Source organism: Paenibacillus sp. Dod16, from assembly GCF_049893405.1.
GTDB lineage: Bacteria > Bacillota > Bacilli > Paenibacillales > Paenibacillaceae > Paenibacillus_AQ.
Genome location: NZ_JBNDYG010000003.1, coordinates 305736 through 363406 on the forward strand (window position 1 = coordinate 305736; position 57671 = coordinate 363406).

45 protein-coding genes, 1 riboswitch and 1 other annotated feature (1 of these 47 only partly in view) are annotated in these 57671 nt (G+C 50.1%); of the genes, 9 read left to right on the top strand and 36 right to left on the bottom strand.

Annotated elements, in window-relative coordinates; all coding sequences use genetic code 11:
- From ACPV3A_RS03415 to ACPV3A_RS03490, 16 genes are all read right to left on the bottom strand, one after another.
- Positions 1-325, bottom strand: the 5' portion of a protein-coding gene (locus tag ACPV3A_RS03415) for an ABC transporter ATP-binding protein (protein WP_426198155.1). Its footprint begins 1526 nt before the window's first position; only the first 325 of its 1851 coding nucleotides appear in the window; its start codon is at positions 323-325; its stop codon lies off the left edge, out of view.
- Positions 309-2084 (bottom strand): ABC transporter ATP-binding protein, encoded by a 1776-nt coding sequence (locus tag ACPV3A_RS03420; RefSeq protein ID WP_426198156.1) that lies wholly within the window; start codon positions 2082-2084, stop codon positions 309-311. The genes ACPV3A_RS03415 and ACPV3A_RS03420 overlap by 17 nt, the downstream gene beginning before the upstream one ends.
- A 279-nt stretch (positions 2085-2363) precedes the next feature.
- Entirely contained in the window at positions 2364-4421 is a 2058-nt protein-coding gene (locus ACPV3A_RS03425) for a HelD family protein (protein WP_426198157.1), read from the bottom strand.
- A 203-nt stretch (positions 4422-4624) separates the two neighbouring features.
- On the bottom strand, positions 4625-5458 hold the full coding sequence (locus ACPV3A_RS03430) for an ABC transporter permease (RefSeq protein ID WP_426198158.1): 834 nt from the start codon (positions 5456-5458) through the stop codon (positions 4625-4627).
- The gene (locus ACPV3A_RS03435; RefSeq protein WP_426198159.1) at positions 5455-6405 is read right to left on the bottom strand and encodes an ATP-binding cassette domain-containing protein; all 951 of its coding nucleotides are present in this window, start codon (positions 6403-6405) and stop codon (positions 5455-5457) included. The genes ACPV3A_RS03430 and ACPV3A_RS03435 overlap by 4 nt, the downstream gene beginning before the upstream one ends.
- Positions 6406-6465: 60 nt before the next feature.
- Complete coding sequence (locus ACPV3A_RS03440) at positions 6466-7284, bottom strand: NAD(P)H-binding protein (RefSeq protein WP_426198160.1); 819 nt, start codon at positions 7282-7284, stop codon at positions 6466-6468.
- A gap of 68 nt (positions 7285-7352) precedes the next feature.
- On the bottom strand, positions 7353-8243 hold the full coding sequence (locus ACPV3A_RS03445; RefSeq protein WP_426198161.1) for a helix-turn-helix transcriptional regulator: 891 nt from the start codon (positions 8241-8243) through the stop codon (positions 7353-7355).
- 441 nt (positions 8244-8684) lie between these two features.
- The gene (locus ACPV3A_RS03450) at positions 8685-9956 is read right to left on the bottom strand and encodes a Gfo/Idh/MocA family protein (RefSeq protein WP_216530335.1); all 1272 of its coding nucleotides are present in this window, start codon (positions 9954-9956) and stop codon (positions 8685-8687) included.
- A 34-nt stretch (positions 9957-9990) separates the two neighbouring features.
- Positions 9991-11613 carry an extracellular solute-binding protein gene (locus ACPV3A_RS03455; protein WP_426198162.1) on the bottom strand — a complete coding sequence of 541 codons (1623 nt, stop codon included), beginning with the start codon at positions 11611-11613 and terminating at the stop codon, positions 9991-9993.
- Between the two features lie 48 nt (positions 11614-11661).
- Entirely contained in the window at positions 11662-12546 is an 885-nt protein-coding gene (locus ACPV3A_RS03460; RefSeq protein WP_071223266.1) for a carbohydrate ABC transporter permease, read from the bottom strand.
- 19 nt (positions 12547-12565) lie between these two features.
- Positions 12566-13525 carry an ABC transporter permease gene (locus tag ACPV3A_RS03465; protein WP_071223267.1) on the bottom strand — a complete coding sequence of 320 codons (960 nt, stop codon included), beginning with the start codon at positions 13523-13525 and terminating at the stop codon, positions 12566-12568.
- A gap of 718 nt (positions 13526-14243) precedes the next feature.
- Complete coding sequence (locus ACPV3A_RS03470; RefSeq protein WP_194544023.1) at positions 14244-15287, bottom strand: LacI family DNA-binding transcriptional regulator; 1044 nt, start codon at positions 15285-15287, stop codon at positions 14244-14246.
- A gap of 204 nt (positions 15288-15491) precedes the next feature.
- Complete coding sequence (locus tag ACPV3A_RS03475) at positions 15492-16676, bottom strand: MFS transporter (RefSeq protein WP_426198163.1); 1185 nt, start codon at positions 16674-16676, stop codon at positions 15492-15494.
- A gap of 150 nt (positions 16677-16826) precedes the next feature.
- Complete coding sequence (locus ACPV3A_RS03480) at positions 16827-17129, bottom strand: ArsR/SmtB family transcription factor (protein ID WP_194544911.1); 303 nt, start codon at positions 17127-17129, stop codon at positions 16827-16829.
- 45 nt (positions 17130-17174) lie between these two features.
- Entirely contained in the window at positions 17175-18386 is a 1212-nt protein-coding gene (locus tag ACPV3A_RS03485; protein ID WP_426198164.1) for a glucuronate isomerase, read from the bottom strand.
- A gap of 29 nt (positions 18387-18415) precedes the next feature.
- Positions 18416-19987 carry an extracellular solute-binding protein gene (locus ACPV3A_RS03490; protein WP_194544026.1) on the bottom strand — a complete coding sequence of 524 codons (1572 nt, stop codon included), beginning with the start codon at positions 19985-19987 and terminating at the stop codon, positions 18416-18418.
- A gap of 250 nt (positions 19988-20237) precedes the next feature.
- On the opposite strand from ACPV3A_RS03490, the gene ACPV3A_RS03495 reads away from it, so the two are divergent.
- Positions 20238-21050 (top strand): SDR family oxidoreductase, encoded by an 813-nt coding sequence (locus ACPV3A_RS03495; RefSeq protein WP_426198165.1) that lies wholly within the window; start codon positions 20238-20240, stop codon positions 21048-21050.
- 55 nt (positions 21051-21105) lie between these two features.
- Here the strand turns inward: ACPV3A_RS03495 and ACPV3A_RS03500 are convergent, their stop codons facing one another.
- From ACPV3A_RS03500 to ACPV3A_RS03525, 6 genes are all read right to left on the bottom strand, one after another.
- Positions 21106-22269 carry an MFS transporter gene (locus ACPV3A_RS03500; protein WP_426198166.1) on the bottom strand — a complete coding sequence of 388 codons (1164 nt, stop codon included), beginning with the start codon at positions 22267-22269 and terminating at the stop codon, positions 21106-21108.
- Positions 22270-22711: 442 nt separating this feature from the next.
- A complete protein-coding gene (locus ACPV3A_RS03505; protein WP_426198167.1) occupies positions 22712-24274 on the bottom strand; it encodes a 2-isopropylmalate synthase in 1563 nt (520 codons plus the stop codon).
- Between the two features lie 103 nt (positions 24275-24377).
- Positions 24378-24607, bottom strand: a binding site (T-box leader).
- An 81-nt stretch (positions 24608-24688) separates the two neighbouring features.
- Entirely contained in the window at positions 24689-25759 is a 1071-nt protein-coding gene (locus ACPV3A_RS03510) for a bifunctional 3-deoxy-7-phosphoheptulonate synthase/chorismate mutase (RefSeq protein ID WP_194544030.1), read from the bottom strand.
- Positions 25760-26230: 471 nt separating this feature from the next.
- Positions 26231-27454: a Gfo/Idh/MocA family protein gene (locus ACPV3A_RS03515; protein ID WP_426198168.1), complete on the bottom strand. Its 1224-nt coding sequence runs from the start codon at positions 27452-27454 to the stop codon at positions 26231-26233.
- Between the two features lie 75 nt (positions 27455-27529).
- Complete coding sequence (locus ACPV3A_RS03520) at positions 27530-31474, bottom strand: discoidin domain-containing protein (protein ID WP_426198169.1); 3945 nt, start codon at positions 31472-31474, stop codon at positions 27530-27532.
- Between the two features lie 275 nt (positions 31475-31749).
- Complete coding sequence (locus ACPV3A_RS03525) at positions 31750-32961, bottom strand: DUF418 domain-containing protein (protein ID WP_426198170.1); 1212 nt, start codon at positions 32959-32961, stop codon at positions 31750-31752.
- Between the two features lie 392 nt (positions 32962-33353).
- Here ACPV3A_RS03525 and ACPV3A_RS03530 point away from each other — a divergent pair, with 392 nt between their 5' ends.
- Together ACPV3A_RS03530 and ACPV3A_RS03535 are read left to right on the top strand one after the other, a co-directional pair.
- Positions 33354-34043, top strand: coding sequence for a response regulator transcription factor (locus ACPV3A_RS03530; protein WP_426198171.1), 690 nt, complete (start codon positions 33354-33356; stop codon positions 34041-34043).
- Entirely contained in the window at positions 34040-35503 is a 1464-nt protein-coding gene (locus tag ACPV3A_RS03535; protein ID WP_426198172.1) for a sensor histidine kinase, read from the top strand. The genes ACPV3A_RS03530 and ACPV3A_RS03535 overlap by 4 nt, the downstream gene beginning before the upstream one ends.
- 109 nt (positions 35504-35612) lie before the next feature.
- Here ACPV3A_RS03535 and ACPV3A_RS03540 read toward each other — a convergent pair whose 3' ends face one another.
- Complete coding sequence (locus ACPV3A_RS03540) at positions 35613-36569, bottom strand: 3'-5' exoribonuclease YhaM family protein (protein WP_071223279.1); 957 nt, start codon at positions 36567-36569, stop codon at positions 35613-35615.
- A 185-nt stretch (positions 36570-36754) separates the two neighbouring features.
- On the opposite strand from ACPV3A_RS03540, the gene ACPV3A_RS03545 reads away from it, so the two are divergent.
- Positions 36755-37681 carry an NAD(P)-dependent oxidoreductase gene (locus tag ACPV3A_RS03545; RefSeq protein WP_220684236.1) on the top strand — a complete coding sequence of 309 codons (927 nt, stop codon included), beginning with the start codon at positions 36755-36757 and terminating at the stop codon, positions 37679-37681.
- A gap of 130 nt (positions 37682-37811) precedes the next feature.
- Here the strand turns inward: ACPV3A_RS03545 and ACPV3A_RS03550 are convergent, their stop codons facing one another.
- Complete coding sequence (locus ACPV3A_RS03550; protein WP_426198173.1) at positions 37812-38732, bottom strand: aldo/keto reductase; 921 nt, start codon at positions 38730-38732, stop codon at positions 37812-37814.
- Positions 38733-38938: 206 nt separating this feature from the next.
- Here ACPV3A_RS03550 and mgtE point away from each other — a divergent pair, with 206 nt between their 5' ends.
- On the top strand, positions 38939-40294 hold the full coding sequence (mgtE, locus tag ACPV3A_RS03555) for a magnesium transporter (protein ID WP_220684234.1): 1356 nt from the start codon (positions 38939-38941) through the stop codon (positions 40292-40294).
- 262 nt (positions 40295-40556) lie between these two features.
- Positions 40557-41633, top strand: a complete 1077-nt coding sequence (locus ACPV3A_RS03560) for an SDR family oxidoreductase (RefSeq protein ID WP_194544038.1) — start codon at positions 40557-40559, stop codon at positions 41631-41633.
- Between the two features lie 72 nt (positions 41634-41705).
- Here the strand turns inward: ACPV3A_RS03560 and ACPV3A_RS03565 are convergent, their stop codons facing one another.
- The 4 genes from ACPV3A_RS03565 to ACPV3A_RS03580 form a co-directional block, all read right to left on the bottom strand.
- Positions 41706-42080 (bottom strand): winged helix-turn-helix transcriptional regulator, encoded by a 375-nt coding sequence (locus ACPV3A_RS03565; RefSeq protein ID WP_426198174.1) that lies wholly within the window; start codon positions 42078-42080, stop codon positions 41706-41708.
- A gap of 295 nt (positions 42081-42375) precedes the next feature.
- Positions 42376-43530 (bottom strand): bifunctional diaminohydroxyphosphoribosylaminopyrimidine deaminase/5-amino-6-(5-phosphoribosylamino)uracil reductase RibD, encoded by a 1155-nt coding sequence (gene ribD / locus ACPV3A_RS03570; RefSeq protein WP_194544040.1) that lies wholly within the window; start codon positions 43528-43530, stop codon positions 42376-42378.
- A 17-nt stretch (positions 43531-43547) separates the two neighbouring features.
- On the bottom strand, positions 43548-44297 hold the full coding sequence (locus ACPV3A_RS03575; protein WP_426198175.1) for a GTP cyclohydrolase II: 750 nt from the start codon (positions 44295-44297) through the stop codon (positions 43548-43550).
- A gap of 187 nt (positions 44298-44484) precedes the next feature.
- Positions 44485-44578: riboswitch (cyclic di-GMP riboswitch) on the bottom strand.
- 162 nt (positions 44579-44740) lie between these two features.
- The gene (locus ACPV3A_RS03580; protein ID WP_220684231.1) at positions 44741-46087 is read right to left on the bottom strand and encodes a PLP-dependent aminotransferase family protein; all 1347 of its coding nucleotides are present in this window, start codon (positions 46085-46087) and stop codon (positions 44741-44743) included.
- Positions 46088-46265: 178 nt separating this feature from the next.
- Here ACPV3A_RS03580 and ACPV3A_RS03585 point away from each other — a divergent pair, with 178 nt between their 5' ends.
- Together ACPV3A_RS03585 and ACPV3A_RS03590 are read left to right on the top strand one after the other, a co-directional pair.
- Positions 46266-46898: a nitroreductase family protein gene (locus ACPV3A_RS03585; RefSeq protein WP_194544043.1), complete on the top strand. Its 633-nt coding sequence runs from the start codon at positions 46266-46268 to the stop codon at positions 46896-46898.
- Between the two features lie 126 nt (positions 46899-47024).
- Positions 47025-48008: a glycoside hydrolase family 43 protein gene (locus ACPV3A_RS03590; RefSeq protein ID WP_194544044.1), complete on the top strand. Its 984-nt coding sequence runs from the start codon at positions 47025-47027 to the stop codon at positions 48006-48008.
- 171 nt (positions 48009-48179) lie between these two features.
- Here ACPV3A_RS03590 and ACPV3A_RS03595 read toward each other — a convergent pair whose 3' ends face one another.
- The 4 genes from ACPV3A_RS03595 to ACPV3A_RS03610 all read right to left on the bottom strand — a co-directional run bounded on the left by ACPV3A_RS03595 (position 48180) and on the right by ACPV3A_RS03610 (position 50543).
- On the bottom strand, positions 48180-48818 hold the full coding sequence (locus ACPV3A_RS03595; protein WP_194544045.1) for an SdpI family protein: 639 nt from the start codon (positions 48816-48818) through the stop codon (positions 48180-48182).
- Positions 48802-49086, bottom strand: coding sequence for an autorepressor SdpR family transcription factor (locus tag ACPV3A_RS03600; RefSeq protein WP_015736836.1), 285 nt, complete (start codon positions 49084-49086; stop codon positions 48802-48804). Before ACPV3A_RS03600 ends, ACPV3A_RS03595 begins: the two co-directional genes overlap by 17 nt.
- Positions 49087-49313: 227 nt before the next feature.
- On the bottom strand, positions 49314-49817 hold the full coding sequence (locus ACPV3A_RS03605) for a GNAT family N-acetyltransferase (RefSeq protein ID WP_426198176.1): 504 nt from the start codon (positions 49815-49817) through the stop codon (positions 49314-49316).
- A gap of 144 nt (positions 49818-49961) precedes the next feature.
- Positions 49962-50543 (bottom strand): TetR/AcrR family transcriptional regulator, encoded by a 582-nt coding sequence (locus tag ACPV3A_RS03610; RefSeq protein ID WP_426198177.1) that lies wholly within the window; start codon positions 50541-50543, stop codon positions 49962-49964.
- 378 nt (positions 50544-50921) lie between these two features.
- On the opposite strand from ACPV3A_RS03610, the gene ACPV3A_RS03615 reads away from it, so the two are divergent.
- A complete protein-coding gene (locus tag ACPV3A_RS03615; RefSeq protein ID WP_426198229.1) occupies positions 50922-52091 on the top strand; it encodes an MFS transporter in 1170 nt (389 codons plus the stop codon).
- Between the two features lie 182 nt (positions 52092-52273).
- Here the strand turns inward: ACPV3A_RS03615 and ACPV3A_RS03620 are convergent, their stop codons facing one another.
- The 4 genes from ACPV3A_RS03620 to ACPV3A_RS03635 form a co-directional block, all read right to left on the bottom strand.
- Positions 52274-53755, bottom strand: coding sequence for a stalk domain-containing protein (locus ACPV3A_RS03620; protein WP_426198178.1), 1482 nt, complete (start codon positions 53753-53755; stop codon positions 52274-52276).
- A gap of 127 nt (positions 53756-53882) precedes the next feature.
- Positions 53883-55184, bottom strand: coding sequence for a DUF1963 domain-containing protein (locus ACPV3A_RS03625; protein ID WP_426198179.1), 1302 nt, complete (start codon positions 55182-55184; stop codon positions 53883-53885).
- Positions 55185-55762: 578 nt separating this feature from the next.
- The gene (locus tag ACPV3A_RS03630) at positions 55763-56617 is read right to left on the bottom strand and encodes an NAD-dependent epimerase/dehydratase family protein (protein ID WP_426198180.1); all 855 of its coding nucleotides are present in this window, start codon (positions 56615-56617) and stop codon (positions 55763-55765) included.
- Between the two features lie 656 nt (positions 56618-57273).
- Positions 57274-57456: a GapA-binding peptide SR1P gene (locus tag ACPV3A_RS03635; RefSeq protein WP_194544051.1), complete on the bottom strand. Its 183-nt coding sequence runs from the start codon at positions 57454-57456 to the stop codon at positions 57274-57276.
- Between the last annotated feature and the right edge of the window lie 215 nt (positions 57457-57671).

Genomic DNA, 57671 nt, shown 5'->3' on the forward strand with positions numbered 1-57671 from the left:
TCTGCAGCAAATTATTTTGCAAATAGGTAAACACCATGCTGAGCAGCGATAACAAAAAATAGATAGCGCATATGAGCATCAGGCCCCGAAAATCGTTCTTGCCGACCATCAGATTATCATCGATTGCGATTTTCATCAGATACGGCTGCAGCAGCTCTGCCGAGATGGCAATCAAGGTGCAGCCGATAAACCCGGCAAAAATCAGCTTGTATTCCTTCATATAACCCGATAAAGCACGGAATGTGGAAATATACTTGGGCTTGGACTGAGGGGCATTCAAATCCGCCTTCTGGTCCAGCTGCCAATTGTTAATGGCCTGTGCCATGAAACTTCATCCCCTCTTCCTGAATGTCATGCAGCGTCCGGTACAGTCCGTCCTTCGACAGCAGTTCTTCATGCGTACCTCGCTGAACCATCTCTCCCTGATCCAGGACGATGATCTCATCGGCATGTTTCAATGCACTGATCCGGTGGGCAATGATGATCGTAGTCTTCCCAGCGCGGATATCCCGAATCGTCTCCATGATTTCCGTCTCCGTCACTGCGTCGACGGCGCTTACGCTGTCATCCAGAATGAGGATAGGTGCATCCTTGATTATTCCCCGTGCAAGGCTGGTCCGCTGCCGCTGTCCCCCGGACAGCGTAATGCCGCGCTCCCCAAGGCGGGTTTCGAACTTGTCCGGAAACTCCACGATGTTGTCGTAGACCCGTGCTTTTCGCGCCGCTTCCTCGACGACAGCCGGCTCCGTGTCCCGTTTATAGAAGGCAATATTCTCGCGGATGGTCGAGCTGAACAGGAAGCCGTCCTGGGGAACATAGGCGATCCCTTCGCGCAGGCTTTTTAATGTAAGCTTCCGAATATCCACACCCCCGATCAGCACTTTCCCCGGAGGCGGGTCGAAGGTACGCAGCAGCAGCTTCATAAGCGTAGTCTTGCCGCTTCCCGTGCGGCCAATGATGCCCAGCGTCGATCCGGGCGGAACATCCAATTGAATGCCCCGCAGAACCTGTCTGGCCCCCTCCTCTTGACCATCCGCATCCTCATAAGAGAAGGATAAATCACGCACTTCAATGCCCGGATTCTCCTGATTCAGCTCCTTGGCGCCAGGCAGTTCCTTAATGTCGGCCTGCTTGCCAAGCAGGTCGTTTAATCGGTCAAGCGAAGCCCTCGCGCGCTGAACGACATTAATGACATTGCCGATCTGCTGCAGCGGATTCATCAGCATGCGAATGTAAAGCGTCAATGCGACAAAGTTTCCGACCGTAATCCGTCCCAGAATGGTCAGGTAACCGCCGAATAAGAGGGCGATAATGAGTGAGGTAGCGCCCAGAAACGGAATGATCGATTGAAAGAGCGATGATACGCGTACCAGCCGCAGCTGCTTGTCCCGGATGCGGTCCACCGTCGTCCCAAAACGCCGCTTCATCGTGTCTTCCACCGCGAACTTCTTGGTGACACGGATCCCGCCAAACTGCTCCTCCGCCGATTCCGTCATCACACCCAGCGCTTCCTGTACCTGCAGTGATCTTCTTCTAATAATCGGTCCGAGCCAAACGACAATGACCGGAATCAGCAGCAAAGGCGCGATGCTCGCAGCCACCAGATACAGCGGTACGTTCGTGATCAGCAGCATGACGATTGTGGAGACCAGCAGGATGGAGGAGTTTGCCGTCTGATTGATCCCCATGGAGATCGCTTCCCTTACCGTCGTCACGTCATTCATGAAATAACTTAGCAGCTTGCCAACGCCATTCTTGGAATAAAATCGTTCACTGAGCCCCGTAAAATGGACAAACAATCGGCGGCGGTTCATAAATTCGAAATACCGCCCCGTATACATCACCAGAAACTGACCGATCCCGCCGATGACGGCGAAGCCGACACCGATACCCAGCAGCGTCCAGCTGTACTGCACGATACCGTCGACAGACAATAAACCATCCTTCAGTTCATCCGTAAAATTGCCCAGCACCCTTGGGAAGTTCACGTGGATGATGTTAGCAACCAAATGGCAGCAAACCGATAATACATAAAACGGCCACGTCTTCCTGAAAAAATCTCCAAGTATTCGATGAGAGTCCAATGTCCCATATCACTTCCTGTCCCGTTATTGGATTGATTAGCCCGTTACGTTCCTCCTTCCATACGTTTGCTGTGATACTCCCATATTAATAGGTTCTAGAAATAAATCAGTCCTCCTCCCCGAACGGCCATATGATTTATACAAATTCAGACATACTGAGTAACAGCAGCCGATATCATTTCAATCCAATCATCCAAAGAAAAAAGCCGCAACCATTCGTCGCGACTTTTTTCAAAAGGTGGTCCCATGGATGGCGCTACCCTGATTTTCGGCTCACGCTCACACCGCCAACCAAGGTGCCGGCTCGCCCGAATAGGTCAGCGAAAGCTTATGCATGGCCCGGGTACAAACAATATAGAGTAAGCTTCGATCCAACTCGGAACGATAGTTTTCGGCGTCCGCAAAAGGAACGATAACCTGATCGAATTCCAGACCCTTGGCCATATGGGCGAAGGTGATCGTAATTCCCTCCTCAAAGCGTTCACTGCTAAAGTCGAGCAGATTCACGCTGCCCTGAAGCCCCCTGATGGACTCATACACCTGCCGGGCCTGCGAAGACGTTTTGCATATGATCCCCATCGTCTGCATCCCGGAATCTAAAAAGTGACGGCTAAGCTCTTGAATGAACTTCAGCTCCTCCCGGGCGTCACGACACCGGATCACCTGCGGCTCTTCTCCATGCCGCTCCACGGGAATCATGGTGCTGCCCGGATGAATTCGCTTCGCGAGTCCCATAATTTCCAGCGTGGAACGATAGCTTTTTAACAGCTCTATGGTATCGGCATGCGGAAATACGCTCTTGATATCATCCAGTGAAGTTGACGTATATACGTTGACCGACTGGTTGCTGTCCCCAAGTATCGTTTTTTTGCACGAAAACCATTTCGATAGCACGACGTATTGAATCGGTGTATAATCCTGCATTTCATCGACCAGCAGATGCCTCACCATATCGTATGTCGTGTTTCCTTCCAAATGCATTTTGAGATGCAGCAGCGGAAAAACGTCCGCATACTCAATCGTTTTTCTTCCGTTCATGACAAACATGTCCGGTTTGTTCCTATACGAGAAAAATTCCTTGTACATGCTGAGCGCATTTTGAAATTTGAACATGTTCTTGATCGCGGTTTTGACTTTTTTGGCTTCTGCCGCAGTCAGTCTCTCTCCATCCTCTGTACGAACCCGGCCTGACAGGATGGAAGCCGTCTTCTCCAATCGCTGCCTGATCGGCGTGATCATGGTGCCAAGATAACAGTCCCTGATCTCCGAAGCCGAAATACATACGTCTTTCAGCTGAATATCCGCAGCCAGGAAGAAATGCTCTTCGGCATATTTCATATAAGCCTTCAGCTCATGTACGAAGTGCATGCTGGCCTTATACCGGATCCGTTCAATGGTCTGTTCGTCATCGGCGCTCACGATTTCGTTCACCTGTTCGAAGAAGGTCTGAAACTGACATAATCCCCCCAGCTCTTTGGCAGCAAGCTCCTCCATCGTAACCTCCATGATTTTCTCTTCGCCAAGCTCTGGCAGAACGTTGGATATATAATCAGAAAACACTTTATGGGGAGATATAATGAGCACGTTGCTGGAAGTCAACGTCTCCTTATGGCGGTATAACAGAAAAGCTACCCTGTGCAGAGCCACGGAGGTTTTGCCTGAACCTGCCGCCCCCTGTATGATCAGCTCATTCGCGGTTTCGTTTCGTATGATGGCATTTTGCTCCTGCTGGATGGTAGCCACAATATTTTTCATCTTCTCGTCCGACGTGCTGCTGAGCTCCTTCTGCAGCACGTCGTCATTGATGTTCATGGAGCTCTCAATCATATATTCCATTTGACCGTCTTTGATTTTGTACTGCCTTTTGACGGTAATTTCGCCTTGCATCCTGCCCATGGGGGCTTCATACGACGCAGGACCGACATTGTAATCATAGAACAAGCTTGCTACCGGCGAGCGCCAATCATAAATGAGATGCTCCTGACTCTCCGGATTCGTGAAGGAATGGATGCCAATATAGTAGGCACCTTCTTCTTCCGGTTCATTCGATCGGAAATCCACCCTGCCAAAATACGGCGACGTGAGTAGCTTGCGCATCTTCTGCAGCCTGGCGGCCGTCTTCTCACCCGTATCAATGGACAAGGAAATATCAACCCGGTTGGCTGCCCGTTCCGCCGCATCCAATTCGGCCATGTTGACCCACAGGTACTTCTTGGCTTCAATGATATCCCTGTAAGAATCAGACACCTTCCCCTCTAAGTCCTTCGATGCCCGATGAAGCTCCTTTACTACAAACTCTAGATATTCCCGCTCTGCGCTTTCGCTTGGATTCAGCATTAGGAACCTCCCCCTCTTTGCTAAAGAATAGCTTTAAGTATAGGGGTTTCCCGAAAAAAATATAGACTTATACTTTCCGTTGTAGTATTGTGTATTTATCGTGGGTCCAAAAACACCTATACGATTTACATCAACCATAATGTCATGACATAGATATAAAACCAGGCTGCATGCTCATGCAAGCCTGGTTTTTTTTATGCCTCTTACCGCTCGTTTTTGGTTTGGTACAGGTGCAGCGTAAGTGGAACGAAAATAGCGATAATCACCATGCAGACCCCGATTCCTGTCATGATCACCGGCATGGTTGCCGTGCCGTTCATCAGTCCCCTGACCGTGGCTGCCGCCATGCTGATCGGATTCAGGTCGATGAGAATACCCGTCCATTTCGGCATCGTCGACGAATCCACCAGAATGTTGCTGGCGAACAGCAGCGGGTATATCGCGATCATGCTCGACCCCGATACCGTCTCCGGCCGTTTGGCCACGACGCCGATCAGCGCAAATATCCAGCTGACACCGAATGCAAAGAACAGGATGAAGGCAATGGCAAGTGCCATTTGGATGACGCTGCCCTCGGGTCGGAAGCCCAGCGCAAGCCCCGTGCCCAGGGCCACAATTACGCCGATTGTATAGCGCACACCATCCGTCAGGATGGAGCCAAGCACCGAGGCCGGCTGCCAAAAGGGCAGCGTTCGAAATCGATTATATACCCCTTTGGTAATATCCGAGCATATCGTGGTTCCGCTATACACCGTCATAGGCACGACCGTCAGGATCAGAATGCCGGGCAATAGGAATTGAATATAAGCCCCGGTTGACCCGGCCATAGCGCCGCCGAACAAGTAACTAAATATAAGCAGCAGCAGAATCGGCGACAGAACCGCGTCCATCACCAGACCAAACCCGTTGTGCTTCGTATGCTGCCAAGTTCTCCACATAAAGATTCGAATCGCCGTCAGGGCATGGGGAGGATCGATATCGGCTTGGCGAACAGGCAGCACGCCGTCCTTATTCGCTGTATGATGGCTTACACTCATGGCGTGCCTCCCTTCGACTTCGCGCGGGTCAGTGACAGAAAAACCTCATCCAGACTCGGTTCGCTTAAGGCGAAATATTCAATAGCGAACCCGTTCTTCATCAGTGTACGAAGGGCCTGATTCGCACCACTTGCATCCTTCACCGGAATTTTATGTACCAAGGGATGATCGTCCTGCAATAAGGTCAACGCGTGTTCCTCATTTAACAAAGTACCCAGCTTGTGCTGGTCGGCCGGTTCGTTGAATTGAATGGTTAACGTTCTGTTGCCAACGGAAGCCTTCAATTGCCGGGGCGTCCCTTCCGCAATCAGGCTCCCCTTATCCATCACGGCAATCCGGTCCGCCAACTGATCGGCTTCTTCCAGATATTGCGTCGTCAGCAGCACGGTGGTGCCCCGTTTCAAAAGCGACCTTACAACCTCCCACACTTGAATGCGGCTTTGCGGATCGAGGCCCGTTGTCGGCTCATCCAGAAAAATAACGTCGGGCTTCGTAACGATACTGGCGGCAATATCCAGCCGCCTCCGCATCCCGCCAGAGTAATGCAACACCGCGCGGTCCTTTGCTTCGCTGAGTCCAAAGGATTCGATCAGCTCCTCGCTTACGGATCGAGCCGATTTCGCCGAATAACCGTAAAGCCTTGAAACCAACATTAAATTCTGAAGACCGGAGAGTCCCTCATCCAGTGCTGCAAACTGGCCTGTCAGGCTGATCTTTCTTCGAACGTGCCGGGCATTGCTTACGACATCATGCCCGGCCACGCATGCGAATCCCCCATCCGGCTTAACCAGGGTGGATAACATATGAATGGTGGTTGTTTTTCCGGCGCCGTTCGGACCCAACAAGGCAAACAGCTCTCCTTGTTCCACTCGCAGATCCATTCCTTGAACGACCCCAATGCCGTTATAAGATTTGCGAAGCTCTTTCGTTTCAATGGCGTAAGGCAAGTTTCACAACTCCTCCTCTTCCTATACAAATCGACCTCTAGATTGCCATGCTGCTTGCCCTTAAAAATCGTCCTTATGATCACAGACCCAATCAGCAAGCGTGGCTGCCGGCCGCCCTGTGACCTGCGCTACCGTCGGTAATACCGTATAACCGATCTCGGGCGGATTTTTTCCCATTTGCACAAAAAATTCAATCGACTCCTCGTCATAGCCTTGCTCTCTCCATTTATCTCTCGCCTGTTCCTCGGTCAGTTCCACAAAGCGGATGTCCCTGCCTGTTACCTCGCTTATAATCCGAACCGCTTCGAATCGCGAGAGGGCTTCCGGTCCCGTAAGGAAATATTCTTGTCCATGGTGACCTTCCTCAAGAAGTGCGGCGACGGCAACGCGAGCGATATCGGCTTCGTGGATTCTCGCACTCAGCGCATGGCCGAACGGCTCACGAACGACTCCTTCGTCGCGGATCGATTCCTGCCAATCCACCAGAATATTCGCCATAAACTCGCATGGCTTGAGCAAGGTCCACTCCATTCCGCTGTCTCGGAGTGCAGCTTCGACAGGCCCTTCTTCATAGCCCACCAATACCGTTACCCGCTGTATACCAGCCTTCTTGGCAAGCTCAATAATCCGCGGATCCGTCTGCAGGGTCCCGTATGCCTCATCACTGGAAATGATCAAATGCATGGCCCTCACGCCTTGCATGGCGGGGATCAGGCTATCCGGGTCGTTGAGATTCCCGGCAACCACCTGCACACCCTCCGGCAGATTCGCTTGCTGCGGATTGCGTGATATCGCTCTCACTTCTATGCCTCGCTGCACAAGCTGCTGCACGATATGCTTTCCAACAGTTCCTGTAGCTCCTGTTACCAAAATGGTCATATGAAACTTCCTCCTCGAGTTTTAATCTAACGGTTCATGTTCATTCATTGTTCATTGTTCATGGTCCATCATTCATTACGTTTACGGATTTCCTCCAGCTCCTGCAGCAGTTCGTCCTTCAGTTCCGGCGGAGAGATGATCTCCACCTTTGCACCGTAGCTTAAGATCACCGAGATGGCATAGGCTTTGGTATAGAACACCGTTCGGACATCTAGAAATCCCTCTCCGGAGATGAAAGCCTCCGGAAATTGCTCGGTTACCCTCGGTCCGGCGGATGAATCGAAACGGAGATGAGCCTGTATGCCCTGGACCGCCTCCTGATCCTCCCGCCCCAGGTTTCCTCTTGGGAGGAACGTGTCGGTGGATATTTCAAGACAGGATATGCGCGATACTCTGAAGATTCGTTTCCCCTGCTTTAACAAGCAGTAGGCCTCCAAATACCACACGCCTTGTTCCCAGTACAGCTGAAGCGGCTCCACTTGCCGCTTCGAGCGGCTGCCGGATGTACTCGTATAGTGAAGGGTCATCAGGTTCGAGCGTTCAATGGCATTTAGAATGGGTCGTACCCATGCCCGCTCATGCTCCGACGTGCTCATATCGAATAGAATTTGTTCATGACATCCTCCGTTCAACAGGGCAGGCTGCAGGGTTCCAAGCTTATTCAGGATGGAAGTGTATCTCCCCTTCACAGTCCCTTCGACGCCCTTCAAAAGATTGTAGATCGCCAAAAAATCGTCAACGGAGAAGTGCTGCCTCGTCAGATAGAACCCGTTCATTAATTCAAAGCCGCCATCCGCACCGGGATAGGAAGCAACCGGAATGCCAGCCTGATTAATGAGGTCTACATCGCGGTAGATCGTACGAACCGAGACTTCATACCGGGCGGCAAGCGCCGTGGCCGTCACTCTTTGTTTGGTCAACAATTCCATCGTAATGCCTAGCAGCCGGTCGAGTTTCATCGGTAACACTCCTCGCGTCTCGTAGTTTTTGACTTCTGAATCGAATGATAAAGCATGAATCCTGACATCTAGTATGTCAGGATTACATATCGTTCTTGATGGAATGGGATTATTTTTTAGGAAAAGAGTAGATGAGGTGGGATAACAAAAAAAGCTCCGTATCACGGAGCTTCCTGCATAGATTATATCAGTTCAAACTGTCTAACTGCTACTGAAACCATCCGCTGACAGCTAGCTGTTCCCGCTGTTATGCCAGCTGTTGCGTATTAAGCGTTCCATTCGACCCATTCACCATCCTGCGGAATTTCGATTTGGGCGCGCAGATCTTCCACTGCAGGTGAAATAAAAAAAAGAAGAAAGCCGCGGATCCACGAGATCGGCGGCTTCTTCTTGTTATCTATTATGAATTTTTCATATGATGTATTTTTAATATATTTTCTTTTATTTCACCGCATTCTCTTCCGCCATCAATTCCCGCGCATATTCGTTCAAATTGATGGATTGGCCGTGATTCAGCCTCGATTTCTCCGCTGCGAACGCAATCAGATGGCTCCGCACGGAGGCACTGGCCGACGTCAGGCTCTCCTGCCCGTTATAGCTCCGAACCTCCTTCAGGAAGCTCGCCACAATTCCGCTGTCGCCCCCGCCATGTCCGCTCGACTGCGAAGGAATCGTAATCTCCGTTTTCTGCCCGGTCAGGAAATCGTAAACCGTAATCTTGCCTTCCTCTCCCCGAAGCTCGCCGCGGGTGCCCATGATCTGAATTCTGCGCTCCTGTTCATACGTAAACCCGCACATGCTGAACATTGCAGTGGCGCCGCCTTCAAACTCCATGTTGACGACTTGATGATCAACCACATTGTTATCGCTCCGATATACGCAGCGGCCATAGTCCGTATCGCGAAGCCCCTGAATGATGTTCGGCTTGGTCAGCTCCTGGGTGAAATGCCCCGCCCATCCCTTGTACTGATCGCTCAAGTAAAACCGGGGGGCCGAATATGGACAGGTCGCTTCTACCTGGCAATCGAGGCAGCGGTCGGCCGAACCTTCGGGGGCCTGCTCCTCCCGGAAATGCATCAGGGAGCCAAACGAAGTGACCTGCGTGCAAGGCCGGTCCATCAGCCACGACAGCACATCCATATCATGACAGGATTTGGCCAGTATCATCGGGCTGGCCTTGTCGGAATGATTCCAGTTCCCCCGCACAAAGCTGTGCGCGATATGCCAGTATCCCACATTCTCGTTCAACTGGATCGAAGCCACCTCACCGATGGTCCCTTCCTGAATCACGCGTTTGATGGTACTCCAAAAAGGGGTATATCTCAGAACATGGCATATGGTCAGCAGCCGGTTGTTGCGAATGGCCGCCTGCTCCATCTCAAGACATTCCTTCGGTTCCGGAGACATCGGTTTCTCCAGAAGCACATGATACTGTTTCTCCAGCGCTTGCATGGTTGGGCCATAATGCATGCGATCCTGCGTGCAAATGACGGCGATATCGGCAAGCTTTGGCTCCGCCAGCAGCGGCTCCCATGATTCATAGCACTGTTCCGGCGGAATTCCGAACCTCTCGGCAAATCGGATGCGCCGCGCCGGATCGGCCTCGGCCACGGCCACGAAGGTCAACTCATGCGGGTAATCCAGGGCATAGGGGGCATACCCCCCGGCGCCGCGCGCGCCGGCCCCGATCAATATGGCTTTCAATTGTGTCATAACATGTCGCTCCTTTTAGGTTCTGTACACGTGTTTATTTGGTATATCGATCTGCCGCGGACTGGTAAATGGCCAGATAGCGCTCCGAGCCCATTTTTTGCAGGTTAGCTACATATTGGTCCCAGTTATCAAAGGACTCGTTCCCTGCTATGAATTTATCCCGCATTTCATCCACGTACGTGTGAATGTCGGTTTGGATACCGGTAAGCTCGGACTGCTCATCGGCCGTAAAATTAAACGGCGGCCAGACCTTGTCTTGTGGGATGACGTACGGCTCGGCTTTTTTTGCGTTCTCTACAGAAGTCGGCAGGCCTTCCGCTCCCTTGAAATACTTCTGGGTCACGAAGCCCGGATAATATCCGCCGGGCCATATCAGATACTGCCCAACCGCCTGGTCCAGATTGAGACCTTTCGGATTGTTCTTGATGTCGTCCACGTAATCCACATTGCCTTCTGCATCTTCCTTATACGTTTCGTCTTTCCAGCCCATGAAGAACATGCGGATGCCTTCGTCGCTGTAGAAGTAATCCATCCAGCGGATGAGCGCGGCCGGATTCTTCGCTTTATCGGTCAGGACAAACATCCCGATGTTCCCCAGCGGAGAGCCCGTGGCGCTGAACATCTGATCGCCGTGCGGCCCCTTCAATACCGGCAGCCCCACATAACCCTCCTGGTTGTAGATGGCGACCGGATCCACGTTATCAACAACGCCGAGTAGGCCTTCAACGCCTTTCGCGTCCACCTCCGTGCTCTTCACGGACATGATATCCTGCTCCAGCAGACCGTCCTTGTACAGCTTGTTCACGAATTGAAGCAGTTCCTTGTATCTTGGATCCGTCGGAATGAACCGGACCTTTCCGCTCGCCGGATCGGTATCCACGTTAATGTTCGAAGTTCCGTGATAATTGAGGCCGAACGAGCCGCGCAAATAGTTGACGATGCCGGCAGTCCCCACGCCGCCCCAGGCATATTCGTCCTTCTGGCCGTTGCCGTTCGGATCCTTCTCTTTGAACGCCTTCAACATATCGTAGAATTCATCCAGCGTTTGCGGCTCTTGGAGGCCAAGCTTGGTCAGCCACTCCGACTTCACCCACGGCGTTCCGTACAGCACGGACCGGAATTCAGGATCGTATATCGTCGGCAGCCCGTAAATGTTGCCGTCCGGCATTGTAATCCCCTTCTCGATGACCGGATACTTTTCCATAAGGGCTTTAAAATTCGGAGCGTGTTGGTCAATCAGGTCATTCAGCGGAATAAAAGCGCCTTGCTTGCCGTATTTCAGCAGGTCTGTCCTTGGAAATGCGGAAGCATAGAACATTTCCGGATAATCGCCGCCGGCCAGCAGCAAGTTCCGCTTTTCCGCCAAATTGTCTTTGTGCACCGTGTCCCACTGCACCTGAATATTGGTCATTTTCTCATATTCCTGCCACAGCCTGATGTTGTTCCAGTCGGCGTTGGCAAAGAACTTTCCGGCAAAACCGGTCACCGTCATCTTGTCGTCCACAATCGGAAAACCCGTTTCATTTATCGCGGATTTCCCTTCACTCGAAGGGTCCGATTGAGCCGTTCCTCCCGAGCCTTTCGAGCTGCAGCCCACCGCCAGCGATACCGACAACATGCAGGTCAACAGAAGACTTCCCCATTGCTTCAGCTTCATCCGTAATCCTCCCCTTTTCATGTTCCATCCATATTTCCATGCAAGGAATTATCCTTTGATGGCCCCAATCATCACGCCTTTGACAAAATATCGCTGCAGGAACGGATAGAGGGCCAGCACCGGAATATTCGCCACGACCAGCACCGCGTACTTAATGCCCTCCACTTCCCTCTGCTGCTTGATCGCCGATTCGGTCGACATTTTGACCATATCGTTCGTTTGTCCCTGAATCAGAATTTCGCGCAGGATGAGCTGCAGCGGAAATTTATCTTTATCCGATAAATACAGAAGTGCATTGAAGAACGCATTCCAATGACCGACCGCATAGAACAATATGGTCACTGCGATAATCGGCATGGACAGCGGCAGTATAATACGGGTCAGGATTTTAATGTTCGAGCATCCATCAATCGTCGCGGCCTCCTGCAGCTCGCCGGGTATGGACTGCTGAAAGAAGGTGCGCATAATGATGATGTTCCAGATGGATACGGCATTCGGGATAATCATGACCCAGAGCGTATTCAGCATGCCGAGGTTCTTGATCAGCAAATATGTAGGAATGAGTCCTCCGCTGAAAAACATCGTGAAGACCAGCAGCGCCATGATCGCATTTCGCCCGACAAAATCCTTCCGGGACAGCGGATAGGCGGCAAGGATGGTCATCGTGAGATTAATGAACGTGCCAAGCGACGTATATACCAGCGTGTTGGAAAAGCCGCTGATGATATCCTTGTTCTGAAAAATTTTTACGTAGGAATTCAGGTTAACGCCCTTGGGCCACAGCAGCATCTCGCCCCTCAGAACCGCCTGCGGGTCGCTAAACGATGCGCTGAGCACAAAAACCAGCGGGTACATGACAATGATGGTAACCAGGATCAGAATCGTATAATTGATAACATTAAAAATGCGGTCCCCTCTGGTTTCAATTTGCATGGTTCTTTCACTCCCCTCTTTACCAAAGACTGGTCTCGCTCACGCGCTTCGAAATAAAGTTCACAACAACCAGCAGGACAAAATTGATGATGGAATTAAACAATCCAATGGCAGCGGAGAAACTGTACTCGGCATTCTGGATCCCCATTCGGTAGACGTAGGTGGCTATAATGTCGGAGCTCTCCATATTCAGGTTGTTTTGCATCAGGAGCACCTTTTCGAACCCGATACCCATAATGCTGCCCATATTGAGGATCAAGAGGATGATGATCGTTGGCATGATGCCAGGGATGTTAATATGCCATATGCGCTGAAGCCTGGTTGCACCATCGACGCGCGCCGCTTCGTGCAGCTGGTTGTCAATGCCGGCAAGGGCAGCCAAATAAATAATGGAGCTCCAGCCCATGGTCTGCCATACATCCGACAGAACGTAAAGAGACTTAAACCAAGAGGGTTCAGTCATGAAATTGATCGGCTGACCGCCGAACATTTCAATAAAATGATTGATGATGCCGTAACGGGGCGACAGGAAAATCATCATCATCCCGACAACGACCACGGTAGAGAGAAAGTGAGGCGCATATGTGATGGTCTGCACGAATTTCTTGAACCGTTCAGCCCGAACCTCGTTCATGAGCAAAGCCAGAATAATCGGGATCGGAAAACCGACGGCAAGACTGTATAAACCGATGCCCAGCGTGTTCTTGATCAGGCGCCAGAAATAATAACTGTTGAAAAAGCGATCGAAGTGCTCAAAGCCGACCCACGGACTGCCCCATATCCCCTGCGTTGCTATAAAATCCTTAAAGGCGATCTGGATGCCGTACATCGGAACATACTGGAACAGGATGTAATAGGCGATGACCGGTGAAATCAGGGCATAAAGCTGCCAATTACGTAAGACGCGATTCCACAGTAAGCGCTTACGTTTCGTTTCGGGAACCACGGTTGCTGCGGAGTGCAGGGGCGTATTTGCCAATGAGCATCACCTCGTATGTATGGGATTGGATTAACCTCGTTTCACCAGCAAAGCGATTCTGACTTGCCATCAAAACATGGGTATCCGCTCAACCAGCGGATTAGTTCCTTTACATGCATCGAGCTTGAAAAGTACTCGTTACTGATTTCCCTCCTTTGCTATGCAATCCGTCATATGACTAAGCTACCACCGCCTCAGCTAGCCGTTTGTTAAAATACGGTTATTGCAACACCCCTATATGTTAGGTATAGTAACGCCAAATTAATTTATAAATAAGACCCGAGCAGGCGGGTGTTATTTCATTTACTTGGAGTATTTTTGGATATATTTTTGGATGATTACGAATTAAATTTGGATCCATACTGGTATATAAGGCACCATGCGAAGGGCCTATTTCATGAATGGGAGGAATTCTCTCTATTATCAAAACCTTTATATCACAAGAGATGAAAACGAAATTAATGACTAGAGTGAAGTTATGCGAAGAATCGTTTAGCAGTTACCAGGACCAGAAATATCATTCCAAACATTTGGTTGATTTTCACTCATGATAATATAGCAATATGGCATTGTCAAATACTTTTTTGGATTGTTTTGGCTAAAAAACCTCAATGTTTGGATGAAAAAGCACAAAAAACAGCTATCGGATTTCAAGCCGACAGCTGTTCAATAATCTTTATTTCATATTTATGTTAACTAATCGCACATAATGAGTTAGTTAAATGTATGTTCTGGTAAAACTTGAAGACTCCCGAACAATCAATGAGCATGGCAGCAATATTTTGGTTGCCACCTTGAAATGCCCGTCCAAATAATCCACGATTGATTTGGCAGCTACCCTGCCGATTTCGTACTTCGGCACGGAGACAGAGCTTAACGGGGGCGTTGTATACTGGGCCACATCAATGTTATCCATCCCCACGATCGCGATATCTTCCGGGATTCTGCCTTGATTCTCGACAACGGCACGCATCGCCGGAATGGCCAGCATGTCGCTGGCACAAAAAACAGCCGTTGGCCATTGCTCTTTGGGAAGGCCTCCGAGCAGCTCGGACAGCTTGCTGAAGCTTCGATCCACATTCCATCCGGTATTCATCAGCCACTCCTCGCGCACCTCCAGGTTGGCTTCCAGCATAGCGAATTTATATCCAACATACCGTTCTTCGCTCTCCATCTGCTTGGAATACGCAGGCCCCCCGATATAGGCGATTCGCGTGTGTCCCTGGTCAATCAGGTGGCTTACGGCTGCCCTCGCGGATGAAATCCGGTCACAGTCTACAACCGGTACGGTCAGCCGCTCATCATTCAAACTCACTCCCATGATGGCAACGCCGGCCTGCTGTATCAGTTCAAACAGCTCCTTGTCATACCAACTGACGGCTACAATCCCCTGAGCTCCTGTCTCCCTCAGCATGAGGCGTATTTTGTCCGCATCGGCGACTTCCTCGCATGTACGAACGATCGCCGGGGGCTGTCCGAGCTCCTCCATTTTTTTATGGAAACCGGCAAGAACCGTTGAGAAATACGGGTGGTCGTCCATCAGGTTTTGGGGAACGACGCAGACAACCCGCTTATCGGCTATGCCGTTATCATGTACGCTTTGGGATGACTCAGGCAGTTTATAACCAAGATCAAGCGCCGCCTGCCGGATTTTCTGCTTGGTATCCTCGCTGACCGGACGGCTTGCATCGTTGCTGATGGCACGCGAAACCGTAGATATGGATACCCCGACCCGTTCGGCAATATCTTTGAGCTTAGCCAATCGCATCTCCTCCTTCGCAAAATTTGGAACCAAATTTTCCGCCATCCATTGATCATAGCATAAACTTTCTGGTTTTGGGGCGTCAAATTGATGACTCTGATCGCTGAGAAGAAAGGAGATGTCTCATGGATTCTTTCGTTTACGAAAGTATGAAATGCTGCATTTTAAGCTATCCCACAGCACTGCGTCATCAGTGGTTATTCATTAAGCTTCCAATGGCGCGCGCCCCATGCTCTCCCGCTTTCCTAAACGGAAAAGTACAAACGACACGACCATGGCTATGGCAACGCCCCCGGCACCGATCCAGGTGATGGATGACAAGGACCATTGCTCAACGGCAACTCCTCCGATGCCTGCGCCAGCAGCCATGGCGAGCTGCATCACGGATTGGTTCAGGCCTAGCATGACCCCCGATGAATTCGGCTCCAGCTGAACGAGATTATACTGCTGTGTCGGACCGGAAGACCAGGCGGATAACGACCATATAACAAGAATTGCAAATACGGGGATGGCCGATACGGCTGCTTGAGTAAAAGTCAGAACGATTAACGCGAGAATATGCAGCATCATGCCCCCTGTTAATGTAAGCGGCACTCCCCATCGATCCGTACTGAATCCGCCGAACTTGGAGCCAATAAGGCTGGCAATGCCAAAGGCAAACAGCGCCGCACTAATCAGACCTTCGTTCAGACCGCTAACATGAAGAAGGTAAGGAGACAGGTACGTATAGGCAACGGAATACCCACCCAGCCAGAAGAAGGTGATCGCCAAACCGAGTGCGACTTTAGGCTTCTTGAGCAGTGCGAATTGCTGGAGCAGCGGTACGGGAGCATCTCCTTTGGTGTGGGGAATCGCCTTGTACAGCACGATCATGGAAACAACCCCCAGAATGGCAATGAAACCGAACACTGATTTCCATCCAAAAGCAGCAGCTACGACACGGCCGAGAGGGACGCCGATAATCAGGGAAGCTGTGAAGCCCATGACAACCGTAGCGATCGAACTCGCCTGTTTGCCCGCAGGCGCGATTTTGGCGGCGATCCCGAGTGCTGTTACAACGACCATCCCTGCGCCCACCGCCATAATAACCCGCGCAATGACAAACGGAATATACCCCGGAAGGGCAAATGACAGCAGATTTGCGATCACAAAAATACCCAATGAATAAACCAACAGCTTCCGTCTCTCCATTCTAGCGGTCAGTGCCATAAGAACGGGGGTTAAAATCGCGTAGACCAATGAGAAAATCGTGATCAGCTGACCGGCTGCGGTTATCGTAATTCCTAACGAATCCGCAATTTTATCCAAAACTCCCGATATAATATACTCCGATGTTCCTACTAAAAAACTAACGATTGCCAAAAAGTAAATTTTCCAAGCACCCGTCATGATTGTATTTCCACTCCTTTAATAATATTTATATATCACGATTTGTCGATATGTTAAACCAATAAAAAGACATATCGCAATATCTAGATGTGTAGTGCGAGACAATACTGAATATTTCCTTTTTTCTGAAGGAATCATTCAGTACCTGCTCTAAATCTCCTGCTTTAAATACTCTCCAATTTCTCGGATAGCCTCTTCATCCCGCTTATAATACGTAAATTTCCCAAGCCGCTCCGTCTTGATCAAACCCGCCCGATGCAGAATCGATAAATATTGCGATGCGGTGGACTGCGTCATATTCAATTTCTCGGTCACCTGGGTTACGCATACCCCGACTTTCCTCATATCAATCCCTTCGTGGGGTGTAAAATGTTGTTCCGGTTCCTTGAGCCACTGCAATATTTCAAGCCTTGATTCATTGGACAGCGCTTTAAAAACTTCGATTGGTTTCATACGTATCATTATATCGGGATTTATCGATATGTCAACCCGTTACCCTTACTGATCCTCCGTACGAATGCCATAGCGTTTTACGGCACTCGCGTAGAACCATTCGTTTGCCGTATCCAGCGCCGTCTCTTCGTCGATCCAGCCAGATAGGAGCCGCTCCCACAGAAACTCGGCAGCCAGCTTCTTCACAAGCAAAATCTTGCCGTAACTCCATTCCATGCATCGGGCATCCGAGACGATAATCGAGTTCTTGCTTGCCGGGAGTGCCTCCAGACGGTACTGCATGCTGTCCCGGTAGGTGCTCGCCCGGAAGTTGAACCACCACATGCCGCCGACATGAACGTTCGGGAAATTCCAGGCCGCCTGCACGGCATCGAGATTGTTCAGCTCCGATGCAAGTACAAGCTCAAATTCACATCGGTACGACTCAAACAAAGCCGTCAGCTTAAGAATCCGCTCTGTATCATTGGCAGGGAACGCCGTGCCGCACCATGATCTCTCTACTCCGAGAAACAGTTGAACGAGCAGGCCGTTCCGATCCGCAGCACCACATATGACGTGCAACAGCTCCATCAGAATGTCGTCTCGCCCGCTTGCCGGCCCAATCTCCTTACGGATGTGCGAACTCGACTCATACCGCGGCAGCGTTGTCATGATGCCCGGGAGGCCGGCTTCGCGAAATCCGTCAAGCAGCAGGTCAATCTCGCCTCCCACATCAAGTAAAGTCCTGGCAGGATCATTAGATTGCACGATGCGGTCAACCCATGGACCCAGCACTCCGTCAATCCGGGGGATCAGTACAGCATCATCCCGCATGCCTTGAAACGTTGCATGCTCCGGATGATTCACGACAAACCGGCGGATATTCATCCGGTCAGCCGTTTGCTGTGCCCAGCCCTCTTCGGTCGATGCGTGCCGTACGCGAACCATGGCTTCCCGCACCGAATGTTCATCCTTGATGGTGACTCCGTATAACTCACGCATAATGGAGGTAAATACCCAGTTCATCAGCGTGCTTCTCGTTGATCGATAGGCTTTTAGAAAAGCGGCAATTCGCTCCTCCTCCGGTAATTTATCCGCTTCATCCGGGTATCCTCCAGCTTGGAGCTCTCGGTAAAACCAGAAGTAATGGGCGATTTCCCAAAAATCCCTTGCACCGAGCCGGTCACCGATAAGGTGAGTATGGGTATCGAAGACCGGCAGCCCCATGATTCGCTCGAAGAATACGGCTTGTTTGCCGCTCATATCATGCAAGCTCATATGAACATCTCCCTCTCTTCATGAATCGGTTATTTCCGGTTTTCCGAGACGACAATGCCCTTCCCTTCGTTGTAACGGTCCGTGGCTTCCTTAATGATCTCAAGGCCGCCCTTCTTCTTGTATTCCTCAATCACTTTCGGCCAATCCGAGATCGGCTCTCTGCCATAAATCATCTTGATCATATGATCAAGAACGAGCTTAGGCCCCACGTCATCGCCTTGCGGCGCGGTATCCGGATATTTGGAATAAGCGTCCAATGCCGGGGAGAAGCGGATCGACCCCAGACCTTCCTTGAAGACCACCGTATCCATGAACTTGATCATATCCTGTCCGTCCTCGGTAAGCTCTTCCTTTGCCTTGTTGTATACCATATCGTGGACGAACCAGAACATGCTGCGGAAGCCGTCTTCATCCATCGCTTCCGGCGTGGATGGAGGCGTAAACTTGACCGCGCCGTTCTCCCGGGTGAACGTTTCGCCTTCAATGCCGAACGAGAAATATGTCTCTGCCTCCGGCGTCAGCATCCAGTCAAAAAACTTGATAATGCCGACGGCCTTCTCTTCTGAGACCTTGCTGTTAATATAGTAGGATGTATTGATGCTTGAATACAGCAGATGGCCTCCTGTGTTCTCCGGACCGCGCGGCGAAGCAATGATATCGACCTTGGCATCCGGCACGGCATTTTTCAACTTACCGCGGAATCCCGAGAGAAGCTGGGCATTGGCTGACCACATGCCGGATTTACCGCTCTCAATGTTTTTGCCATAATCACTCGAGGTCAGGGTCGCAAAATCCTTAGGAATCAGACCTTCATCGTACATGGTCTTATAGGTCTCGAGCGCCTTCGTCATATTGTCCACGTCGAAGAACTTGGGAACGACCTCCCCGTTCTGGTGTTCGTACTGTGATGGCAGCACGTCGAACGCTCCCAGAATCGTGTCCGCATATTTAAAGTTCTCCCGCATTTGATACGGGAACTCCACGCCTTCCTTTTTCATCGCACGCATCACGTCCAGAAATTCATCCACCGTCTTTGGAGCAGGGAGCCCTGTCTTCTCCAGCAGATCGGTCCGGATATACAGCCCTCTCCGGGACGGGTTGGACAGCCATGCCGGTATTCCGTAAATTTTGCCGTCATAGCTTGTCTCCTGCCAGGCTTCCTTCGGCACACTCTTCATCAAGTTCGGAGCATGCTCCTTCAGCAAATCGTCAAGCGGCATAAATACGCCTGCTTCTACGGAACCGGACATTCCCTTGCTTGTAGCCCCTCCCACGTTCTGAACGACGTCAGGAATATCATTGGAGGCAAACATTAAAGTCATTTTGCTGTCGAAGTCCTTCAGCGGAAGCATCGTCAGTTCAATATCCGTATTGGTCAGCTTCTCAAGCTCCTTCACCCATCTCTCTTCATTTACATCCTTCGAACGCTCGGCATGTTTGTTTCCGCTGGTTGCCATGGACATCGTGAAAGACAGCTTGCCATCAGCGGCAGCGCTTGATGAGCCGGAGGTTCCTCCATCCGCTTCCTTGGCACCATTACAGCCAACCGCTGTTACGGCGATTAGCGCACTCATCAAAACCAAACTCCATATTCTTCTCATCCATATCGCTTCCTTCCATAATTCTCACCTGAAAATCTAAAGCGCTTTCATAATAACATCCAATTCCCTTGCATTAACATGTACTTTCTTCTGATCGCATGTGTTTTCCTATGCTGGCCGTTCAAGGAGACATTGTGCTTAATAACCATTTGAATTATATTTAATTTACTGATTTAATAAAATAAGTTTACTTTGTTCAGCTTTCGTTATATACTCTCCTTGCAAGTGAGAATAGAGGGGGAATAAGACTATGAAGACCATTTTAATTACAGGCACATCCTCAGGAATCGGAAGAGGAACCGCACAGTATTTTTGGGAGCGAGGATGGAACGTTATCGCAACCATGCGTTCGCCGGAGAAGGAGATGGAATTCATTCAGCGAGAGCGTATGCTGGTCACAAGACTCGATGTTGTACGGAAGGAAACGATCGAAACATCCATCGCTGAAGGGATTCGGCAATTCGGTAAAATCGATGTGCTGCTGAACAATGCAGGCTACGCAGCCATTGGCGCATTTGAAGCCGCAACGGATGAACAGGTAAGAAAACAGTTTGATGTCAACGTATTTGGTGTCCTCCAGACAACCCAGGCTATACTCCCCCATTTCAGAATGAACGGCGAGGGAACTATCATCAATGTTTCATCCGTTGGCGGCAGAGTTGCCTTTCCTCTTCTGTCTTTGTATCATGCGAGCAAGTGGGCCATCGAAGGGTTCTCGGAGTCCTTGTTCTATGAGCTGGCTGCACAGAATATTAAGGTGAAAGTTGTAGAGCCCGGAAACGTTGCAACAGACTTTACCGGACGTTCATTGGATCTGCTGTCACACCCTTCGCTGAATGCTTATGCGGCCTATTCAGAAACGGTGCTGCAAAAACAAATGGCCAGCTTTGAAACCAACGTCTCCACACCGGAGTTAATTGCTGAAACCATTTACGAAGCGGCTACAGATACATCCTCCCGTTTCCGCTATTTATCCGGAACGGATGCTCATTTCTTGATGGATTTGCGAAGCAAAGCCTCGGAGGAGGAGTTTATGGCGGGGATCACGCAGCAGTTCAGCTGAAAATTAGAAACCACCAGCTCCCTTTTATTCGGAGCTGGTGGTTTCAGGTAATGCATCATTGATCGGAAGACAGAGGCTGTGCTTTCCCCCTACCTCGCACGGCTGGCAGTAAGGACAGCAAACCGAGAACAGCCAAGAACGCCCCAACCCATAGAGGCGACGCCAAGCCAAAACCAGCATCCATCGCCATCCCTCCGATGGAGGATCCAACGACAACGCCAAGGCTGATCACGGACCCATGCACCGTCGTAACAAGCGACCCCGTATCGGCAACCCGGGTGACCCGGGTCGCCATGGCCGGGTTCATGGGCACACCTGCTAAACCTACGATCACAACCGCAATCATAGCGATCACCTGGCTGTGCACAAACAGTCCGAATACCACTAAAGCCGTCGCTAGAGCGACCAACCCAATGGTGAGGATCTGCATCATATAATGATCCGCCAGTCTGCCGGTGACCATGTTGCCAAGCACCGTCGCCACACCGTAAACGCCAAGCAGGATCGGAACCGCCTGAGCGCCAAAGCCGGTAAGATCGGTTAAGATCGGCGAGAAATAACTGAATGCGGCAAAGGTAGCTCCGATAATCAGCATGCTTGTGGCATATGCAGCCCATAGATGGCGATTCTTGAAGGCAACAAACTCTCCACGAATGCCGGCCGATTCCGTTCTGGGCAAGGATGGGATCGTAAACAGCCCCACCAGGCCCGATGCCAATACCAGAACCACAACAGCCCAGAAGCTGGCACGCCAGCCTAATAGCTGCTCGATCCACATCGCCAGCGGAAGTCCGATCGCCGTTGCAACCATTAAACCGCCGAGGACGATCGACGCCGCCCTTCCACGCGATTCCGGGCCGACGAGGGAAAAGCTAATCGCAAGCGAGACGCCAAACGCCGCTGCAGAGGAGATACCCGTGATCACTCTGGCAGCCATCATCACTTCATATGTGGTCGCGACAGCGCCCAGCGTCTGACCGACAAGAAAAATGGCAGCCAATATCAAAAAGGCCTGTTTGCGCGGCACCTTCAATAGCCCTACCGTCAGCAGCGGTCCTCCTATAATCATGCCGGCGGCATAAGCGGTAATGAGATAACCGATGGCTGCAACCGAAACGCCGAATTCTGCCGAAAGCGAAGGCATAATGCCTGCTACCATAAACTCAGAGGTTGTCATCGAGAAAATCATAAGTCCTAATATATAAATGGATAAAGGCAAAAGAAACCACTCCTGTCTTTTATTATTCCACACTTCTGTAATTATCGGTACAAAAATAGGATCCGTGAGTCCCGTAAGCTCGAATAAGACGCACTTCGCATACAATCAACTATTTTACCGATTAGTACAAAACCATCCAAAAAAATAAGCCACCTCGCCCACTCTACATCTCGGCATGAAAGAACATGCCATTCCGCTGCAAGGACGTATTCCACCGTAATCTTCGCACCATGATCGGCTCCTCTCTCCTATAGTTTCCAGCTCATTATATATATTTTGTAACGAACGGTCAATAAGTATGCTTTTAAAATCCATCGGTTACGGGCGGCCGCATACCCCACCTCTACATTAGAAGTAGACGTGGGGTATCCACCCTCCGCACCAGCTTTACGTTACCGTTATGGCTTGGCCTCTGGTGAACGCAACCGTCTCATACCATGAATTATCGTGCATCCACCGGCGCTTGCAGCCGCACATCCTGGCCGGCATCAAGCAATACCGCGTTAATCCCGTTAAGAAAAGCCAACGCGCTTGCCTTAATGATATCCGTATCCATCGCGCGCCCGGAATAGGTTTTGCCTTGGTATTCGATTCGAATGTTTACCCGGCCGATGGCTTCTTTTCCCCTGGACAGACTGTTGATTTTGTAATCCTTCAACTGTACGTCCAAACCGACCAACGCTTTCATGGCGCTGTACAGCGCATCGATCGGGCCATCCCCCACCATGCTGTCCCTGAACGTCTCGCTGCCTTTTCTCAGCTTCACCGTTGCCGTCGGATACAGATCATTGGTCACGACCTGGAACGAATCCAGCTCATACAGATGACTGCTGACTTCTTCATGGGTACGGTGTTGGGTCACCAGATAAAAAACGTCATGGTCATATACTTCCTTCTTGGCATCGGCCAACTGCAGGAATTTCGCGAACAGCGCTTCAAAATCTTCGCCTTCGCCTGTCTCGAAGCCAAGCTTCTCCACCGCATTCTTGAACGCATGCCTTCCGGACCGCGCCGTCAGGATCAGCTCCATGCTGTCGGCGCCGACTTCCTCCGGCGACATAATCTCATAAACCTGTTTATCCTTCAGCAGGCCGTCCTGGTGAATGCCGGATGAGTGCGCGAATGCATTCTCACCCGTAATCGCCTTGTTCACCTGCACATCCAGGCCCGTCAAATGCGTCAGCAGCCGGGAGGTTCTAATCAGCTCCTTGAGCCGGATGTTGGTGGAGGCCTTAAAGTGATTCTCCCGTACCTTCAGTCCCATGACCACTTCTTCCAGCGATGTATTGCCTGCGCGCTCCCCTAAACCATTGATCGTGCATTCTACTTTCTGGGCACCATTTCTCACTGCGCTGAGCGTGTTCGCCGTAGCTAGCCCGAGATCGTTATGACAGTGAACGCTGAGAATAACCTGGTCGTTCAGATTCTTCAGGCGTTCATTGATTTTGCGAATCAATTCGCCGAACTCATCCGGTACGGCATAACCGACCGTATCCGGCACGTTTATCATCGTTGCTCCGGCCTTCACGACGGCTTCGATCGTTGTCCACAGATATTCAAAATCGGACCTGGATGCATCCTCCGTCGAATACTGGACATGAGGCAGCAGTGTTTTGGCATATTTCACCGCATCAACGCCCATCTGGAGCACCGCATCCTTGGAGCGATTGAATTTCTTCTCCACATGAATGTTCGAGGTGCCAAGCACGATATGAATCAGCGGATTTTGCGCAAGCTTAATGCTCTCATATACGGCATCGATATCGCCCTTCACCGCGCGAGCAAGCGCAGTAATGGAGACGCTATCACCTACGGTTCGGGCGATTTCCTGAACCGCTTGAAAATCCCCTGTCGAAGACGCGGGAAAACCAGCCTCGATAATATCGACGTTCAGCCGCTTTAGCTGCTGCGCAAACTCAATTTTTTGCTGTACGTTCAGTTTGGCGCCCGGAACCTGCTCTCCGTCGCGCAAGGTTGTGTCCAATACGATAATATTGCGTTCCATTTGATATTCCTCCTCGATCATCGATCGTTCATTTTCATTCATTTATATCAAGCGGGGTTGGTTAAACCCGGAATTTAACCAACAAAAAAACCCCGCCTCTACGTATAGAGGCGGGGKTGAACCCGCGGTACCACTCTAATTCATTTTATGCAAAATGATCTTCTTCGATGGCCATCACCATCTATCCCTATAACGGTGGAACTCCGGCTAACCCTACATGATCAGGCAGCTGTTCATAGACGAGTTCAAAGGGAACGACATTACCGTTTCACACCTTCCAACGGCTCTCTGAAAAGTCATTTCGCTTTTACTATTTCTAATCAAAACATTTCGATATGAATTTTGATAATTATCTTAAGGAATGAGAAGCGCTTTGTCAACCCTTTATCTTCCAGAAGCGAAAGAGTGCATTTTTTACAGCAATCCGGACTTCTTCACATTCGCCAGAAAATCATGGAATTCCGGAATATTCAGCTGCTGCGCCGCATCGGACAACGCCGTAGCCGGATCGGGATGAACCTCTACCATCACGCCGTCAGCTCCTGCAGCGAGAGCCGCTCTGGCACAAGGGGCCAGGATGTCCTTGCGGCCTGTGGAATGGGTCACGTCCACCAGCACCGGAAGATGCGTTTCCTGTTTCAGAATCGGCACCGCCGAGATGTCCAGGGTGTTTCTCGTCGCCTTCTCGTATGTCCGTATGCCGCGTTCAATCAGCATCACTTGCGTATTGCCGCGGGACACGATGTATTCCGCAGCGTGCACGAACTCATCGATCGTAGCCGCAAGTCCGCGTTTCAACAGCACCGGCGTCTGAACATCCCCTGCCGCTTTTAACAGCTCAAAGTTCTGCATGTTCCGCGCACCGATCTGAATGACGTCAATGTATTCGCACGCAAGCTCGATATGCGCAGGGTCCACGATTTCGCTGATCGTCTTCAGGCCGAACTCGGACGCCACTTCCTTCAGAATTTTCAGGCCCTCAATGCCCAAGCCCTGAAAATCGTAAGGCGATGTTCTCGGTTTGAACGCGCCGCCGCGCATGACGGTTATGCCCGCTTCCTTAAGGGCAGCCGCAACCTGGCGTACTTGCTCATAACTCTCAACGGAGCATGGCCCTGCGATCATTACCGGCGTACCGCCGCCGATCACCGTATTGCCCAGCTGAATCAGCGTGTCTTCCTGCTTCTTCTTCCGGCTCACCAGCAAATGCTTCTTGTGATCGACTTGCTGCAGCTTCAAGGATGCCTGGAAAATCTGTTTAAATAAATGACGCACCGTTTCATTATCGAAAGGACCTTGGTTATGCTCCACCAGAGTATCCAACATTTTTTTCTCGCGTACCGGATCAAAATCAGGAACTCCCTGCTTTTGCTTCTCCTGACCGATCTCCTGGGCGATTCGTGCCCGCTCCGACAACAGCTCCAGCAGTTGAAGATTAACGGAATCCAGCTCTGATCTTAATTGTTCCAAACGTCCTTGACTCATCTGAAATCTCTCCCTCACCTTTTATTTCTGGTTTATAAAAACAAAAAGACCCCCCGCCCGGAAAGGGACGAGGAGTCGTGGTACCACCCTTATTAGATATGCCGAAAAAAAGCAAACACATCTCACTTGAACCTCTTAACGCAAGGGTTACGGGTAAACCTACCCTCTGCACGCAACATGCAGATTATCAGCATACCAGCTCCGGAATGAACTTCAGCGGAGAACCTTCGCCCGGGCGCTCTCAGTCGGTGGCTGCCCTTTCCTGTCAGGAACGTTCTTTCGCTTACTCTTTCCATCATCGCTTGTTATAACATATCGTGTTGGTTAATTAAGAAGCATTGTATTACACTCCGAATTAAAATTGCAAGAGTTTTATTTAAAGCTTGGGTGCTTTGATGCAGTGAAGAAACATTAATTTCTGCTTTTTGCAGGTGTTCACAATCTCCATACACACATAGATCTTTCCCTTACTTAAAGTGCATAAGCTGTGGAGTTGCCCTGAGGTCTGTTCATCCATTTCCCGTTCGTGAAATCGGGGAACGGAAGCAATGTGCCTCCAAGTTCAATCGACTGCTCGGATAGCGCGGTCACCGCCATCCAGGCGGCCATGTCGTACACATCGATCGGCATTTCCGTTTTCTTGAGCACACTCTCGACAAAAGCGCGCAAGCATAGATAGTCCATGCCGCCATGCCCTCCCCGTACGCCGTCTTTCAAATAATTCGCCCACACCGGATGCTCGTACTCGTGGAAATAGGATTCGAACGGCTCCCATGCATGGGCCGGGCTTCGATCCTCGATATGAATAACGGCGCCGTCCTCCATCCAAATGCCCTTCGTTCCCTGTATGCGTCCCCCGCGGGAATATGGACGGGGCAGGGATGTATCGTGCGTCAACAGAATCGATTCACCGTTGGCGCACTGAATCATGGTGGTAACAATATCACCGAGAGCCATATCCGTAAGCGTAGCCGGGTGCTCGGCACCCAGGTTTCTGCGAGCCCACTCTGTTATTCCGCGCGTCTTGGTGGACATGGAGGAAAGCTTGGTAAGACGGTTGCCCCGGTTGATGTTCAGCATTTTGGCTGCTGGCCCCAGACCGTGGGTCGGGTACACATCGCCGTTGCGGTGCAAATAATTGTGGACGCGGTAATGGCGGTTTTCCACCCCCATCGCTACTTCTTCCCGGAGGTCATGCTGATAAGCCCCCTGACAGTGAAGCAGTTCCCCGAAAATCCCTTCTCTTACCATCCTCAGCAGCGCCATTTCTTCCCGGCCATAACAGCAGTTTTCCAGCAGCATGCAGGGCGTACCGGTCTCCTCATAGGTGCGAACCAGCTGCCAGCATTCCTCGAGGGAAGCAGCGCCTCCCACCTCCGATGCCACGGGCTTTCCCGCCCTCATCGCGGACACGGCGATCTCGCTGTGGCTGGTCCAGGATGAAGCGATGATAACAGCCGTTACATCCCTACGTGCAATCACTTCCCGATAATCCGTAGAGGAAGCAGGGACAGGACTTCCAGTTTCAGCAACCTGCCGTGCAGCCTCTTGAAGGCGATCCTCGTATAGATCCGAAATCGCCGTAATCTCCACATCCGGCATATCACTCAGCAGCCTCAGCAGATCCTTTCCGCGTTTGCCGAGACCGACAAAGGCTAACCGAATCTTTTCTTGGGAATCGTTGTACCCGATCATATATGAACTACTCCTTCTATCATGAATTGGCCCCTTTAACCTTATGTTGATAAATGGCAGAACGAGGCTCTGCCATCATTGTCCCCTGCCCCATCCGTTTCCGTTCATCGGACGAAAGATGCCGACCTCCGTGTAATTATTCCATTGGTTCGACGTATTGCCCGATCCGTTGATGCGGATAAATCTCGCCGTTACCTCGGGAAATTGGAATACTTCCGGTTGGGCGGTCGTTCCTGAGCTGAGTCCGTCCGGGTAAACCGTGTTCCAGTGGACCCCGTCAGTGGATGCCGTCACGGTAAAATAGGATCTGCGTGTTTCACCGCTGAAAAAAGCGATCGAAACCGCGCCCACCTTCCGGTTCTCGCCGAGATCGTATTGAATCCAATGCGATCCTTCCGATGTCCAGCGCGTCTCGTAATCTCCGTCGATCGTCTTGTCCGGGGTATATCCGTAGCTAGCCTGCGGAGAAGCGCTGGCTGTGACCTCCTGAATCGGCAAACGGTGACCAGGAGGGGGATCCCCAATCAACGGCCCAGGTACCAAAGCAACGGTATACCGATTGTGAACACCCGGATTGGACGGATCGGTCACATCGATATACGTCTTGCCGGGGATACCCTCGGCATGTATGACAGCAGCGTCAAAATCGGAAACAACCCCTATCTCCGGAACCTTCGAGCGCTGATCGTACGGAACCGTCCATTCGTAGTAAGTTCGCTGCGGATCAAACCCGGCCAGAGCGGAGCCGTCCACCAGGATGGAATTCACTTCAGGCAGCCGGTCCCGTTCCTGCATGGGACCGTCCGGAATCGACCAATCGTCAAGACTGCGGAATTCCGGCGCTTCTTCCGGAAGCGGAGCCTCTTCGGTCAAAGGGACCATCCACAGCGACAGTCGGCCCCGGTTCGCGCCGGCCATATGAACAACCAGCTTGCGTATGCCGTGATTTACAGTTTGACCCGAAGGATTCGGCGTCCCTTCCAGCGGCTGGGCCATCATCTCGGAGAATGCCGCCCCTTCGGGAGCATCCAGCATTTTGACGTACAGTTTTTTGTCCTTCTGCGTCAGCACGGCTTCTTGGCCACTCCCGAGCACTTCAATATCCGCTTCCGTGTGCATGAACCAATAGAGCTCGGATGACGATTTTAAGTCAAACTCATCCTGCACGATCAACTGCTGGCGATCGCCGGTCAGCATTAATCCACGCCTGTAGGATAATGCATCTTTCGGATACCGCTCAGTTAGGTCGATAATGCCGAAAGCGCCCCGCGGCTTGGAAGCACTTCTTACAAGCGGTGCTCGCGCATCGTAATCCTGCATGAAGACGGGATTCGATTCCGGGTTCATTATCATCACGTTTTGTCCCTGTGCACCCTTACGGTAATAGGTCCAGCGTTGTCCGCCGGCATAGTCCCAGAAGCCGGGCAGGTTATAGTTTTCCATCCCTAAATCCGTCGCCCACCGCTCACCCAGCGCATCGAACACAAATGTGCCTGCGTCCATATCGATATGGCTCAGCAATGTATCGTTAAAACCTTTCACCGAAGCGAAGGTATCGTTCAAGTTCGTCCATCCGCTACGCATGGATATCGATTCGATACCTGTGAATGTACGGTCCAGTGAAGGGGGCAACTCATCAAACATCCCCGGACGGTAAAACAGCAGGTAGTAAGGAGAAAAAGCCCCTTTACGACGGGTCAGTTCGCCTGCATACCAGGCGATGTGCGGCTGATCGTAGAAATCTGCCATCCAAAGGGTCTGGGGATGCACATTCGGTGTCGCCGAATCGTAAAAATTAAAGAATCCTCCCGGCCCCCATAAATGCAGCGGATACTCGCCGGATTCCTTCACCCCCTCAAGCTCGGCCAACCCGTAATCGGTTCCAAGCGTACGGTGCATGGCAGCCATCTTGAAAAATAGAAACTCCGTCCCGTACTGCCAATAATGCGGCCCCTCCGGCCACGATCCGTCCTCCGTAAAGAAACGGAGCGTATTCTGCAGCTTGCGATAAGACCCGCGCAGAATTTCAAGCCCGGCTTGCGTCACCTTCTCTTCATCGCCCAGCATGGCTAGCGCCGCAACGGAAAAGCTGCCATTATCCACCAAGTTGATGTTGTTATACTCCCCGTTATGGGTGAATTCGCCGCGATACCAGGAGAGCGCGTGGCTGAACGCATGCTTCATGACCGCCTCCCGTACCATGTTCCGCTGCTGTTCAGTCATGGCATCATACAGCCAGTCGTATGCGAGCGAAAATCCAAGCGTCATATACGTCAAGGAGAGCATATTGTTATAACGTCCTCCCCAGTCGGGATATGCCGCGGCAGCCTTCAACTCCTCGATTGCCCGCCGAGCATAGGCTTCATCCCCGGTCAGCTGATACATCATCGATGTTCGAATCAGCAAATCCCGAACATTGCTGTTGCTGCCTCCATTCGCAAGATATCCGTACGGCTCCGTATCCAGCAGCCGATCCGCCTCCCGCTTCAACTGATCAAACCACTTTGTCACATATTCATCCTGCCCGATGAGTTCACGGATGGAAGCAAAATCACCGGCATCCGCAAACACGCGGGGATGTATGCCTTCATTACCGATGGAGGTCAATTGATCCAATAGATCCTCTTCATCCGGTACCACAAAAATACGTGTCTTCCCGGTCGCCGATTTTCCGGATGCTGTCGTCGCCGTAACTTCAAACGTATCGTAGCCGACTTCATTGGGGGCAGGCGTATAAGTAAAGGAGCCGTCCGAAGCCAGACTCATTTCACCGCGGGGAGACGTGCTGAGTGTCCATTCCACCTGTTCTTCCGACAACAGGCGGCCCAGTTGTCCGGTTAGCGGAGTGTTTTTTTCGGTCGAATACCACGTCAAATCCAAGAGCGGAGGCGAATCCAGAGGAAGTACCTCAATCTTCGCCGCGGCGGCTGCAGGTCCCCCATCCGCTCCATAAGCCAAGAAAATGAACGAATCGGCACCCGCGTAACCACGGTTCGGATAATACCGGAACGAACCATCAGGCAGGACCGATACCGTACCATTGCGTGGTGCAGCGGCCAGTTCAAATGAAACCGAAGCTCCCGAGCTGTCGGCAGCAGCTAGCTGTCCGTCTAGTACGCCATTCTCGCTAATGGATCCCAAGTAGGACTCGGCGATAAGCGAAGGCGGCGTACCCACGGTAACGACGCCCTGTCTTGTTATGCCGCTCTGCGGGGACATAGCAGATATGACAGCATGACCGGTCGCATGCGCCGCCACCTCCCCGCTTTGATACACCGAAGCTACGACCGTGTTAGATGAAGCCCATTCCAGGAACGTATCTGAAGTATTCTCCGGCTCATAGGCTGCCTGGAAACGCCCGGTCTCTCCCGGTTGCAGGCTGATGGTCTGCCGGTCGAGTGTAATATCCCGCAGCGGGACATACTCCCGCATGGAGAGCTGGTCGAACCAGACCGTACCCGCCGATTTCTCCAGAAAGGCCTCCACCTTTCCCTGAGGATTGGCATCCATGTCCGCAGCCACATGAACGACATGGCTGAAGTAGGTCCAATCCTTGGTCCCCCTTTCACCTTGAAACGCATAGCTAATGCTGCTGGTACCGCTTCTCTTGTACTGGAAGCGGACCAGCACCTGATCCGAAACGTTTTCCAGTTTATACATGCCGGTGAGCATATAACTCTTACCCGCTTCAATGCCTGCCGCAGGGAGTGTTATCGCTCCCCGGTCGGTTCCAGACACAGTACCGGTAATGGAGACAGAACGGGCCCCACTATAATAGACGGAGTCATCGACCGCAAACACCGGATTTCCTGCCGCCTTCCATTCACTGACATGCTCGGGAGCCACCTGGTCCAGCCAAGAAGCCTTCGTGGTCACGGCTTCAAAGTCCGAATTCAGCAGCAGATTGCTGCCTTGCGTATCCGCTTGATCTGCCCAAGCCTCACCTCTCGTCTTCGAAAGCCCACCTGCTGACAATGCGATAACAAGCACGATCGTTAGCCAGCGTTTAAAGAACATCATCCAATCCCTCCCACTCACAGATTCATCAGATTTGCCTTGCTTTATGCTGCTCTTGCCCCTCATCTCCTCTCACCTCGAATTATTATACCTAGCATCATAACGCAAGCACCTTAGAGCCGTACAACATATCTTAAAAATTGATAATGCATCTTTAATCGGTATCATGCCGCCCGATATTTTTGTTCGGTTTTCTTATAAAAAAACTCGCCCCATAAGGGACGAGCGCTTAGTGAAATTTTTATGAAAATACACTTTATGCGAGGCTCTAACCTAGATTATTCAGCATGCATTGCGGCCTTCTGCCCCTGTTGTTTCACCGGATTTCCCCAATACGTAAACAGGCGCCAGATATATTCGAATGGTCCCATMGGAAGCCGCTTCAACCAGACCCTGCTTAAGGCTGTTTGCAGAGCAAAAATGACGACAACTATCACCATCTGCCAGATCGGTTCGATCTTCCCATACCACCCCAATCCGTAGCTGTAAAAGATCAATCCGCAAAGGATCGATTGAAGCAAATAGTTGGTGAAGGCCATTTTTCCGGGATAAGAAAATAAATCCAGCACCTTCTGCCACGTTTTATTCTGGTATAAAAGTGCAAACGCACCGATATAGCCCAGTGCCAAGAATGGTCCTCCAACGAATAAAACTACCGCCTCGCACCAGGATGGTAGTCCATCCGCTAGCGACATCACAAGTTGAAGAACAAGACCCAAACTACCTCCAATGACCACCAGACGGATGATCCCTTTCCGGTTCTTCTGGACCTCATGCAAAATACGACGCTTGCAGAAGTAGGCACCCATCAGGAACATCCCTAATACTTGGGGGTAGAAGACCACCATATTCAAGATGGAGCCGATGTAATCATTCAGCCGCTGAGCGATGATCTGGACCATCGTCCCCTCTCCGTATATGGCTGCATCCCGCTCCTGGAAATAAACACCTATCTGATGCGCATCCGCTTGGCTAAACGGCTCAAAGACCTGTCCAGCCGAAGAGCTCAGCAGACTTGCTCCCGTCAGCAGAACAGGAACGAGCAGCAGCAGGGATAGCGACCAGACCAGCAGCGTTCTTGGCTTGCAGCGTTGAAACAGCATCAGCAGAAAACCCATGAGTGCATAGTGGGTCAGAACGTCTCCGTACCAAATCAGAATTCCATGGATCAGACCGACTAGAAGCAAAGCCGTCAACCTTCGAGTATAGATGCGATTAAAGCTTCGTCCTTTTGCCTGACTGCTCTCCTGTAACATCACCATGCCAAAACCAAACAGGAAAGAGAATATCAATATGAATTTGCCGTCAATTACAATTCCGCGCAGCAGCATCAGGACTTCATTGTACCAGCCTGACCATAATTCAACCCCGAACGRAATGGTTTGCAGCGATGTCGTAAAAAACGTAATGTTCACCAAAAAAATGCCTAATAGTGCAAATCCCCTCAAGCTGTCAATGAGCCTTATTCTTGGCTGTAAATTCGTTGCCATCATCGTACCTCCTTATCAATGTGCCTTCAGGTTAAGGTACAATCATAAAGAAAGGATAAAGAAACTTATATTGAACTGTAAGTACATAGTAGCTTAGGCATCACTGCGCATGCGGATCATTCTTCCGATCGCTGTTGCCCCCAAATTTCTATCTATCCATTAAGAATGGTTGAAATCCGGATGCTGTGTTTGCTTCCGATGCCAGCTTTCCTTTGGAAGGCTTTCAGGCGACCGCTATCGCTTCTCCAGAACGATTTCCGCCTGCTCCGTTGAAGGTTGGGCAATTATAAACTTCAAGTAATCGGACTTTCTTTATTCATTCTTTAGAAATGCGGTGTACACTAACTAGATAGATCTTTATAAATAGCTAGTTCTCGGAGGATGTAATAGATATGGCAAACGAAACGATCCTATTAGTCGATGATGAAGAAGAAATCATCTCTTTTATACAAGATGCCCTGGAGCTTGAAGGCTATCAGGTACTAACTGCCGGAAGTGGACAGGAGGCGTTAATCCAGAGCAAACAGCAGCCGTCCCTGATCATACTCGATGTAATGATGCCTGATATGAACGGCATTGAGGTATGCGAGCAGCTTAGGGAAAGGACGCAGTGTCCCATTGTGTTCTTGAGTGCATGCCAAAGTGAAGTGGACCGAATTCGAGGGCTGGCTGCCGGCGGGGACGATTATTTGCTCAAGCCCTTTAGCCTTGCTGAATTAAAAGCCCGTATCCATGCCCATCTGCGGCGAGAACAGAGAATCCGCACCCACAAAGAACAGGGTTTCCTGCGCTTCCCAGCCCTGACGATCGATTGCAAGGGACATGCCGTTACCTGCAACGGGCACAACCTCGCTCTTACGAATAAGGAGTATCAGATCTTAGAACTGTTGGCGATGCATCAGGGGCAGGTCTTTTCCAGAGAGCAGATTTATGAGAAGTTATGGGGATTTGACGCTGAAGGGGACGACTCTACCATCACCGAGCATATTAAGAAAATACGGGCCAAGCTGGCCGCCCACGCACAGGACCGCAGCTATATTCAAACCGTATGGGGCATTGGCTACAAGTGGGATCCCAAATGATGAAACAGCGTTCCATCAAAAACACGTTCGCCCGCCATTTCGCCTCGATCCTGGCCTGCAGCTTGCTGGCTACGCTTGTAACCTGGGGACTGCTCGCGATGCTGCTTGGATACTTGTTCAACCATGACATCGCGTTCCCGGCCAATCATTATGAAGCTCAAATCCCTGTAATTTCGGAGTACGCCGAAGCCCGGGGCGATTCTGTCATGAGCAAGCAGGGACAAGCCGATCTGGAAAAGGTGATCCCCTCGCAGGGCATGTCCTACCTGGTAGTGTCCCTTACTGGCGAACCCCTATATGGTGATCTTCCTCTCAACGAATCACTTAGCCGGCAGAAAATACTGGCACGCTTGAACCAGACGCATAGAAGCATGAATCAAGTCGTGAAATACACTCCGGTTGTCTCCAGTGACGGAAATCTTGCAGGGGCTCTTCTGCTTGGATATAACCTGAAGGTGACGGCATCCAATCCGGCGCTGAATCCCTTGGTAACCATCGGGTCCCTCATCTTTGTTCTGACGCCTTTTCTGTACATCATCTTGTTCACGCTAATATTCGGAAGGCGATTCAGCCGACAGATCAGCACTCCGCTGCAGCAGCTTCTGCAAGGAGCCGAGCAGATTAAAGAGCGAAATTTACACTTTTCGATGACAGGGACATCGTCAATAACGGAAGTTAACCGGCTTACACATGCTTTTGAGGACATGCGCCAAGAGTTGGAGCAATCCATCGAGCGGGAATGGAGATTGGAGCAGGATAGAAGCACCATGTTTGCAGCTCTCGCTCACGACCTTCGGACACCGCTTACGATTATTCAAGGACATGTTGAGGGCTTGGAGCAGATGAACGGGGAGTCTTACGAAGCCAAACGATCGCAATACCTGCAAGTCATCAAACGCAACACGACACGTGCTTCGAAACTCCTTCAGGATATGAACACCATCGCAGAAATTGAGAAGGTCTCTTTTCGGCTTCAGCCGCTTCCCGTGGATCTTGAAGAGCTGGCAGAAGATAAAACCATGGAATATGCCGCTTTATGCGGCAATCAGAACATAATCTTCCATACAGAGATCAACGATAATCGATTGAACAAGAAGCCCGTCCTCTTGGATCCCTATCGCATCATGCAGGTACTGGATAATCTCGTTTCGAACAGCATTCGATATACGCCTGAAGCCGGACAGATTCTATGGCGGATCGAAATCATCGAGGAGCAGGTGATGATGGCTGTTACGGATAACGGAGCAGGCTTTGGGCAGCAGCAGGATCTGCAGCAGGTATTTAAGCAGTTTTATCAAGGGGATCATCATGCCTCCAGACAAAAAGGGCATTCCGGTCTGGGGCTGTATATCGCCAAACTTCTCATTCAGCATCATGGAGGGCATATTTCTGCCGAGAACACCCCGCCTCGCGGGGCAACGGTGCGCTTTACCATACCGATATCGAGCCAAGAACCTTAAACTTTTCCAAGCATAACAAAGAGGCATCCTCCATGATCCAATGGATCGAAGGATGCCTCACTCATTTTATAAAAGGCACTCTCTTTTCTTACTCGTATTCAAGCAATCCTTATACCTTCAGTCGATAAATCGCCTTATTGTCGAGTCCGCGGATCATCGGTGTCCACGGCTCCGTTTCAAGTGTCGTATCCAGGGCATCCTCTACCATCTGCAGCTTGGCATCCAACAGATCGATATGATGCAGCGCGACGGCTTCAGCCGTCTGCGGCTGAACCGGGCTCCCCCACTCTCCCAGGTTATGGTGGGAAAGTACGAGATGCTGTAGTCCCAGTACCACTTCGGAATCCAGCGCGATGTCGTTCTGTATGGCCGCTTCAACGATCCAATTGGATGCCAGCGCGATATGTCCGATCAATTTTCCCTGATTGCTGTAGTCCGTAACAATGCCCATCTGAGCGATCATCTCTTCCGGCTTTGCGATATCATGAAGGATAATGCCCGCCCTAATCAAGTCCGGATTCAGAAACGGCCGCTGCTTGCAGATGAAATCGCCAATCTCCAGCATGCGGACAATATGATAGGCAAGTCCGGCAAAATAGGCATGATGATAGGTTTTGGCAGCCGGATAATGCATCAGCTTCTCTTCCACCTTCGACACACAATACTGCACAATGCTTCGTACCTGCGGCTCCGTAATCTCATTCATCGTAAGTTTGATCGTATGTAACAGATCCACGGGACGGATTGGCGCAGCCCTCACAAAATCGGTTAAGGAAACGCCGTCCTCATCCGTTGCTTTACGGATTCGGCTGATTTTGACTTGAGGCTGATCCCGGTAGCTCAGCACGGTTCCCCGGATTTTGACTAATTGCATCGGCAGGAACGTTTCTTTATCCTGTATGGTTACATCCCAGTACTTGGCCGAGATCTGGCCGCTCGCATCCGAGAGAATGATGTCAAAATAATCTTTCGGCGGCGTGCCGTTGGTCTGTCTCATATTTAATTCCTTCAGCAAGTAAAATCCAACAAAATCATCTTGAACGCTAAGTTTATTAATAGGTTTCATCTGGTTCCTCCCCAAAAAATCCCGTTAAGTTAACTATAACAAAGTCCCGTGCAATGAGTCTATTACACTGAAATATTCGCTCAGCAAAATCACAGAATCATTAGCCAAACTTCAGCTGTTGACTTTGACACCAGTGTCATCGTTTAGCATAGGGTTAGACTTATTGAGAGGAGCTATAATTCAAAATGAAAAACACTACGCAAAGTCAATCATCCGTGACGATCATAGGCCTGGGACCGATGGGTCAAGCCATGGCACGCACGTTACTGAATCACGGTTACGAGGTCACATTGTGGAATCGCACAGCCAGTAAAGCCAATGAGCTTGTTGATCAGGGAGCAATCAGAGCGTCCACAATTAAGGAAGCCTTGAATGCAAGCGAGGTAGTCATTCTCAGTCTTACGGATTACCATGCGATGTACGCTATTCTTGAAAAGGACTCAGACAGCCTCGCCGGCAAGGTATTCGTTAATCTAAGCTCGGACACCCCGGAGAAAGCCCGGGAAGCAGCCAAATGGCTGGCCGGACATGGCGCTTCGCATCTCACAGGCGGTGTGCAGGTCCCACCGTCGGGAATCGGAAAGCCGGAGTCGTTCACCTTTTACAGCGGCCCCTTGGATGTCTTCGAGTCCCAAAAGGAGTTGCTTGAAGTGCTGACGAGTACGGATTATCGGGGTGAAGATCCTGGGCTCGCCGCACTATATTATCAGATCGGAATGGATATGTTCTGGACGGGGATGCTCAGTTATTTGCACGCTGTTGCAGTAGGCAAGGCTAACGGCATCACAGCAGAGCAATTGAAGCCTCATGCGATCAGCACGATGGCATCGCTGCCGCAATTCATTGAGTTCTATACGCCGCGCATCGATGCAGGAGAATATCCGGGGGACGTGGACCGGCTCGCCATGGGCGCTGCCAGCGTTGAACATATCGTCCATACTACACATGACGCTGGGATTGACGCTTCACTGCCTGAAGCGGTGCTGGAGATCTTTAAACGGGGGGTTGCCAATGGCCGTGGCGGGGACAGCTTTACCAGCCTGATTGAAACGTTCATGAAGCCCGCGGATCATGTCATTGAACCATCCCGTGCTTCTAAGAGTCATCTCTAAATTTCGATTCCATCCTGCGAAGCGGATGGTAGCCGGTTTGGCAGGCAGGATGTGTATGATACAAGAAAAAGCACCTTCACAGGTGCTTTTTCTTGTATCATCGCCCAATTCGCACTCGAGTCTGGCTGTACTAAGGTTTCCACGCTCCCGGATGGTCGTCTTGGACCAAATCCAGCTCCACGGCTCTTGCGTTCGTCTCCACCTGCTCCACGCTCTTGCAGCCGGGAATGACACAGCTGACAGCCGGATGCTTTAAGCACCAGGCCAAGGCCCACTCGGCCATATTCACGCCCTCCGGCACTTCGTTCTGCTTGATCTCTTCCACAAGCTTCAGCTTGGCATTGATCTCGTCCTGGTCACGATTCTTGCGCACATTGTCGCTGAACACCGTTCCCGGCTTGTACTTTCCGCTTAAGTACCCGCTCGCAAGCGGAACTCGCGCCAACACGCCAAGATCCTGCTTCAAACATGAAGGGAAGACCTCTTCCTCCGGAGCTGGGTCCAGACGGTTATACACGACCTGAATGGCTTTGGCATTCACCTCCGCAGCCTTATCGGTTTGATAGATATTTCTGTTGCTTCCGATGGATATGCCCAGATTGCGGATCGTTCCCGCCTGAACCTGCTTGTCCAGCATCGTCCACATGTCATCATTGTTGAACACTTCATCCGAGCCGGAATGGAATTGATACAGGTCGATGTAATCGGTACGGAGCGCTTTAAGTGACTCTTCCAGCTGAATTCGGATCTGCTTCGCATCCCAAGCGTTCTCCCATTGCTCATGCCATCGATGACCAAACTTCGAGGCAATGACCCAATCCTCGCGGCGGTCGCGCGACAAGAAATCACCGATGAAATTCTCAGACATATGATGAGGACCATAACATTCGGCTGTATCCAACAGATTAACGCCGAGCTCCTTCGCATGCGTTAAGATGGCGTCGACTTCCTTTTGGTTGAAATCCTTCCCCCAATCACCGCCAAACTGCCAGGTTCCCACACCGACTACCGATACTYTCAGATCGGTATTTCCAAGACGTCTGTATTTCATATACTCACCCCTACTCTTAGATTTGTGCGCCTATATCTTATGTGATATTGCAACCGTTTGCAACTCATGCTGCGGTCTCTTTTTTCTCGTCCATCACCCTTATTTTCATCCACTCGGATTGTTTAATAATAAGTCGTTATGGTGAACCCTATAATATGTAATCATTTCGTTATCATATAAAGGAATCAGATAGGAGGATTGTCGGCGTGAATACCCGGACACTAGAGCAATGGATGCCGGACATTATAGAGAGTCTGAAAGCAAAAACACCCAATGACTTTCAGCGAATGATCGATGAATTTCTTCCTTATGACCTGGCCAGAATACATAGCCACCTCAGTGATACGGACCAAACCCGATTTCTGCAGTTTCTGAACGAGGAACAGCTGGCCGATATGGTTCAGGAAATGGAGCATGACCAGCAGATCGAAGTTTTGGGCAAGCTGGGCAAAGAAAAAACAGCCATCATCCTGGACTTGATGGATAACGATGACCTCGCCATTCTGCTTGATGAGCTCTCGCCTGAGCAGAAAGACGAATTCCTCAAGGGAATGCGGGACGAGGAATCCCAATTTGTCCTGAACCTGATGAAATACCCGCCGGAAACTGCGGGACGAATCATGACCAATCGTTATGTGTGGATTCCCCAGCATTACACCGTATCAGAGGTCGTCCAGAAGCTGAAAACCTACGTCTCCATTTCCGAAACGATCAACTATCTGTACGTCATTGACCAAGACAAGAAGCTAATGGGTGTGGTGTCCTACCGCGGTCTTATCTTGGCCGAACCGGATGAATATATGGTGGATATCATGCACAGCCGGGTACTGTCCGTACCTGTGGATGCCGATCAGGAGGAAGTCGCGCAGATAATCCAAAAATACGATTTGGTCGCCATCCCCGTCGTTGAACAGGATAACAAACTTGTAGGCATCATTACGGTTGACGATATTCTCGATGTCGTCATCAAGGAAGCCGATGAGGACATTCGGAAAATGAACGCCACCGGGGGCAAATCCATTGACTTCAACACCAAAGCAACCGTTGCCGCCTTTCGAAGATTACCGTGGCTGGTCCTGCTCTTATTCATCGGTCTGATCTCGGGAACGATCATTTCCCGATTTGAAGAGACGCTGGCACAGGTTGTGGCGCTAGCCTTCTTCATGCCCATGATTGCCGGAATGACCGGCAATACCGGCACGCAGTCGCTAGCTGTTATTGTACGCGGCCTGACTACGAAAGAAATGACCAAGTCGCTGGTGTTCCGGCTGTTAGCGAGAGAGCTGAAGGTCGGCTTGATGATCGGGGTCACATGCGGGATCCTGATATCCTTGATCGCATACTTCTGGCAGGGCAATGTTTATCTGGGGCTTGTGGTCGGAAGCTCGTTGATTGCAACACTCATCGTGGGCACGATGGCCGGCACCATCATCCCCCTCATTCTGTTCAAATTCAAGATTGATCCGGCTGTGGCCTCCGGTCCACTGATTACAACCATTAACGATATCCTGTCGCTTGTCATCTACTTTGGTATCGCCACCCTGTTTCTATCTTACATTTAGCCGAAATTTACGAACAGACAGCATCAATTAGGGTGAAAAAAGCCTTCCCGCACACGAGCAGGAAGTCTTTTGAGGATCTGCCAGATCAAGTTAATCCACGGGTTTCTTATCCGGCAAGTTATTTAAACTCATGTCATCCCTGTTGGCATTGCTTAAACATTACCAAAAAGTGACTAGGTCACTTCAAAGTGCGTACTTCCCAAGCCGAACCCTAACGTGCAAAATGACATTAATCAAGAACAAGACGTTAGGAGATGAATATATGAATACAGATCAACGTTCACATCATTCGCAAAAGACGGCATTGGTAGTAGGGGCCAACGGGGTGATCGGCCGCAACCTCATCGAATACCTTGCGACGCTTCCCGATTGGAATATCGTCGGCGTATCGCGCCGAGGCGGCGAATCCACGAAACGTATAAGCTATCTATCGGCCGATTTGCTTGATCGCGAGGATACGGTCGCCAAATTAAGTCACTTATCGGAAGTAACGCACATCTTCTATGCCGCCTATCAGGACCGGCCAACTTGGGCCGAGCTCGTTGCCCCGAATCTGGCAATGCTCGTTCATGTTGTGGAAGCTATCGAGCCCATTGCCGCCAACCTGCAGCATGTCAGCCTGATGCAGGGATACAAGGTATACGGTGCTCATCTCGGTCCATTCAAAACGCCAGCACGGGAGACGGATGCAAACCATATGCCGCCAGAATTCAATATCGATCAGCAGAACTTCCTCGAGGAGCGGCAGCAAGGCAAAACCTGGACCTGGTCAGCCCTGCGTCCATCCGTAGTCAGCGGCTTCGCCCTTGGAAATCCGATGAATCTGGCGATGGTCATTGCCGTCTATGCCTCGATTTCGAAAGAGCTCGGCATACCTCTGCGTTTTCCAGGTAAGCCGGGGGCCTATCACAGTCTGCTGGAGATGACCGATGCCGATCTGCTCGCGAAGGCTACAGTATGGGCCGCAACCGATGAACGATGCGCCAATCAAGCATTTAACATCACGAATGGGGATCTGTTCCGTTGGAACGAGTTATGGCCGAAGATTGCGCAGTATTTTGAGATGGAAACCGCACCGCCTCTACAGATGAATCTGGAAGTTGTCATGGCAGATAAAGAGCCGATCTGGAATCGTATGGTTGAGAAGCATGGACTTGCGGAGCACACGTATCAAGAGGTTTCCTCCTGGAAGTTCGGTGATTTTGTGTTCTCATGGGATTATGATTTCTTTGCAGACGGTTCGAAGGCCCGCCGCTTCGGATTTCATGAGTATGTCGATACAGAGGCCATGTTCATGAACATCTTTGACGAGCTCCGGCGGCGTAAAGTCATTCCCTAAGTTATCGCGCAAGCTGCATGACAAAGAGCCGACTATACGTGGAATAGTCGGCTCCTTCATTTATCATACCTGTTAATGACGATCCTCAAATGCAGGCTTCTCCAGCACCATGGCGGATTCGCCGTATTTTCGCTCGATATGAATATCGCCCCATCGGCACATCAAATGGAGAATTCCCTTCAAGCTCCAGCCATACTCGCTCAGTTCATACTCTACCTTGGGTGGAACCTGATTGTACGTTTTTCGTACGATAACGCCCTCCTCCTCCAGCTCCCGCAGATGCTGTGTCAGCATTTTTTGCGTGATCTGGGGAATCAGGCTTAAAAATTCGCTATTTCGTCTTTTACCGAAAGTAAGATGAAAGAGAATGACCGGTTTCCACTTCCCGCCAATGACCTCCAGCGTTGCTTCCACCGCAGTATTGTAGACTTTATTAGGATTTTCCATGCGTACTCATCTTCCTTTCGATATGCTGAACCCTTCTTCTCCAACAAGCATATCATTTTCCCCCTTGCTTAGAGCATGTATTCATACGATTTATCAGCAGTTCTACATAAAATGTCTCTTACAAAGATATACCATCTGATTTATGCTATCAACAGGGCACCTGATAACCAGTTGGATGATTTGAATAAGCTGACGATTATAGATTCGAATATATGGATGAGAAAAAAAACGGCAGTTAGGTATCCCACTGCCGTTTCTATCATCCATAATATCATTTACTCTATTTGTCTATTCACTAATAACTATTCAAGGAAAGTTCATTAAGATTATCTGTTACGCAGGAACTTTTAGACATGGAATAATCGTAATTCGGATAAGCGGTAATGCAAATATCTTCACCGATTTGTTGTACAGATTGAATCTTTACGCGTACCGCGTCATCCATTAATTCCAAATCCGAGCCGCCATAGGGGGAGAAGGATTGCCGTCCCCCCAACACTTTGGGAGCAATATAAATCATCCATTTATCAATAAGGTTGGCCCGAAGGAAGGATCCATTTACTTCGCTGCCTCCTTCTACCAGCAGGTCGGTAACACCTCGCTGATATAACATATCCGATAATGCATGGAGGTCCAGCCCGAAACGGTTCACTGGAACGAACAGAACTTCAATTCCTTTTTGCTGCAGCATGTGTACTCTTCCCGGATCAGCCCCCTCCTTCGTGACTACCCATGTCATTGCTTCCGAACAATCGGTAACTTTGGCATCTTCGGGCAACCTCAAATTCGAATCTAAAATTACCCGTATGGGATTCTTCCCACTTTCTTCCGGCAGTCGGGTCGTAAGGAGCGGATCATCGGCCAAAACCGTATTAATTCCTACTAATATGGCGTCGACTTTGTTTCTTAATTTATGTACTACAAGCTGTGTTTCATCACATGTAACCCATTTAGAATGCCCCGTTGACGCGGCAATTTTTCCGTCAAGCGTCATGGCTACCTGGGAAATGATAAACGGACGTCGTTTTGACATATTGTGCACGAATCGTTCATTAAGTAACTCGGCTTCCTTCCCCAATACACCCACATCAACTTCTATTCCATTCTCTCTCAATAATTGAATGCCTCTTCCGGCCACCTTCGGATTCGGATCCTCCATCGCCACGACAACTCTTGCGACTCCCGAATTTAAGACTAATTCTATGCAAGGAGAGGATTGAGGGCTTGGTTCCAGCGTAACATAGAGCGTTGCGCCTTCGGTATACCCATCAGCCATCCGGAATGCGTGTACCTCTGCGTGAGGTTCCCCAGCCTTTCTATGAACACCTGCGCCGACTACTTGTCCGTCTTTGACTATCAGTGCGCCAACGACCGGGTTCGGATTGGTTTTCCCACTGGCCGTACCTGCCAAATCCAATGCCAGCTTCATAAATTGTTGGTCTAATTTCATATGATTAACACTCCCCATCATAATAAAGCGGTCTCCACCAAAGAGTCGTAAATATGACCCGATTTTTCGATCTTCGTTGCCAAATACCGATTATTATGCTCGGATACATCTCCCCAAATGGATTTATGATGATCGGTTAAAAGTCCCTTTTCCCGCAAAGACTGCAGCTTTCTAGGGTTGTTTGTAATAAGGGTGACTGGTTTTTGCCGCAAGCTTTGGAGTACACGTATGGCTTCATCATAAGATCGATGGTCATCTGCAAAGCCAAGGCTTAGATTGGCCTCTACAGTATCGCACCCCTCATCTTGCAAAAGATAAGCTAACGATTTTGGGAAAAGCCCTATTCCGCGACCCTCGTGATTCGCCAAATAAAAGAGAGCTCCACTACCGTTTTCAATGATCATGCGCATGGATTGCCGCAGTTGGTAGCCGCAATCGCATCGTTTACTTCCAAAGATATCTCCCGTATGGCAAATGCTGTGCATCCGTATCAAGGCATGCTCCTCATTGGCAAAATCGCCATATACTAGTACGGAAGACTGCTGATGTGAAGTGAGATCTGCCTGAGATAATGATTCCAGAATGTCATTCTTATCCATAAATGAATTGCCTGTATTTAACCATGTATACCATTTAAATACAGCCTCATGGTCCTCCAACTGCACAGGGAGCCGAACGGGACCAACAAGACCGATGTTGGGACATTCCGGCTGTTTAAGAATGGTTAATTTACTAGCTAGCAATTTCCTGACCTGGTCCATAATCATGAATACAACTCCTTGTTGGTTTAGATGGGGATCAATCGATTGGTTTGTTTCCCTCCTTGAAAACGTTGGCAGTTTTTACGTCAGCTACTACTTCTCCAACCTTAAAGAATTTGGTTGGGAAATGGAATTTTTTTATAAATAAACACAAAAAGCCCCTGTCTGAATAGACGGAGGCTTTTCCGTCGTATTCGGTAACTGGCTAGCATAGCGGATACGAGTGATCCGCCTTAGCCCCTATAGCTTTGCGTCGCCACTTTTCAGTGGGTTTGCCATTATCGTACGATGTCATTTCATAAAATAAATCCGCGATCATTGCCGAATATGGAAGAACACACCATATCGGAAACAATCGAAAGTAATAGCTTTTTATCATATAACTACCAGATGAATATAAAATACATTTTTATGAAATGCAACCTAAATATAAACATGACCCGAAAGAATCACCATAGATTGCCTTCTTCCCGCTTCACTTCCTCAACGATCGCTTGAACCCCTTCCTCAATCTGATCCAATCGTGCTCTGGAAATGCTGATACGTATAAACTTCTCGCGCATAAGGTTGTTAGATAGATAGAACAGCTTGCCGGACACCACATGAATGTTCCGCTCTTTCAGCCGCCTGATCAACCGCTCCAGGTTAACGGTCTGCGGCAGCTTAAACAGCTTATATATGCCGCCGTCGCCAGGCACGGCTTCAATCCATCCGGCTCCCTCGTATCGCTGCACAGCCGCATTCAGGGCTTGCATTCGGGTTTCATACTGGCTGTAAATCTTCTGTTTATGCCGTTCATACATTCCGTTGCTAATATAAATTTCAAGCGCCGCTTGGGACAGCAGCGACGTATCCCCATAACTTTTAAAAGCACGGAACGTATCGAGCAAACGTTCCGGCAGGACGACGGCTCCCAGGCGCAATCCTGGGAAAATAATCTTCGAGAAGCTCTTCAAATACACCACATGCGATGTTCGGTTGTAGGCATAGATGGGATCATATCCCCGTTCCTCGCCTAGATCAGCCATATAATCGTCTTCCACGATATAAACATCATATTTCGCCGCCAGGTTAGCAATGGCCTTTCTCTGCTCTGCGGTGTAGGAGTTGCCCAGCGGATTATGGTATCTCGACATCGTATAGAAAAATTTAATATGTCCGGATCGAAATTGCTCCTCCAGAGCCTTCAGGTCGATCCCCGCTGCCGTGCGGGTGATTCCGATAACGGGCACTCCTTCACTCTCCAACAGCTGTAAATAATTATTGTAGCTGGGCTGTTCGACCAGAATGACGGACTTTCCGCCGGGAAACGGCATTTTTGTCAAAATCTCAAGCGCCTGCTGGGCGCCTGCCGTAATCATAATCCTCTCCGCGGAAGTGAACACTTGAGCTCCTGCCAAATGGGAGACCAGGGTGCGGCGCAGTTTCTCCATTCCTTGCGGATCACCATAGGTAAACAGCTCATATTTATAGGTATCAATCGCCTTGTTCAGGCAATGCTGAAAATCCAGATACGGGAATACGTTCACGTCCGGAGAAGCCGACGCAAAATCAATCAAACTCTTATCCATGTTATTCGAATCCCCATCTTTCTGGACTACATAATAACCGCTTTGCGAAACCGAATAAATGGCGTGCCGTTTCTCAAGTTCAGTATAAGCACGAATCACCGTACTAATGCTGCACCCGTAGGATTGTGCCGCACTTCGAACGGAAGGAAGCTTCTGCCCTGAACGATATTGGCCTTCCTGAATTTTCGATTCCATATCGGTAAGAATGGATAAATATTTTTTCATTACCCCGCCCCCTCGCGACTCTTATTATACAGGATCTCAACACTGTATCGGTACAGTTGTCAAAATAGGGTATGGTTTCGAACCCATCATTATCCTATATTCAAGTAACCGTTCGCTGTGTTGGGAACACCTTCCCGGCCTTAAGAATGAAGATAACTACGATAGGGAGCTGATTCACATGCCATCCATTTCGCATGCCGATTTTTTAACTACTGTACGTGAACGTCAAGCGGTTAAACATTTTGATCCCCAACACAACCTCAGTCATGATGAGATTAAAGAAATGCTAGAGATTGCGAGTACCGCACCTTCTGCCTGGAATCTGCAGCATTGGACGTATCTTGCCATTACAGATAAGGCCACCAAAGACAAATTGTTACCCATCGCATATGGACAAAGGCAAATCGTAGAAGCCTCCGCTATCATCGCGGTTTTGGGAAACCTGCGGGCCCATCAACATGCTGAAGCGATATATGACCAAGCGGTTCAGGCAGGATTCATGCCAGAGGAGGTCAAAACGAATCTGGTCCGGCAAATAATGAATTCCTACACCAATGCGCCTGAACTTGCCCGGGAAGAAGCGATACGGAGCGCCTCCATGGCCGCCATGCAGCTCATGCTGGCTGCAAGGGCGCGCGGTCTTGATTCATGCCCGATGGGCGGATACAACTCAAGCCTTTTTATTGAAGCATTCGGGGTTCCGCGCCATTTGATCCCCGTTATGCTGGTTGCGATCGGTAAGAAGTCCGTACCGGCTCATCCTTCAACCCGTTTACCCCTAGAAGAGACGGTCTTTTGGAATCACTTCTAATGCTCAATCCAAAAAGATCTAATATTTTTAGGTGAAAAACCTAATTTTATTAGGTTTTTGGAGAGGAACACGTCTGATAAAATGAATACAAGCGCTTACAAAGTGATGATCCAAGGAGGAACCGTAATGAACAAGCCCGTACAGCCTAACGAACCGATCGTAACCCATATCTATACTGCAGACCCATCCGCCCACGTATTCGAGGGTAAAATTTATATTTATCCATCCCATGACCTGGATCATGAGAACACGTCCAATGATAACGGCGACCAGTATGACATGGAAGACTACCATGTTCTCTCGATGGAGAATGTGGATGCTCCCTGCGTGGACCATGGCGAAGCTCTTCATGTGAAGGATGTGCCATGGGCGAAGAAGCAAATGTGGGCACCGGATGCTGCCTTCAAGAACGACACTTACTATTTATACTTCCCTGCCAGGGATCATGACGATATTTTCCGTCTTGGCGTAGCAACAAGCTCGTCGCCTTACGGCCCCTTTAAACCGGAGCCTCATTACATCCCGGGCAGCTACAGCATCGACCCCGCCGTATTCGTGGATGACGACAACCGTGCCTATATTTACTTCGGCGGCCTCTGGGGTGGACAGCTGGAACAATGGCAGACCGGATCGCACATTCCGGATGCGGAAGGGCCTCCCGCAGACGCGCCTGCCATCGGACCGCGGGTCGCTGAGCTGAGCGATGACATGCTCACTTTCAAAGAGGCGCCCCAAGAAATATCCATCGTCGATGACAAAGGCAACCCGATTGTTGCAGGGGATGAAGAGCGGAGATATTTTGAAGGACCTTGGGTCCATAAATACAACGGAACCTACTATCTTTCTTATTCCACCGGCTCAACACACAAAATCGTCTACGGCACGAGTCAAAGTCCAACGGGGCCTTTCGAGTTCAAAGGCACGATTCTAACCCCCGTAATCGGCTGGACGACCCATCACTCCATCGTTCAGTTCCAGGATAAATGGTACCTCTTCTACCATGACAGCTCCCTTTCCGGCGGAGCGGACAACAAACGCAGCGTCAAGTTTACCGAGCTGACCTACAATGAGGACGGCACCATTCAGACGATTCATCCGTACGACAAATAAGGCACGGGGAAGGCTGGATTCCAAGAGTATGGAGTCCAGCTTTTTCATTTCATTTTCTGTTCCCGATACGGATAAACTCGCGCTCTGCCGTATAATAAAACAAGCTGCCCCATCGTTCATGGAGTCAGCTTGCTGGCCGTTCAGGACGTTTATGTGTTGCAGCCCCGCCCGTTACACGCCCTTTTTAAACAAAGAGAAAGAGTAAATCGCCGGAGCCGCCACAATCAATATAATGACAGGAACGATTGCGACGGCAAGGTTCATCTTCAGAAACGCCGTCAGGATCATGAACGCTCCGCCTGCCATCCACAGGTATCCCGCAAAACGATGCGTTTTATTCCAATTATTCTGGCTGTTCAGCGTCCAAGGCAGCTTGATGCCCACCGTATAGTTCTGTTTGCTCTTCGGCAAATAATTTCCGGTGACCACGAGCAGCATGCCCACGAGCGCCGGTGCAATCGTCTGGATCGGCAGCTCGGCCCCCATGGCCTTGAACAGCGTGATCGGCATGAGAATGAGAGACAGCGCGGGGATGAGCCATAGACCCATCGTTCTTAAAACCGGGGCAGCGTTCATTTTCTTTGGATCGTTGTTAAGCGCTACATTGACTATGACGTTAATAACCGCTGTAATCAACGGAAGCACAAACGCCGCAACCGCCTTCGACACATAATTATCCGGATTGCCCGCCGCGTCCCAGTGAACAGCCACCTGCTCAGGCAATTGGTTATACAGCGTCATCGATAAAATAATCGGCAATAAACATATCAGCGTTGTTATAACCAGCATCGAACTATTCTTTTTCCTCATCTTGTTTCCCCCCGTTAAATTGTGAAAACCACAGCATGATTTCTTCGAAGACGGACACGTTGATCTCATAGTAAATATAATTCTTATATTTCGTTTCAAATATCAGACCGGCCTTCTTCAGCTGCGACAGATGATACGAAATGGTCGCCCCGGTCATATCGAAATGCTGGCCGATCTCTCCGGCTGACATTTTGCCGCGTTTGAGCATAACCAGGATGTCCCGTCTCACCGGATCAGATAACGCTTTGAATGTTTCCGGAAACCCCAATGTGCATCACCCATATTTCTATTTAGAATTTCATCTAAATACATTATCGCTTATCCCTGCATCCAATTGCAATACCTATTTTGAAAAAAATCTAAATAGAAGGTAAAATGGGCATCCCGACAAGCCCCATCGCCATGATAGTAATCGTAGTTTTCCTATAAACAACAAAAGCCCGCCACGGACCCGCATTACGCGCTGATCCATAGCAGGCTTGCTTCACGGCCTGTTTATCCAAGCACCTTCTCAAATACCGGAAAGCTTGCCGCTCTCCCCGGGAAATTCACTTCTCCCCGCAGGTCATAACCTAAGCCTTGATACAGCTTGAGCGCAGCCGTGTTCTTGGCATAGGTATCCAATCGTAGACTCGTGTAGCCCTCTCGCATGGCATATTCCTCGGAGAAGGCTATCAGTTTTCGCGCTACTCCCTGTCCTTGGGCTTCCGGATCGACAGCAAGCCGATGCATCATTAAATGAGGCCCTTTCATCTGCTTCCAGTTAATGGTCTCATACTGCTCAGCCTGCGATTCGTCAAGGACGATGATCCCTAAGATGCGGCCTTCGCCCTCAGCTGCAAACAATGTTCCCCGCTGCAAATCCTCACCAATGACCTCTCGGTTCGGATACTGATCATCCCATTGATCGCTGCCTCCAGCCTGCATGACCGCAACACAGCGGGCTATCAAAGCCATGATTTCTTGAAGCTCCTCTATTCGTCCTGTCCGTATGTTCATATTCATCGATGCACCTACTATTGTTTTTTTAGAACATTTTACTATGCTTGGACGGCTGCAACAACATGTAAACATGAAACTCAACGTCATCCCACGAATTACTTGGGTGGGATAATACCTTTACGTTTCATTACAGACACCCTTTTATTCAAGCAATGTAAGAGTCACCTCTATCGTATTATTTACGAATGAGCGCTCCGGACGGGATTTCAACATGACGGTCAACCCAATCAGCGATACGATCAGCGCTTGGGATAAAGCTTTCGCGTCCGTGCCGCTCGCAAGCTCGCCCGATTGTATGCCTCGTTCAATGGTTTCTTGGAATATGACCGCCAGGTACATCTGATGCTCCCTTGTCAGAATTTCAAATTTCTCATCATGAGGCGCAAGCTCGACCATCGTATTGATGCAAAAGCACCCTCGGCTGCGGCTTTCGGAATATTCCTCATCAACCACATTTTCAAAAAAAGCCCGAAACGCCTCCCTGACCGATCGATGGTTTTGCAGCCTTGTCCGCGCCTCGGAAGCATGTGACATCGTGTATTTGCGCAGAGCTGTTTCGAACAGCTCCTTCTTGTCTCCAAAGGCTGAGTATATACTGGGCCGCTGAATGCCCATTCTGGAAGTCAAATCGCTTAATGAGGTAGCCTCATATCCCTTCTCCCAAAATAACTGCATCGCTGCATCTAATACTTTCTCTTCATCAAATTCGCGGACTCGTCCCATAATGAATTACCTCTCGTTACATTTGATTTTAAGGAAAACTTCATGATCACAAAGGGAGTAAAGAGCCCTTTTCATTACCAATCAGTATAATTAATTTTATGATGCGAGGATGCTTTTGTCAAACATCGATTTTCTGTATATTGCAGATTTATTTTAGAAAATTCCGTTGTTCCTTAACGTTCGAAATAAACCTGTTGACATAGATCGTAAGGGTGGGATATATTTATCGTGCGATTTATCATACCGATCAGTACATATATAAATTGAAAGGGTTGGATGCACACAATGGAAGAGATGATAGCAAAAAAAGCGGTCCATAACGAAACAGCCGCTAATGCGTCACAGGGGACGGTGACCACGGCCAAATCCGGTAATCGTATGCCTCTGACTCGTTACGTTACGTTATTGTTTGCGATTGCTTGCGGCATGTCAGTTGCCAATATCTACTTCGCTCAGCCGCTGCTCGATGAGCTGTCGTACGAGTTCAACATGGACTATTCCGTCATTGGAATTCTTATTACCGTCACACAGATCTTTTATGCATTGGGACTGCTGCTGCTGGTGCCTCTGGGGGATTTACTGAACCAGCGCCGGTTAATTATCGGTCAAATGGCAGTCTCCATGGCGGCTCTCGTGATCGTTGGTACTGCTTCATCCGGCACGATGCTCTTCGCAGGTTTGGCTTTGGTCGGATTGCTTGCCGTAGTAACGCAGACGATTGTGGCGTTCGTGGCGACCGTAGCTGCTCCTGCTGAACGAGGGCGAGCCGTAGGTATGGTAACCAGCGGAATTGTGATCGGGATCCTTCTTGCGCGAACCATTTCAGGAGTTTTGAAGGATCTTGCAGGATGGCGTTCGGTTTATCTGGTTTCTGCTGCGTTGATGCTGCTCATGGTTTACGCCTTATATAAGGTGCTGCCAAATGTTGAGCGTAAGGTAAAAACTCTTTCCTATTCTCAACTGCTTAAGTCGGTACTGGTGTTGTTCCTTCAAGAACGGCTACTACGTGTCCGCGCTGTTTTGGCTATGCTGATTTTTACAGCTTTCAGCATTTTGTGGACGCCATTAGTGCTGCCTCTTAGCGCGCCGCCACTATCCCTTTCGCACTCTGCCATCGGGGCGTTTGGTCTCGTAGGCGTCGTGGGTGCATTGGCTGCAGCAAAAGCCGGTAAGCAAGCCGATCGAGGTTACGGACAAAGAACGACCGGAATTGCATTGTCCCTGCTATTGCTGTCATGGCTGCCGATCAGCTATACAGAACGGTCCCTGTTTGCCTTAGTCATTGGTATTATTCTGCTGGACTTGGCGGTACAGGCGGTGCATGTCACGAATCAGAGTATGATTTTTGCATTGCGCCCGCAGGCGCGCAGTCGCATGGTTGCCGGGTATATGATTTTTTATTCCATCGGAAGTGCCGCCGGTTCCATTGCTTCGACCCATATCTATGCACAGTATGGTTGGCATGGAGTTTGTGTGCTTGGAGCCTCCGTCAGCGCTGTTGCTCTTATATTTTGGGCTGTGACCAAAGGCGATAAAGGTGCCCATTGACAATAAATTCAAACTACAATAGATCGCTCCCACAGGGTGGCGATCTTTTAGAATATCCACGAACAGTAGCAGCCTTGCCAGCCCATACGTCAATCATTTTGGAAACTCTCTATTTAGCGTTAAGGATGGCGTTCTTCAGAATAACAAAAGACACGCCGTATGGGCGTGCCTTCAACATATTCTTATGGTGTTTTCCCCAGGATCACTTCGCCTGTCGTCTTATTCCAGGACATCGGAATGCCAAGCTTTGTCGTGATCAACTCCAATGGAAACATGCTCGAATTAGCCAGGAATGGAATGCTGGCATCTTCTCGCGTCATCTTCCCGTTCACCAATACAACGGCGGGATCACTGGATTTAATGGACACGGTATTCCCGCCATAAGAGAAAGACCATACCGGAAATCGATGATTTCCGTGTTTCGAATCCGGATTCGACTGTCCGCGCTTCACTTTGATCCCGAGGGCTTCAAAAACGCTAGTATACGGTACATACAGCTTGCCTTTAACAATAGCGGAAGAACCGTAGAAGCTAACCGATTGTCCGTTTGTCGTCCAGGACAGAGGAGGCTGTACCATGACTGGATTCCCATCGTTCTCGTTAGGCGAGCCGCTGCCTTGATATTTCTCTTCTCCCCAAGCCAGCAGCTTACCTTCCTGATTGGTTGCATAACCTGAATATCCATTGCTTCCCCAAAGCACCTTTATACCTGTCAAACCTTTCACTTGAAAAGGCTTCGCCGTCGGGTCCTTATAATTCCACTGCCAGACCGTGCCGTCATTTTTAACCATGTACAAACGGTTGAATCCCGTTCTTATCTCTTGGATATCTTTAAGCCCCTTCACCGCAACCGGTACTTGCTCCTTCGTATTTCCATTCCACCGCAGCACCGTCCCGTTCTCATGGAGCAGGAATACTTCAGACCAGTTGGCAGCGATTCCGGCAATGGAGGAAGTAACCAGCGGTTTAATCTCACGGAACTCGCGTTCCAGCCGGTACCGATCGTAGAAGCTGTTATATACCGTTAACATATTAACGCTGCCGTCATCACCGAGAATCAGCGCCTCATGTCCGGCGACCACTATTGTTTTTGCATTTATGACTCCCTTGATTGGAAAGTACTTTACCGTCATCTTTAAATGATCATTCGGATCAAACGTCGGATTCCATATCGTTGCAGACCCATCCTTATGCAATGCGACAGAACCATGGTTTGAAATAGCCAAGCTGGCTACATCCTTAAGTCCTTCCAGCTTGATCAGCCCTCCCCGTTTTTGGAAAGGTAACAACGGATCCCCGTTAATATAAGGAGAGTAATAATCGCCCCAGGCCCACACGTCCCCGTTCTTGTCCAAGGCAAATGAAGAATTGTCCCCTGCCGCCACCTGAACAATATCAGTTAAACCCGCGACTTGCTTTGGCACCAATTGATGAATGCTAGTCCCGTCACCTACTTGACCTGACTTGTTATAACCCCAGGCAGTCACGGAGCCGTCGCTCCATGCCGCAACACCATGTCCGCTGCCGCCAGCCACGCTTACCGGTGTATGCGGTGAATCTCCATGCACAGCTTCGGCAGCTCCCACACTGTCCATTGCCATACAATTGACTGCTAACAATATCGTCACTAACATATAAGCTACTCTACGAATCAATACCTTCACGTATGAGGCCTCCATTCTCGATCTTTATAATGGTATATAATACCATACAAAAGATAGTATAGAAAAAATAGTATGCTTCCGTTTTGCTTGCTGAAATCCGTAATACTTAGGGTTGCCGGATTCAAGCCTATGTCTGCTGAAACAAGGTTGACGTCACCTGGCAGTCCGCGCACAGGAACATATAATAAATGCCTTCTCCATACTCCTCGATCTGTTCCCAATCCAGCTGCCCGATGAATGTCATGCTTTGGGAACAGCAGGAGCAGGAGGGATATACGGCGTCCTGAATCCAAGCCGGGTAGCCGCCGATTTGCGAAACCGCCGGACCGAGCGTCCAATAGGCCGCATAATAGCTGTTGCGAGGATGGTCCGCAAGCCGTAAGGACTGCCCCGCCGCCGCATAGCTTCTATCATCCTCCTCGGAATCAGGCTCCGGTAGATATTCCGGATTAATATTAGCTTGGCTCCATTCGGATTTTCCGTGGAAATCCACATCCATATAGATCGTATCGTAACAGCTGCAATTCACACAGGTGCACACCCGCAGCCTCTCTCCGGTCAACCCCAAGAAATGAAGCTTCGGATGGCGGATGTCCAGATCCGTCAAGGTGGTCAGGCCGCTTCCGCACCATGGACAGAGAGCGGAATTCTCCTTCAGAAATTCTGCGGGTTCAGCTTCTGCTGCATAGGTGCTTTCTGACGGCACTATTTTCGCTATGGCGTAGCTGTCATGGTAGAATAGCCGGCGCTTACTTCCTTTCTCCGTAAGCTCCCAGCCCCCCTCATGCGCATAAGCTTCAGGCGAGACGTATAATTCCTCCGCCCATGATGGAGGCACGGTCCTCCATTCTTGAAATTGGTGCACGACCTGATCATCCCCGATCCAAGCCAGGGCGAGCAGCAGATGGTTGCGGTTATCCTTGTCCTGTTCCACTTGTTGAAGCAGCTCGTCGCGGCTACGGGCGGATGCATCTTTGAACAGAATGCCGGGGTAATAGATACCGCGCTCCATCAATGTCGGGATACAGGACTCAAGCGATTTGTTCTGATAGCAGACCAGGGACACAAGAATCTCTTGGCAGGTGTCCTCATCGCCTGCTTCCAGCAGATCAAGAGCAAAAGTCAGCAAGCGATCGGCCTCGCATGGAGATAACGCCGAATATACCTCTTCTTTTTTCAGATGATAGGGAATATACCGGATTAATGGATCCCGCTTCAGCGGGGCATGCATGATCTTAAGGATCTCTACAGGATCTGTAATCCCTTCGTATAAGTCGATATCTCTCCGATTTTCTTCTATGTAACGCTGCCGTTCCGCACGCTCCATCTCCTGCTTGCACGGCATGCAATAACCGCCGGTCTTGGCCGCGGTTCCCGGTAATATCGTTGCCGAACATCCTTCGCTTCGGCATGGCAGCCGTTCTGTCATGCTAGCCCCTCCTTAATCTATGGCAAGTTCACTCAACTGGATCCTGGCTCCTATTCTATGGTAAGCCCACCTCTGCTGGATCCCGGCTCCTATTCTATGGTAAGTCCACCTCAGCTGGATCCCGGCTCCTATTTCAGCTGGATCCCGGCTCCTATTCTATGSTAAGTCCACCTCAGCTGGATCCCGGCTCCTATTCTATGGTAAGTCCACCTCAGCTGGATCCCGGCTCCTATTCTATGGTAAGTCCACCTCAGCTGGATCCCGGCTCCTATTTCCTCACGGTCATGAATCTCCTTTATTAACTATAGCTTTCTTTTCATTCCCATATCAACAAGGAGCTCTCTTATAGACCACGACCGGCAAGGCTATGGGGTGTCGGCATATTAGGAGCATGGTAATTGAAAATAATCTTATAACGTCTCCATGGAATCGTGAGCACTGCTCCCTGAGCGCACGGTGTGTGGTCCGGGACGTGCTCTACATTGTTATCCCTTCAGATACGGTGTACATTGTGAATAGCATACTCCTTGTGTATGTACTCTTAACGGCGGAATCGGTTGGCGCATCGCTAAGCTCGCTCACCTCAGCGATTGCGCGAACCCTGTTCGCCACGTGGGATGTAGCGGCTCCCAGCCGTACTCCTTCCGGGCTTTGGCGTTCGAAGCGCCGCGCTCGCCGCGCTTGCTCCCCGCTTGATATGCTGGAGCAGGCGCGTGCAGCCCCTCAGCAAACACCGGCAGCCACAACGTACCGGCAGCAGGCTCGTCATCTACGATATTGACCGGCCCCGTCGGCCACTCCAATGCCTGCAAAGCGGCATTCGCCGCATCCTCGACATGGAGAAATGACATAACGCCATCCGTTGCTGGAAGAGCTCGAGTTCGTACCTTTTCCGCCATGATTCCGTTGGCGTCGTACCACGTGCCGGGACCGTAGAACATTCCGTACCTTAGAATGACGTGGTTCGGCAGTTGTGCGACGGCATGTTCCAGCGAGATGATACCGTCTATCGTAGACTTGCGCGGCGGAGGCGCCTGGACATCCAGAGGGACGTTCTCGGTGGCGGGATAATCCCCGGGTTCATAGGCCCAGGCAATGCTCTGGGCAATCATGCGTTTAACGCCGTGGATCTGCGCGGCTTCTACCAGATGACGGGTGCCCTCCATCCGAATCCTCGCATTGTCCTCCAGATTCCATTGGCTTAACGAAGTGAGCTGGTGGATAATGACATCCGGCCGCACTTCCCCTATCGAGGCTATGATCCCTTCCCGATCAAAGGCATCCGCAACGATCCCCTTGGCTCTCCATGATTCGATCAGCCCTTTCCGCTGAGGGTCGTGGGTCATGCCGATAACTCCATGGCCGGCTTGCACCAATCTGGGAAGTAAACGCTGGCCGATAACGCCGGTAGAGCCCGCTACGAATATTTTCATAAATGACAACCTCCATTCCGCTGCATATGAAGATAATTGATCCCACCCATCAAAAATGGGATATAGGCAGTTTCATCTTAGCATGACGGATGGGCAGCTATAAGTACCACTTTTCATCAAGTCAACCATGCCATTTCATTCGATTGAGAGGTTATCTCCACAGTTAGAAAGAGCATAGAGTATAGGGCGCCCGCGTTTTTGACAAACGTGACCGAGCATCGTAGTTTGGCAAGCACGACAGGACGCATTGGGACAAGCATGGATAGTGCAACCGCCTTTTGATAAATGCACAACATTATCGTAGTATTACAAGCGCGACAGAGTCGCAGCACCCGGAGTCAACAAACGCGATAGAGCACCGCTGTACGTGAACCAAGCATTGTAGTTAGACAAGTACATAAAGCACATAGTTGGACAAGCACGACAGGGTATGCAGCACCCGAAGTTAAACAAGCGCGATAGAGCACCGCTGTACGTGAACTAGCATTGTAGTAAAACAGTGCATAAAACTCCGTAATTTTAGAAACACGACAGAGCACGCAGCACCCGCCGTCAACAAGCGCGATAGAGCACCGCAGCAATAAGCACTCTTCGTTCAACGCAAAAACGCACCACATCAAGGGGTGCGTTTTTGCGGGAACAATCTTCTTCTATCATTACTCTTCGTCTGTTACATCACTAACTGATACATGCATGTGGCTGTGCAGCTGCCGGCACTCCGGCTGATCACACACGCCATAGAAGGTAGCGATTCGATTCGTATCCACCGTATCGACTTCAGCGCTGCAATGCCTGCACAAGATGACGCCCATTTCCAACTTTTTAACGGAAGTGTTCATGCTTCACTCATCCTCTCCAGTATCAGATTGTTATGCATTTTTTATAATGATCTTCATGTAATTAATGTACAATATAAATAAATAATACACAATATATATTCATTAAATTGTTGAATTTCGTTATATATGACGTCATATTTATGAGGATAATATAAAAAAGCGCTCCATGTAGTAACATGAAGCGCTTCATGGCATGAATTTGCGAAAAATCACGC

Coding starts and splice junctions, on each gene's coding strand:
- ACPV3A_RS03425 (WP_426198157.1), bottom strand. CDS start 4,421: ATGCTGAATCCAAGCGAAAGCGCAGAGCGGGAATATCTAGAGTTTGTA.
- ACPV3A_RS03430 (WP_426198158.1), bottom strand. CDS start 5,458: ATGAGTGTAAGCCATCATACAGCGAATAAGGACGGCGTGCTGCCTGTT.
- ACPV3A_RS03440 (WP_426198160.1), bottom strand. CDS start 7,284: ATGACCATTTTGGTAACAGGAGCTACAGGAACTGTTGGAAAGCATATC.
- ACPV3A_RS03445 (WP_426198161.1), bottom strand. CDS start 8,243: ATGAAACTCGACCGGCTGCTAGGCATTACGATGGAATTGTTGACCAAA.
- ACPV3A_RS03450 (WP_216530335.1), bottom strand. CDS start 9,956: ATGACACAATTGAAAGCCATATTGATCGGGGCCGGCGCGCGCGGCGCC.
- ACPV3A_RS03455 (WP_426198162.1), bottom strand. CDS start 11,613: ATGAAGCTGAAGCAATGGGGAAGTCTTCTGTTGACCTGCATGTTGTCG.
- ACPV3A_RS03460 (WP_071223266.1), bottom strand. CDS start 12,546: ATGCAAATTGAAACCAGAGGGGACCGCATTTTTAATGTTATCAATTAT.
- ACPV3A_RS03475 (WP_426198163.1), bottom strand. CDS start 16,676: ATGACGGGTGCTTGGAAAATTTACTTTTTGGCAATCGTTAGTTTTTTA.
- ACPV3A_RS03480 (WP_194544911.1), bottom strand. CDS start 17,129: ATGAAACCAATCGAAGTTTTTAAAGCGCTGTCCAATGAATCAAGGCTT.
- ACPV3A_RS03485 (WP_426198164.1), bottom strand. CDS start 18,386: ATGAGCTTGCATGATATGAGCGGCAAACAAGCCGTATTCTTCGAGCGA.
- ACPV3A_RS03490 (WP_194544026.1), bottom strand. CDS start 19,987: ATGAGAAGAATATGGAGTTTGGTTTTGATGAGTGCGCTAATCGCCGTA.
- ACPV3A_RS03495 (WP_426198165.1), top strand. CDS start 20,238: ATGAAGACCATTTTAATTACAGGCACATCCTCAGGAATCGGAAGAGGA.
- ACPV3A_RS03505 (WP_426198167.1), bottom strand. CDS start 24,274: ATGGAACGCAATATTATCGTATTGGACACAACCTTGCGCGACGGAGAG.
- ACPV3A_RS03510 (WP_194544030.1), bottom strand. CDS start 25,759: ATGAGTCAAGGACGTTTGGAACAATTAAGATCAGAGCTGGATTCCGTT.
- ACPV3A_RS03515 (WP_426198168.1), bottom strand. CDS start 27,454: ATGATCGGGTACAACGATTCCCAAGAAAAGATTCGGTTAGCCTTTGTC.
- ACPV3A_RS03520 (WP_426198169.1), bottom strand. CDS start 31,474: ATGATGTTCTTTAAACGCTGGCTAACGATCGTGCTTGTTATCGCATTG.
- ACPV3A_RS03530 (WP_426198171.1), top strand. CDS start 33,354: ATGGCAAACGAAACGATCCTATTAGTCGATGATGAAGAAGAAATCATC.
- ACPV3A_RS03535 (WP_426198172.1), top strand. CDS start 34,040: ATGATGAAACAGCGTTCCATCAAAAACACGTTCGCCCGCCATTTCGCC.
- ACPV3A_RS03540 (WP_071223279.1), bottom strand. CDS start 36,569: ATGAAACCTATTAATAAACTTAGCGTTCAAGATGATTTTGTTGGATTT.
- ACPV3A_RS03545 (WP_220684236.1), top strand. CDS start 36,755: ATGAAAAACACTACGCAAAGTCAATCATCCGTGACGATCATAGGCCTG.
- ACPV3A_RS03560 (WP_194544038.1), top strand. CDS start 40,557: ATGAATACAGATCAACGTTCACATCATTCGCAAAAGACGGCATTGGTA.
- ACPV3A_RS03565 (WP_426198174.1), bottom strand. CDS start 42,080: ATGGAAAATCCTAATAAAGTCTACAATACTGCGGTGGAAGCAACGCTG.
- ribD (WP_194544040.1), bottom strand. CDS start 43,530: ATGAAATTAGACCAACAATTTATGAAGCTGGCATTGGATTTGGCAGGT.
- ACPV3A_RS03575 (WP_426198175.1), bottom strand. CDS start 44,297: ATGATTATGGACCAGGTCAGGAAATTGCTAGCTAGTAAATTAACCATT.
- ACPV3A_RS03580 (WP_220684231.1), bottom strand. CDS start 46,087: ATGAAAAAATATTTATCCATTCTTACCGATATGGAATCGAAAATTCAG.
- ACPV3A_RS03585 (WP_194544043.1), top strand. CDS start 46,266: ATGCCATCCATTTCGCATGCCGATTTTTTAACTACTGTACGTGAACGT.
- ACPV3A_RS03590 (WP_194544044.1), top strand. CDS start 47,025: ATGAACAAGCCCGTACAGCCTAACGAACCGATCGTAACCCATATCTAT.
- ACPV3A_RS03595 (WP_194544045.1), bottom strand. CDS start 48,818: ATGAGGAAAAAGAATAGTTCGATGCTGGTTATAACAACGCTGATATGT.
- ACPV3A_RS03605 (WP_426198176.1), bottom strand. CDS start 49,817: ATGAACATACGGACAGGACGAATAGAGGAGCTTCAAGAAATCATGGCT.
- ACPV3A_RS03610 (WP_426198177.1), bottom strand. CDS start 50,543: ATGGGACGAGTCCGCGAATTTGATGAAGAGAAAGTATTAGATGCAGCG.
- ACPV3A_RS03615 (WP_426198229.1), top strand. CDS start 50,922: ATGCCTCTGACTCGTTACGTTACGTTATTGTTTGCGATTGCTTGCGGC.
- ACPV3A_RS03625 (WP_426198179.1), bottom strand. CDS start 55,184: ATGACAGAACGGCTGCCATGCCGAAGCGAAGGATGTTCGGCAACGATA.
- ACPV3A_RS03630 (WP_426198180.1), bottom strand. CDS start 56,617: ATGAAAATATTCGTAGCGGGCTCTACCGGCGTTATCGGCCAGCGTTTA.
- ACPV3A_RS03635 (WP_194544051.1), bottom strand. CDS start 57,456: ATGAACACTTCCGTTAAAAAGTTGGAAATGGGCGTCATCTTGTGCAGG.